General features: G+C 70.3%; 56 protein-coding genes and 1 riboswitch. Of the genes, 24 read left to right on the forward strand and 32 right to left on the reverse strand.

Translation table 11 applies throughout. From position 1 onward, the window contains the following. The coding region (locus tag J5X75_RS07195; RefSeq protein ID WP_208466518.1) for a ClpB D2-like domain containing protein at positions 1–219 on the forward strand (219 nt) is incomplete at its 5' end. Here J5X75_RS07195 and J5X75_RS07200 read toward each other — a convergent pair. After that, positions 190–1,080 carry a hypothetical protein gene (locus tag J5X75_RS07200; RefSeq protein ID WP_208466519.1) on the reverse strand — a complete coding sequence of 297 codons (891 nt, stop codon included), beginning with the start codon at positions 1,078–1,080 and terminating at the stop codon, positions 190–192. The two genes, J5X75_RS07195 and J5X75_RS07200, sit on opposite strands and share 30 nt — an antisense overlap. A gap of 376 nt (positions 1,081–1,456) precedes the next feature. Between J5X75_RS07200 and J5X75_RS07205 the strand changes: the two genes are divergently transcribed. Further along, positions 1,457–1,639: a hypothetical protein gene (locus tag J5X75_RS07205; protein WP_208466520.1), complete on the forward strand. Its 183-nt coding sequence runs from the start codon at positions 1,457–1,459 to the stop codon at positions 1,637–1,639. Positions 1,640–1,888: 249 nt separating this feature from the next. Next, the gene (locus tag J5X75_RS07210; RefSeq protein WP_208466521.1) at positions 1,889–2,962 is read left to right on the forward strand and encodes a rhamnogalacturonan acetylesterase; all 1,074 of its coding nucleotides are present in this window, start codon (positions 1,889–1,891) and stop codon (positions 2,960–2,962) included. Between the two features lie 718 nt (positions 2,963–3,680). Here J5X75_RS07210 and bfr read toward each other — a convergent pair. From bfr to J5X75_RS07265, 11 genes are all read right to left on the reverse strand, one after another. Further along, the gene (bfr, locus tag J5X75_RS07215) at positions 3,681–4,163 is read right to left on the reverse strand and encodes a bacterioferritin (protein WP_208466522.1); all 483 of its coding nucleotides are present in this window, start codon (positions 4,161–4,163) and stop codon (positions 3,681–3,683) included. Positions 4,164–4,217: 54 nt separating this feature from the next. After that, complete coding sequence (locus tag J5X75_RS07220; RefSeq protein ID WP_208466523.1) at positions 4,218–4,406, reverse strand: (2Fe-2S)-binding protein; 189 nt, start codon at positions 4,404–4,406, stop codon at positions 4,218–4,220. Between the two features lie 118 nt (positions 4,407–4,524). Further along, complete coding sequence (locus J5X75_RS07225; RefSeq protein ID WP_208466524.1) at positions 4,525–5,586, reverse strand: hypothetical protein; 1,062 nt, start codon at positions 5,584–5,586, stop codon at positions 4,525–4,527. A 36-nt stretch (positions 5,587–5,622) separates the two neighbouring features. Then, the gene (locus tag J5X75_RS07230; protein ID WP_208466525.1) at positions 5,623–7,800 is read right to left on the reverse strand and encodes a tetratricopeptide repeat protein; all 2,178 of its coding nucleotides are present in this window, start codon (positions 7,798–7,800) and stop codon (positions 5,623–5,625) included. 35 nt (positions 7,801–7,835) lie between these two features. Then, on the reverse strand, positions 7,836–8,117 hold the full coding sequence (locus J5X75_RS07235) for a maleylpyruvate isomerase mycothiol-dependent enzyme family protein (protein ID WP_208466526.1): 282 nt from the start codon (positions 8,115–8,117) through the stop codon (positions 7,836–7,838). Beyond that, positions 8,021–8,584 (reverse strand): maleylpyruvate isomerase N-terminal domain-containing protein, encoded by a 564-nt coding sequence (locus J5X75_RS07240; RefSeq protein WP_208466527.1) that lies wholly within the window; start codon positions 8,582–8,584, stop codon positions 8,021–8,023. Before J5X75_RS07240 ends, J5X75_RS07235 begins: the two co-directional genes overlap by 97 nt. A 5-nt stretch (positions 8,585–8,589) precedes the next feature. Next, complete coding sequence (locus tag J5X75_RS07245) at positions 8,590–9,249, reverse strand: ribonuclease FAU-1 family protein (RefSeq protein WP_208466528.1); 660 nt, start codon at positions 9,247–9,249, stop codon at positions 8,590–8,592. A gap of 10 nt (positions 9,250–9,259) precedes the next feature. Beyond that, the gene (locus J5X75_RS45335) at positions 9,260–11,518 is read right to left on the reverse strand and encodes a rhamnogalacturonan lyase (protein WP_208466529.1); all 2,259 of its coding nucleotides are present in this window, start codon (positions 11,516–11,518) and stop codon (positions 9,260–9,262) included. Positions 11,519–11,553: 35 nt separating this feature from the next. Beyond that, a complete protein-coding gene (locus J5X75_RS07255) occupies positions 11,554–12,867 on the reverse strand; it encodes an ABC transporter substrate-binding protein (RefSeq protein ID WP_208466530.1) in 1,314 nt (437 codons plus the stop codon). A 15-nt stretch (positions 12,868–12,882) separates the two neighbouring features. Beyond that, a complete protein-coding gene (locus J5X75_RS07260) occupies positions 12,883–13,770 on the reverse strand; it encodes a carbohydrate ABC transporter permease (protein WP_208466531.1) in 888 nt (295 codons plus the stop codon). After that, positions 13,763–14,656 carry a carbohydrate ABC transporter permease gene (locus J5X75_RS07265; RefSeq protein WP_208466532.1) on the reverse strand — a complete coding sequence of 298 codons (894 nt, stop codon included), beginning with the start codon at positions 14,654–14,656 and terminating at the stop codon, positions 13,763–13,765. The genes J5X75_RS07260 and J5X75_RS07265 overlap by 8 nt, the downstream gene beginning before the upstream one ends. Positions 14,657–15,008: 352 nt before the next feature. On the opposite strand from J5X75_RS07265, the gene J5X75_RS07270 reads away from it, so the two are divergent. After that, complete coding sequence (locus J5X75_RS07270) at positions 15,009–15,335, forward strand: STAS domain-containing protein (protein WP_208466533.1); 327 nt, start codon at positions 15,009–15,011, stop codon at positions 15,333–15,335. Positions 15,336–15,465: 130 nt separating this feature from the next. Here J5X75_RS07270 and J5X75_RS07275 read toward each other — a convergent pair whose 3' ends face one another. Then, positions 15,466–17,262, reverse strand: a complete 1,797-nt coding sequence (locus J5X75_RS07275) for a sensor domain-containing diguanylate cyclase (protein WP_307797966.1) — start codon at positions 17,260–17,262, stop codon at positions 15,466–15,468. Between the two features lie 855 nt (positions 17,263–18,117). Here J5X75_RS07275 and J5X75_RS07280 point away from each other — a divergent pair. Next, entirely contained in the window at positions 18,118–18,534 is a 417-nt protein-coding gene (locus tag J5X75_RS07280; RefSeq protein WP_208466535.1) for a PRC-barrel domain-containing protein, read from the forward strand. A gap of 672 nt (positions 18,535–19,206) precedes the next feature. On the opposite strand, the gene J5X75_RS07285 is transcribed toward J5X75_RS07280, so the two are convergent. From J5X75_RS07285 to J5X75_RS07300, 4 genes are all read right to left on the reverse strand, one after another. Then, entirely contained in the window at positions 19,207–19,770 is a 564-nt protein-coding gene (locus J5X75_RS07285) for a hypothetical protein (RefSeq protein ID WP_208466536.1), read from the reverse strand. A gap of 96 nt (positions 19,771–19,866) precedes the next feature. Then, positions 19,867–20,103 (reverse strand): helix-turn-helix domain-containing protein, encoded by a 237-nt coding sequence (locus J5X75_RS07290; RefSeq protein WP_208466537.1) that lies wholly within the window; start codon positions 20,101–20,103, stop codon positions 19,867–19,869. Then, on the reverse strand, positions 20,103–20,702 hold the full coding sequence (locus tag J5X75_RS07295; protein WP_208466538.1) for a hypothetical protein: 600 nt from the start codon (positions 20,700–20,702) through the stop codon (positions 20,103–20,105). Before J5X75_RS07295 ends, J5X75_RS07290 begins: the two co-directional genes overlap by 1 nt. Positions 20,703–20,827: 125 nt before the next feature. Then, entirely contained in the window at positions 20,828–21,121 is a 294-nt protein-coding gene (locus J5X75_RS07300; RefSeq protein WP_208466539.1) for a DUF1330 domain-containing protein, read from the reverse strand. Positions 21,122–21,171: 50 nt separating this feature from the next. Between J5X75_RS07300 and J5X75_RS07305 the strand changes: the two genes are divergently transcribed. The 6 genes from J5X75_RS07305 to J5X75_RS07330 all read left to right on the forward strand — a co-directional run bounded on the left by J5X75_RS07305 (position 21,172) and on the right by J5X75_RS07330 (position 29,523). Continuing rightward, entirely contained in the window at positions 21,172–22,185 is a 1,014-nt protein-coding gene (locus J5X75_RS07305; protein WP_307797967.1) for a LacI family DNA-binding transcriptional regulator, read from the forward strand. Positions 22,186–22,297: 112 nt separating this feature from the next. Then, on the forward strand, positions 22,298–24,454 hold the full coding sequence (locus J5X75_RS07310; RefSeq protein WP_208466540.1) for a CBM35 domain-containing protein: 2,157 nt from the start codon (positions 22,298–22,300) through the stop codon (positions 24,452–24,454). A 13-nt stretch (positions 24,455–24,467) separates the two neighbouring features. Next, on the forward strand, positions 24,468–26,525 hold the full coding sequence (locus J5X75_RS07315; RefSeq protein WP_307797968.1) for an alpha-galactosidase: 2,058 nt from the start codon (positions 24,468–24,470) through the stop codon (positions 26,523–26,525). 12 nt (positions 26,526–26,537) lie between these two features. After that, positions 26,538–27,839 carry an ABC transporter substrate-binding protein gene (locus J5X75_RS07320; protein ID WP_208466541.1) on the forward strand — a complete coding sequence of 434 codons (1,302 nt, stop codon included), beginning with the start codon at positions 26,538–26,540 and terminating at the stop codon, positions 27,837–27,839. Further along, positions 27,836–28,714: a carbohydrate ABC transporter permease gene (locus tag J5X75_RS07325; protein WP_208466542.1), complete on the forward strand. Its 879-nt coding sequence runs from the start codon at positions 27,836–27,838 to the stop codon at positions 28,712–28,714. Before J5X75_RS07320 ends, J5X75_RS07325 begins: the two co-directional genes overlap by 4 nt. Then, entirely contained in the window at positions 28,711–29,523 is an 813-nt protein-coding gene (locus tag J5X75_RS07330; RefSeq protein WP_208466543.1) for a carbohydrate ABC transporter permease, read from the forward strand. Before J5X75_RS07325 ends, J5X75_RS07330 begins: the two co-directional genes overlap by 4 nt. Here J5X75_RS07330 and J5X75_RS07335 read toward each other — a convergent pair. Further along, complete coding sequence (locus J5X75_RS07335) at positions 29,516–30,517, reverse strand: DUF4037 domain-containing protein (RefSeq protein ID WP_208466544.1); 1,002 nt, start codon at positions 30,515–30,517, stop codon at positions 29,516–29,518. The two genes, J5X75_RS07330 and J5X75_RS07335, sit on opposite strands and share 8 nt — an antisense overlap. Before the next feature lie 32 nt (positions 30,518–30,549). Then, a riboswitch (ZMP/ZTP riboswitch) is annotated at positions 30,550–30,635 on the forward strand. A 21-nt stretch (positions 30,636–30,656) separates the two neighbouring features. On the opposite strand from J5X75_RS07335, the gene J5X75_RS07340 reads away from it, so the two are divergent. Next, positions 30,657–31,853 carry a benzoate/H(+) symporter BenE family transporter gene (locus J5X75_RS07340; RefSeq protein ID WP_208466545.1) on the forward strand — a complete coding sequence of 399 codons (1,197 nt, stop codon included), beginning with the start codon at positions 30,657–30,659 and terminating at the stop codon, positions 31,851–31,853. 1 nt (position 31,854) lies between these two features. On the opposite strand, the gene J5X75_RS07345 is transcribed toward J5X75_RS07340, so the two are convergent. The 5 genes from J5X75_RS07345 to J5X75_RS07365 all read right to left on the reverse strand — a co-directional run bounded on the left by J5X75_RS07345 (position 31,855) and on the right by J5X75_RS07365 (position 35,091). Next, on the reverse strand, positions 31,855–32,322 hold the full coding sequence (locus J5X75_RS07345; protein WP_208466546.1) for a hypothetical protein: 468 nt from the start codon (positions 32,320–32,322) through the stop codon (positions 31,855–31,857). 23 nt (positions 32,323–32,345) lie between these two features. Continuing rightward, complete coding sequence (locus J5X75_RS07350) at positions 32,346–33,497, reverse strand: tetratricopeptide repeat protein (RefSeq protein ID WP_208466547.1); 1,152 nt, start codon at positions 33,495–33,497, stop codon at positions 32,346–32,348. Between the two features lie 264 nt (positions 33,498–33,761). Continuing rightward, entirely contained in the window at positions 33,762–34,019 is a 258-nt protein-coding gene (locus J5X75_RS07355; protein ID WP_307797969.1) for a DUF3817 domain-containing protein, read from the reverse strand. Between the two features lie 5 nt (positions 34,020–34,024). Next, entirely contained in the window at positions 34,025–34,468 is a 444-nt protein-coding gene (locus J5X75_RS07360) for a hypothetical protein (protein ID WP_208466549.1), read from the reverse strand. After that, positions 34,465–35,091 (reverse strand): DJ-1/PfpI family protein, encoded by a 627-nt coding sequence (locus tag J5X75_RS07365; RefSeq protein ID WP_208466550.1) that lies wholly within the window; start codon positions 35,089–35,091, stop codon positions 34,465–34,467. Before J5X75_RS07365 ends, J5X75_RS07360 begins: the two co-directional genes overlap by 4 nt. 165 nt (positions 35,092–35,256) lie before the next feature. On the opposite strand from J5X75_RS07365, the gene J5X75_RS07370 reads away from it, so the two are divergent. Then, a complete protein-coding gene (locus J5X75_RS07370) occupies positions 35,257–36,210 on the forward strand; it encodes a GlxA family transcriptional regulator (RefSeq protein WP_208466551.1) in 954 nt (317 codons plus the stop codon). On the opposite strand, the gene J5X75_RS07375 is transcribed toward J5X75_RS07370, so the two are convergent. Both J5X75_RS07375 and J5X75_RS07380 read right to left on the reverse strand, forming a co-directional pair. Continuing rightward, the gene (locus J5X75_RS07375) at positions 36,143–37,036 is read right to left on the reverse strand and encodes an NAD-dependent epimerase/dehydratase family protein (RefSeq protein WP_208466552.1); all 894 of its coding nucleotides are present in this window, start codon (positions 37,034–37,036) and stop codon (positions 36,143–36,145) included. The two genes, J5X75_RS07370 and J5X75_RS07375, sit on opposite strands and share 68 nt — an antisense overlap. Positions 37,037–37,259: 223 nt before the next feature. Further along, entirely contained in the window at positions 37,260–37,706 is a 447-nt protein-coding gene (locus J5X75_RS07380) for an Lrp/AsnC family transcriptional regulator (protein ID WP_208466553.1), read from the reverse strand. A gap of 74 nt (positions 37,707–37,780) precedes the next feature. Here J5X75_RS07380 and J5X75_RS07385 point away from each other — a divergent pair, with 74 nt between their 5' ends. The 3 genes from J5X75_RS07385 (at position 37,781) to J5X75_RS07395 (ending at position 40,597) form a co-directional block, all read left to right on the forward strand. After that, positions 37,781–38,377 carry an RBBP9/YdeN family alpha/beta hydrolase gene (locus J5X75_RS07385; protein WP_208466554.1) on the forward strand — a complete coding sequence of 199 codons (597 nt, stop codon included), beginning with the start codon at positions 37,781–37,783 and terminating at the stop codon, positions 38,375–38,377. 362 nt (positions 38,378–38,739) lie between these two features. Then, the gene (locus J5X75_RS07390; protein WP_208466555.1) at positions 38,740–39,594 is read left to right on the forward strand and encodes a helix-turn-helix transcriptional regulator; all 855 of its coding nucleotides are present in this window, start codon (positions 38,740–38,742) and stop codon (positions 39,592–39,594) included. 19 nt (positions 39,595–39,613) lie between these two features. Next, complete coding sequence (locus tag J5X75_RS07395) at positions 39,614–40,597, forward strand: aldo/keto reductase (protein WP_208466556.1); 984 nt, start codon at positions 39,614–39,616, stop codon at positions 40,595–40,597. Between the two features lie 378 nt (positions 40,598–40,975). Here the strand turns inward: J5X75_RS07395 and J5X75_RS07400 are convergent, their stop codons facing one another. Further along, entirely contained in the window at positions 40,976–41,323 is a 348-nt protein-coding gene (locus tag J5X75_RS07400; protein WP_307797991.1) for a hypothetical protein, read from the reverse strand. A gap of 123 nt (positions 41,324–41,446) precedes the next feature. Between J5X75_RS07400 and J5X75_RS07405 the strand changes: the two genes are divergently transcribed. Then, complete coding sequence (locus tag J5X75_RS07405; RefSeq protein WP_208466558.1) at positions 41,447–41,890, forward strand: hypothetical protein; 444 nt, start codon at positions 41,447–41,449, stop codon at positions 41,888–41,890. On the opposite strand, the gene J5X75_RS07410 is transcribed toward J5X75_RS07405, so the two are convergent. The 3 genes from J5X75_RS07410 to J5X75_RS07420 are packed head-to-tail and all read right to left on the reverse strand — an operon-like array spanning position 41,850 to position 46,612. Then, a complete protein-coding gene (locus tag J5X75_RS07410; protein WP_208466559.1) occupies positions 41,850–43,238 on the reverse strand; it encodes a glycosyl hydrolase family 18 protein in 1,389 nt (462 codons plus the stop codon). The genes J5X75_RS07405 and J5X75_RS07410 overlap by 41 nt on opposite strands. A gap of 38 nt (positions 43,239–43,276) precedes the next feature. After that, the gene (locus tag J5X75_RS07415; RefSeq protein ID WP_208466560.1) at positions 43,277–45,211 is read right to left on the reverse strand and encodes a hypothetical protein; all 1,935 of its coding nucleotides are present in this window, start codon (positions 45,209–45,211) and stop codon (positions 43,277–43,279) included. Positions 45,212–45,244: 33 nt separating this feature from the next. Continuing rightward, the gene (locus tag J5X75_RS07420) at positions 45,245–46,612 is read right to left on the reverse strand and encodes a cellulase family glycosylhydrolase (protein ID WP_208466561.1); all 1,368 of its coding nucleotides are present in this window, start codon (positions 46,610–46,612) and stop codon (positions 45,245–45,247) included. 227 nt (positions 46,613–46,839) lie between these two features. Between J5X75_RS07420 and J5X75_RS07425 the strand changes: the two genes are divergently transcribed. The 5 genes from J5X75_RS07425 to J5X75_RS07445 are packed head-to-tail and all read left to right on the forward strand — an operon-like array spanning position 46,840 to position 52,107. Continuing rightward, entirely contained in the window at positions 46,840–48,519 is a 1,680-nt protein-coding gene (locus J5X75_RS07425; protein WP_208466562.1) for an ABC transporter substrate-binding protein, read from the forward strand. 7 nt (positions 48,520–48,526) lie between these two features. After that, positions 48,527–49,516 carry an ABC transporter permease gene (locus J5X75_RS07430; RefSeq protein WP_208466563.1) on the forward strand — a complete coding sequence of 330 codons (990 nt, stop codon included), beginning with the start codon at positions 48,527–48,529 and terminating at the stop codon, positions 49,514–49,516. 13 nt (positions 49,517–49,529) lie between these two features. Further along, entirely contained in the window at positions 49,530–50,474 is a 945-nt protein-coding gene (locus J5X75_RS07435) for an ABC transporter permease (protein WP_208466564.1), read from the forward strand. Continuing rightward, positions 50,471–51,304: an ABC transporter ATP-binding protein gene (locus tag J5X75_RS07440; protein ID WP_208466565.1), complete on the forward strand. Its 834-nt coding sequence runs from the start codon at positions 50,471–50,473 to the stop codon at positions 51,302–51,304. Before J5X75_RS07435 ends, J5X75_RS07440 begins: the two co-directional genes overlap by 4 nt. Then, on the forward strand, positions 51,301–52,107 hold the full coding sequence (locus J5X75_RS07445) for an ABC transporter ATP-binding protein (protein ID WP_208466566.1): 807 nt from the start codon (positions 51,301–51,303) through the stop codon (positions 52,105–52,107). Before J5X75_RS07440 ends, J5X75_RS07445 begins: the two co-directional genes overlap by 4 nt. A 56-nt stretch (positions 52,108–52,163) precedes the next feature. Here the strand turns inward: J5X75_RS07445 and J5X75_RS07450 are convergent, their stop codons facing one another. Continuing rightward, a complete protein-coding gene (locus tag J5X75_RS07450; RefSeq protein WP_208466567.1) occupies positions 52,164–52,673 on the reverse strand; it encodes a flavodoxin domain-containing protein in 510 nt (169 codons plus the stop codon). Between the two features lie 106 nt (positions 52,674–52,779). Here J5X75_RS07450 and J5X75_RS07455 point away from each other — a divergent pair, with 106 nt between their 5' ends. Continuing rightward, complete coding sequence (locus tag J5X75_RS07455) at positions 52,780–53,067, forward strand: chorismate mutase (protein WP_208466568.1); 288 nt, start codon at positions 52,780–52,782, stop codon at positions 53,065–53,067. Between the two features lie 180 nt (positions 53,068–53,247). Then, on the forward strand, positions 53,248–53,871 hold the full coding sequence (locus J5X75_RS07460; RefSeq protein WP_208466569.1) for a hypothetical protein: 624 nt from the start codon (positions 53,248–53,250) through the stop codon (positions 53,869–53,871). On the opposite strand, the gene J5X75_RS07465 is transcribed toward J5X75_RS07460, so the two are convergent. Together J5X75_RS07465 and J5X75_RS45880 are read right to left on the reverse strand one after the other, a co-directional pair. Continuing rightward, complete coding sequence (locus J5X75_RS07465) at positions 53,858–54,631, reverse strand: aminoglycoside phosphotransferase family protein (protein WP_208466570.1); 774 nt, start codon at positions 54,629–54,631, stop codon at positions 53,858–53,860. The two genes, J5X75_RS07460 and J5X75_RS07465, sit on opposite strands and share 14 nt — an antisense overlap. Positions 54,632–54,931: 300 nt before the next feature. Beyond that, positions 54,932–56,464 (reverse strand): ROK family protein, encoded by a 1,533-nt coding sequence (locus J5X75_RS45880; RefSeq protein ID WP_208466571.1) that lies wholly within the window; start codon positions 56,462–56,464, stop codon positions 54,932–54,934. Positions 56,465–56,518 lie beyond the last annotated feature (54 nt).

Consider the following 56,518-nt stretch of genomic DNA (forward strand, 5'->3'; position numbering starts at 1 on the left):
TATCTGGCGGCCAAGGGCTTCGACCCGGTGCTCGGCGCCCGTCCGCTGCGCCGGACCATCCAGCGCGAGCTGGAGGACACGCTGTCCGAGCAGATCCTCTTCAACGAGCTGCGCCCCGGCCAGATCGCCATGGTGGACTGCCACGACGATCGGGCCGGGCTCGTCTTCCACAGCGCGGCCCCCATCGAATCAGTGGGGGAGGAGCTCCTGCCCGGCTAACACCGCCAGGTCGTGGGGCGCCATCGTCAGCGTGTGGCCGGACCGCTCCCGGCGGACCCGGTAGGCCACCGGCGGACCGGCGGCGCCCCACACCGCACCGACGATCATGGCGCGTAGTCCCTGGTAGGGCCCGGTCAGCAGCCGGACCAGGGTGCCGGGGGCGTGGCCGTCGTCGGCGACCATCAGCACCGCGTCGAGCGTCTGCGCCACGCCGGTGACCGGCGCGTCCGGACGGGCCGCCCACAGGACCTGGCTCAGCGCGGCCAGCCGGATGCCGACCTGCCGCATGTGCCAGTCGGCGCCGTCCCGGCTGGCGGCCACGGCGTGCTCCAGGACCGGCCACAGCTCGCCCGGCTCCCGGTCGAGCAGCGCCCGGGCCGCCCGATCCAGCGCGGCACACTCCATGTCGACGGTGGTCTCCTCGCCCATCTCGGCCACCCAGGCCAGGAAACCGGGCTCCGGCAGCAGCGCCGGCGACTCGAAGACGACCGCCATGTACAACATCGACAGCAACTCGGCGCGGTCCTCGCCGTGGTAGAGCGACCCGGCCGACGGGAACCGCTCGACCAGATGCTGCGCCCGGCCGTCCGGCAGCAACGCGGCCCGCCGGCTGTCGGCGAGCCGTTCCTCGAAAGACCACCGGGCACGAGCCTCGATGAGACGCTGCCGCTGCTCGTCACCAGTGAACGGATAGATGGTGCGGCCACTGCCGGCCACGGTTTCGCCTGGCCGCAGGCCGGTCGCCTCCAGCTGGCGGGCGGCCACCGAATACCGCACACCGGTCAGGGCGGCCTGGGCACGGATGGCCCGTTTGCGGGCCCGGCCCTGCCGGGGAGTCCGCCGGGGATGCTTCTCAACCATGGTCGTCTCCGGAGCAGTCCCACGCCCTGCACGGACGGGCGACGTAACGGCGCCGGGGCAGGATCGAGCGGCGCTGAGTCGCGGACTCTTGGCCCCTGATGGACGACCGGGCGTGGGCCGGTCACCCGTGGGCTCGGGCGGGCGCACCGCCTGCGCTAAATCATATCTACGCCCGTCCGGCACCGCCGCCCCGCGCCACCGTTCCGCGTGCGCCTCGCTGACCTCCATCCGGGTCCGGCGGCAGAACATGGGCGGCCCCCGGCGATCGCCATTGCGATCAACTGAGCGGCCTCATGCGGTGTGCCGGGAGCCGGTGCCCCCGCGTGCGACAGGGCGATTGGGCCACCAGATCAAGATCAAGACATGGGGGTACGCGATGAGGGCACTCAAACTCACGACGGCCGCCAGCCTGGCGCCTGCCGTCTCCGGTGAGGCGACCGCGCCGCTGCCCGGCCATCGACCCGGTCCGGGGCACCGGCGGATCGCCGACCTCTTCGTGACCGGTCCCGGTGACGAAGGCGGTCGCCTGGAGATCTTGGACGGGGGCCGGACCGCGTGATCGTCCGGGTTCTCTGCCGGCCAGATGCCAGTGATGGCCCGAGTCCGTCGATCGCGTCGACCGGGAGGCCGACGGCATGCTCGATCAGTCGCTCCGTGACCGGTGGGCTGTCGATCAGGGGGGGCGTGGCGATGCGTCTGAGGTGGCCCGCGCCCTGATGCATCTGTTGACGAGTGTCGATGTACCTGTTTGCATGGCGGCGCGGTAAAACGATTCACTGCCCTGCGTCATCCGTCAAGAGGAGAACCGGTGCGGAGATCACGATCGCTCGTCCTGGCACTGACCGCCGTCACCGCTGTCGGCGGCACTCCCGGCCCGGCTCACGGCGGCGTCCTGCGCGCCGTCCCGGGGGAGTGTTCCGGCGCCGCGCCGATCGTCTGCCACTTCGACGTCGCCCCTGGTGTCTACGACGTCTCGGTGGTCCTCGGCAACGCCGGCGAGGCCGCCGTCACCGGAGTCCGGGCCGAGGCCCGCCGGATGATGCTCGGCGAGATCGCCACCGAACCCGGCCGGTACGCCCACCGCTCGTTCGCCGTCGACGTCCGCGAACCCGAGGGTGAACCCACCAAGATCACCTCTGGCACTCCCGGTCTGACGCTGACCTTCACCGGCTCCGCGCCGCGGGTCGAGCGGATCACGGTACGCCCGGCCCGCCGTCCCGGGTTGAGGCTGTTCCTGGCCGGCGACTCGACGGTGTGTGACCAGGACACCTTCCCCTACACCGGTTGGGGGCAGGCAATCCCGCAGCACTTGCGGCGGGGCGTGACCGTGGCGAACTACGCCGACTCCGGCGAGAGCACCGGGTCCTTCCTCGCCGAGCCGCTGCTCTGGGCCGCGATGCTGCCGCGGGTCGGGCGGGGTGACGTGGTTCTGCTGCAATTCGGCCACAACGACAAGACCACGACCGCCGAGGACTATCGCGCGAACCTCACCCGCATGATCACCGAGCTGCGGGCCCTGCACGCGAAGCCGGTGCTGGTGAGCCCGCCGGTGCGCCGCCGCTTCGACGCGACCGGGCACCTGGACGCGGTGGCCCGGCACACGAACGGTCTCGGCGTGGACCTGCCGGCGGAGATGGCCGCGGTCGCCGGCGAACAGGACGTGCCGTACATCGACCTGACCGCGGACAGTGCGACGCTAGTCGAGGGCCTCGGCGTCGAGCGGTCCAAGCCGATTTACCTCTACAACGAGCTTCGCGACAACACCCACTTCTCCGAGTACGGGGCCGACCAGATCGGTCTGCTCGTGCTCGCCCGGCTCACGGAACTGCGCGTGTTGCCGCCTGCCTCCTTGCGCCGGTCCGAAGCCTCCCACGGAGGTTAAAACGATTCACTAAATGCGACATCCATCAGTAGCCCTGTGATCATCCGGTGCCGTCCTCGGCGAGCTGTTGACCTCTACTCCAGCGATCGCGGCGACTTCCGCGCGCCGCCGAGGGCCGCGCACGCAATCCGCAGGCGCAAGCCGGAGCCGACCGCGCGAGCGACGTCGGCCCACTCCCCTGAAGTGGCGGCCCGGCGGGTTAGGGTTGATTGCGCCGCAAGGATTGATTGCGCCCCAAGGGTTGACCGGTTCGCAAGGTTGATCGGGCCCGCAGAGGTTCGCTGGGTCGGAGGGCTGGCCGGGTTCCAAGGGTTGATTGGGACCGCAGAGGTTGACTAGGTCGCGAGGCTTGATCGGGGCCGCAGAGGTTGACCAGGGGCCGCACAGGTTGACCGGGCGGCAGAGGTTGACTGAACGCGCAGAGGTTGACTGGGCCCGCACAGGTTGACCCGCCGCAGAGATTCGCTGGGTCGCGAGGGTTGACTCGGTCGCAAGGATTGATTGGGCTGCAAGGATTGATCGAGCCACAGGGATTGATCGGGCGCGAGGGTTGATCGGGCCGCAACAAGGTGCGGCGGGCCCGGAGGCGGCGATTGTGCAGGTGCCGGGCGATCTGTTCGGCGAGGGCGGAGTCCTGCGGGACGCCGGTGGGGCGGCGAGGTGAGGTGGTGGGCCGCCGCCCGACGGCGTCATGCTGACCCGGGCGGCGGCCTGACGATCACGCCGGCTCGGGGTGCTCCGTCACGTTCTGGAGGTAGAGCTGTTCGCCCAGCTTCTCGATCAGACTGAGCTGGGTCTCCAGGTAGTCGACGTGGTGCTCCTCGTCGGCGAGGATGTCTTCGAAGATTCGCGCCGAGGTGACGTCACCGATCGAGCGCATGTACTCCAGGCCGCGGCGCAACCGGTCCACGGCCTCGACTTCGATCTTCATGTCGCATTCGAACTGCTCCTTGACCGACTCGCCGATCCGGAGCACGCCCAGCTTCTGGTAGTTGGGCAGGCCTTCGAGGAAGAGGATCCGGTCGGTCAGGATCTCGGCGTGGCGCATCTCGTCGATGGACTCGTGCCGCGTGTGCTTCGCCAGCACGGTGTGTCCCCAGTTCTCCTGCATCTTGTAGTGCAGGAAGTACTGGTTGATCGCGGTGAGCTCCGCGGTGAGCTGCTCGTTCAGGAATTCGATGACGCGGGCGTCGCCTTGCATGCCAAATACCCCCAGTTATGGCTAACTGGGGCTTATCGTACGCGTCCCGTGACGCTAAGCGACCGCTGGCAGGCGAGTGTCCGCGTTTTCCTCCTTGATCAGCTCACAAATTCGGTCAAGGCAGCTGCCGCAGCCCGTACCGGCGCCGCAGGCGTCCCCCACCTCTTCCTCCGTACTCGCACCGTCTTGGACGACAGCCCGAACCTCACGCTCGCGAACGTGGTAACAAATGCAGACGTACATCGAGCGCCGATCCTTCGAGAGCCTATCCTTACCTAGGTTAGGCTGCCCTAAAAATCGAAGACCTGCAAGATGAGGCCGCCGAGGTTGGCCCTCCAGGGACTGTGATCAAAACCGGCCATTAGAGCTGGTCACCCTGCGTGCGGCGCCACGGTCGCGGGTTGTTCCGCAACGTGGCCGTACACCAGGCACGTACCGACACCACCGGAACCGCGACCATCCCGCCGACCATGAACAGGTGTGCGAACAGCCCGACCCGGCGTGAGGTGGAAGTGAACCCGTCACCGCTCAGCGCACGGGCGAGGTTGACGTCGAGATCGATGGAGGCCAGCAACCACGCCACCGTGATCCAGATCGGTGCGCACGCGGCCAGCAAGGTCGCGCAGCCCCGGGCCACCGGTGGCAGAAACGGGATCGCGCACAGCAATGCGGCCAGACCGAGCAGCGTCAGCGACCACCACGGCGCCGACCCACCCACCTCGACGGCCCAGTATCGGACCCCCTCCACGGCGCCGTCGCGCAGCCCCCAGAAACTCGTGCCCGGTGGCGCCGGAACGGCCAGCAGCGTCACCGCGATGGCCAGAATCCCGGCGACCAGCAACTCCTGCCGGCCCGCGACCAGGAGTACGGCCACCAGCATCAGCAGAACCGTACCGGTGAAGGCGAGCACCCAGCCGAGTTCGGCGTGCACGCCGAAGGCGCCGGCAGAAACGTCCGCGGTCGGCTTGAGCGTTGGCAGGCCTGCCGCCGCACGTCGGGCATCGGCCTGCTGGATCCGGGTGTAGAGCGTCAGCACCAGACCCAGCAGGAGAGTCCCGGCCACCAGCGCGGACGGCCCGGCGACCAGGCGCAGGACGTGCCGCCGCACCAGCAGCGTCCAGGTCAGCACGGTGAGCAGTCCCGACCCGATCAGATAGGCCACCCAGTAGATCCGCAGCTCGGGCAGGGTGACGCGGACACCGGAGACGACATCCGCGAAGTCGGCGCGGGTGGCGAGCACCAGGGACACCGTGCCGGCGGCGGCCAGCACGTAGAGGCCGGGGGCTGGCCGTTTCGCGGCGGGTGCCCGGTTCCGGTGCAGCAGGGCCAGACCTCCGAGCAGCCCCAGCGTCGCCACGACCTGGGCGATCACCCAGACGGTGACGGCCACGGTCTCCGCCGTGGTCGGCGCCAGTTCCGCCATGGGTGTCCCTCCCCGATCGGTTCACGATCGTAGATGTCACCCTCGATCGGAGCGCGTCCGGCGTACCGTTGCGAGTTTTTGATCCAGGTCTTGAAGGCTTTCCAGGCGGGCGCGGCAGGCGGCGAGCCGCGCCGCCAGCTCCGGGGCGCGCTCATCGAGAGCCCGCAGATCGGTACGTGTGTTCAACAGTTGACTCCAGACCACACCTCGGCCCGTCTCCAGCAGTTCGGCGGCCAGCCCCGGGTTTTCCGCCAGCGCCGTGGCGGCGCCGTTGGGCACCAGGTCACCGGCATAGGCGTGCAGCAGGCTCCACTGGTCGTGGCCGTCGATTCCCCGCCACGCCAGCAACGGCAGCAGCCGGACCGCCTCGGTGTACGCGGTGACGGCCGTGTGCGGACCGGTGGAGCCGGTGACCGTCCGCACCCAGCCGGTTGCGGCGTCGACCCGGTTGACGATCGGCGCGAGCGTGCACCGGGTGGCCTTCCGGAGCACCCGGACGGCGGTGGCCAGATCGCCGCGCACCCCGGTGCGCTGGAAACGGGCGAAGAGCGCGCCACCGAGGTTGGTGAGGCGTCCCGCGAGATCGGGATGGTCCGGGGCGGTGGCGCGGACCGCCCGGTCGTGCACCGCGACAGCCTCGTCCAGGTCGGCGTGGGCGCCGGAGAGCGCGGAGCGGCTGTGCAGCGCGCAACCGAGGTTGGAGAGGATCGTGGCGAGATCCGGATGGTTCGCGGGGGTGTCCGCCACCGCCCGCCGCCCGGTGACGATCGCCTCCTCCAGATCGGACGGGTCGCCGTGCCCCTCGAACCGCAGGTAGAGCGCTCTGCCGAGATTGGCGGCGTAGCTGACGCGAGCCGGGTGACCGACAGGTGTGGCGTCCACCGCGGCCCGTCCGATCGTGACCGCCTCTTCCAGGGAGTCGTCGTCGCCGAACCGTTTGAACCGGGTGACCAGGGCGCCACAGAGGTTGGCCGCGCACCTGGCGCGATCCGGGTGATCGGCCGGGGACCCGCCGAGCGCAGCCCGGCCCGCCTCGATCGCCGTGTTGAGGTCCTCCCGGGCCCCGGCCAGTTCGAAGCGGGTCTGCAGCGCGACGGCGAGGTTGGACAGAGCGCCGGCCCGGTCCGGATGCTCGGCGGGCAGACGGCGTTCGACCTGCCGGAAGCCGGCGATCGCCCCGTCGAGATCGGACCCGGCTCCGGTCCGGTCGAAGCGCCGGTGCAATGCGACGGCCAGGTTGAGCAGGACGGCCGTGTGCTGGAGCCGGTCCGGCGAGGCGGTGGCGAGAGCCCGGCGGTGAACGGTGACCGCCTCGTCGAGGTCGGCGACGGCCCCGGTGCGCTCGAACCGGGTCAGTAGCGCCACCCCGAGGTTGGTGAAGGCCGCGGCGTCCCGGACACCGCCTTCGGCGAGAACACGGGTGACCCTCCGGAAACTGTCGACCGCCTCGTCCAAATCGGCGATCTCCCCGGTCCGCTGGAAACGGCTCAGCAGGGCGTTCCCGATGTTGCTCGCATGCACCGCGAGCGCCGGGTCGCGGGCCGGGGTGGCGGCGATGGCCGACCGGTGGGCGTCGACGGCCCGGTCCAGGTCGTCCTGGTCGCCGGCGTGCTGAAAACGGGCCAGCAGGGCGTTCCCCAGCCCGGACAGCAGGACTCCCCGGCGGAGGTCGTGCACGGGGCAGGCCCGGACCGCCGCCGTGGCGAGATGGACCGCCTCCTCCAGGTCGGCGCCGTCTCCGGTGTGTTCGAATCGGATTCGCAGGGGAATGCCGAGATTCGACAGGCGCTGGGGATGGTCCGGGTCGTCCGTGGAGCCCGCGGCCACCGATCGTCGCGTGACGGCGATCGCCTCGTCCAGATCGGCGAGCCGGCCGAACGTGTCGAAGCGGGCCCGGAGCGCCACGCCGAGATTGGACAGCGTGACGGCCAGATCCGGGTCGTCGGTGGGCGTTCCGGCCACGGCCTCCCGCTGGCAGCCGATCGCCGCGTCCAGATCGCCGGGGGCGCCGGCGGCTTCCCACCGATGCCGCAGAGCGATGCCGAGGTTGATCAGGGCGCGGGTCCGGTCGGGATGATCCCCGGGGACGGCGGCCAGGACGGCCTGGGCGAAGTCGATGGCATCGTCCAGCGGCCCCGGGGCGCCGAGCAGCGTCGCCGCCTCCAGCAGGTCGCCCGCCCTCCGCAACCTCGCGGTGGCCCGGCCGCCCAACATGGCACCAATCTACGCCGGGCGCCCGGCCGGATCGCTCAGGTGGCGGCGTAGTTGCGCAGGGCGTGCAGGGCCGTCTCGGCGTGCGGCCCGCGCGTCGTGAGCCCGGAGTCGGCCGGCGTCAGCCGCTGAGCCCCGACCCGGCAGAACGCCCCGGCCGGACCGGTGATCACCGACTCGGCCCCCGGATCGCCGAACCGCCAGGTGGTGCCGTCGGGCGCGGTCAGCTCGCAGAACAGATCGGGAGCGGGCCGCCCGGCCAGCCGGTACGCGTACGGCAGCGTGTGGAAGCCCAGCCAGGCGACGTGCCGCAGGCGCATGCTGTCCGGGTAGCCGATGCCGAGCGGCCCGGTGATGTCTCCAGGGCGTGCGCCCAGTGCTCGGCCAGCCGGGTGGTGGCCAGCGTCGGCGGCTTCAGCAACGACGCCACCCACTGCACCGGCTGCGTCGGATCGGCTGTCCGCAGCGCCGCGACCGATGCCCGCCGGGCGGCCCGCCACCGTGCGAACACCTCGGCGGGCGCGGCCGGCTCCGCTCGGACCAGCGCGTCCATGGCGTCGTCGACGTTGTCGCCGAGATCCCGCCAGCCGATGGCGTCCGGCGCGCCGCTCAGCGCGACCGGCACCGCCTCTTCGGTCTGGGCCAGGTGCAGCACGACGTCGGCGACGGTCCAGCCGGCGGCCGCGGACGGGGACAGCCATTCGGTGGCCGTGAGCCGGGCCAGTACCGACTCCAGTCGGTCCTGCTCGGCCGCGAGATCGTCGATGACTCCGGGACGGCTGTTCATGGCGGTCACTGTACGGGGCGGTTCCAGCCCGCCGGCAGTTCCGGCGGCAGCGGCGGCCAGGCGGGATCCGGGCGGAAGCCGCACCACGTGCCGTCGAACGGGAACGCGCCCGCCTCGACCAGCGCGATGATCTCCTTGCCGGCCCGGCGGACCCGGTCCTCGTCGTCCACCCAGTACGCCTCCGGCATCGCCAGCCGCTCCCGGAACAGCTCCTCGTCCTTCCAGGCCCAGCTGCGGTCCGGTTCGATCACCACGTCCAGATCCCAGTCGGCGGTGTCCAATCCGGCCAGATCGTCGTCGCGCCAGAGGACTGACGGGGCCTCCAGGTTCGCGTACCACCGGTAGAAGGTGCCGTCCGGCCGGAAGAACCACCGGATCGAGTAGTCCCGCCCGCGCGGATGCCAGCTCAGCACCCCGTGGTCGATGGTGTGCGGCGCCGGGACCCGCGGGGTCGCGGACCACTCCGGCAGCGGCGTCTGCAGCAGGGTTCGGCCGTCCGGCATGTTGGTGTGCCAGCCCTGTGTGCCGGCCGGCGCCCACAGCACGACCGCGTCGCCGCGCTCCTCGACCACCCGCAGCGGGAACACCAGCCCCACCTGTACCCGCTGCACGTGCCGCAGGTAGACGGTCTCACCGGGCACGAACTCGACGTTTCGCTTCGACATGGGGTCGAGGCTATCGAGCCGCCGCCGCGGGGCGGGCCCCCCGGGGGCCCCCCCCCCCCGGCCGGGGTCCGCCCCGGGCCGGGCGCGGCACCGTCGACCAGTCGGTGTCCGAGGCCAGATAGAAGCTCGGGTACGACGGCTGGTTGTAGGTGGTCTGCTGGCGCGCCACCTCGACCCGGTACTGCGGGTCGTGCATGAGCGTGTACAGCTTGTGGTTCGTCACCTCGGTGCTCAGGTAGATCCGGATCGCCGAGGAGTCGGCGGTACGGACCAGCAGCTCCTCCCGCCAGTCGCCGAGGATGTCGGCGACCAGGCTCGGGTTGCCCTTCGTCCCGTTGTTGGCGAGAGTCCCCTCGGCGGTCAGAAGACGGCCACGGTTCCAGTCGTCGATGGTCGGCGTCACGGTCTGCGCCCCGTTGACGATCTGCGTGGTGAGGTCAGCCGACCAACGGATGCTCTGATTCGTACCGGGAATGGTGTTGGTCATGATCTGGCCTTTGGCGCTGTGCAGGCCGAGTGCCTCGGATCCGCCGGGCATGCTGGCCCACGACTCGATGCCGCGGGTGCCGGGCAGCACGTCGCCGATCATGCCGCGGCCGGTGTCGCGCCCGGAGTAGGTGCCGAAGAGCACTTCACCGGTGGCCGCGTCCCGCATCGCCATGCCGTAGGGCGCCGACGTCGCGCCCTCGTGCACCGTGAAGATCTCCGGGCCGGGCCGGTCCGGATCGATGTCGGTCACGTGCATGGCGTCGCCGTGGCCGAGCCGTGCCTGCCCGCCGGCCGGCAGTGTGCCGAACGACGAGTACAGGACGCCGCCGTCGTGGTCGATCGTGGCGGAACCGTAGACGATCTCCTGCTTTCCGTCGAGGTCGACGTCGGCGGCGCTGAGCGAATGGAAGCCCTGCGTGGTGAGCTTGCCGTACTCGGGATCGGTGCCGTCCCGGCCGTGCGGCGAGTCGTTGAACGGGTTCGTCATCGGTGTCCAGCCGGAGTCGACGTACCAGTTCTCGGCCAGCCGCCGCCCGTTCCAGTGGTAGGCGACCAGGGTGGTGCGGGTGTAGTAGCCGCGGGCGAACACCGCCGACGGCCGTTTCCCGTCGAGGTAGGCCACTCCGGACAGGAACCGGTCGACCCGGTTGCCCGGTTCGATCCGGGCCATGGCGTAGTCGCCCCACATCAGGCCGTCGTCGTGGCGGCCCGGTTTGTAGTCGATGGTCTGCAGCTCACGGCCGGTGGCCCCGTCGAAGACGGTCAGGTACTCGGGTCCGTCGACGATGAATCCCTCGAAGGCGCGCAAATTGTTGCGGGTGCTGCGGGACGGCGCGTAGACGTCCATGAAGTAGTCGGTCAGCGCCTCGGCGTCGGCCCGGCTGAGCGGGTACTGGTACCGCGGCGCGATGCCGAACGCCTGCTCCAGGGTGGCCGGCCAGTTCCCGGCGACCACCTCCGGATGGTCATGCCAGCCCAGGAACATGCCCACCACGTGCTCGTAGTAGCCGGCGGCGCTCAACCGGTGGTCCTCGGTGGGGGAGTGACCCGGCGTGGTGATGTAGCGTTCCCGGCCGTTGCGGATGGTCCTGGTGCCCGGCGCGGTCTTCATCATCATCTCAGCGCGGCCGTCGCCGTCGAAGTCGTAGACCAGGAACTGCGTGTAGTGCGCCCCGGCCCGGATGTTCACGCCCAGGTCGATGCGGTGCAGCAGGGTGCCGTCGGCCCGGTACGTGTCGACGTAGACCGGCCCGGTCCAGCCGACCTGGGACACGTCCTTCGAGTTCGACGGGTCCCATTTGACGATGTACTCGTACGTCCCGTCACCGTCCACGTCGCCGACGCTCATGTCGTTGGCCGAATACGTGTAGGTCTCCCCGGCGGGCGTCACACCGTCCGCCGGCCTCTGCAACGGCAGGTCGCGGTAGTTGGCGGCCCACGGCTTGGCGGTGGCACCCGCGACCCGGTACTTCGACGTCGCGGTGCCGTCGGCGTCGAGGTAGTTGGTGCTGTCGGTGACGGTGGCGATTTTCCGGCCGTCGCGGTAGATGTCGAAGTTCCGGCCGGTCAGCCCGGTCGCCGAGGAACCGGTGGCCTCGGTGCCGAGCAGCCGCCAGCTCAGGAAGACGCCCTCGCTGGTCGTGGCGGCCACCAGGCCGCGGTCCAGGCGCTCCAGTCGCGGTCCGCGCGGCGCGTGCGCCGCGGCGGACGAGGGGATGGCGGCGGCCAGGAGCATGGCCGCCGTGCAGGCTTTCAACAGCTTTCCGGTACGAGCGTCCATGCTCTCTCCTGGAAGTGGGGGATGGCGGTGGGGCGTCAGGCCGCGTCGATCTCCGTCTGGAGTTCCTTGATGAAGGACTCGGCCGCGGCCTGCGGGGTCCGCCGCTCGAAGAGCACCTCTTCGGTGTGCCGCTTGAGAATCGCCTCGATGCCGCTCGCGCCGTTGGGGGTGACGCGCGGGGCGGCGCCGACCTTGAGGGTGGCCAGGTACTCGGCGGCGGCCTTGTCGGTGTCGGCCAGCTTTCCGGTGATCGCCGACCGGACCGTGCTGTTCGAGGGCACTCCACGGTCGGTGAGCAGCACCTCGCCGGCCTCGGTGGTGTTCAGCAGGAAGTCGACGAACAGGGCGGCCTCGGCCGGGTGCTTCGACCGCGACGAGATCGACCAGAACATCGACGGCTTGTAGTACGGGCTCTCCGCGGCGGCGGCCTGCCCGTTGGTGGGCAGCTTGAGCAGCTTGAGCTGCTGGCCGCTGGCCGCCGACAACGAGGTGAGCTGGGTGTTCCACCAGGTGCCGAACGCGGAGGTGTTGGTGGCGGTGCCGGACTGGTCCAGCGACGCGCCGGCCCGCTCGACCGTCACCGACGGCGCCGGAGCAATGCCCTGCTTGGCGAGATCCAGCAGGTACTGCCAGTATCCGGCCAGCACGGCGGGCGGGATGGACACCTTGCCGGACGCGTCGTAGAGGGTGGCGCCGGCCTGGCGGGCCCAGATGTTCACGCCACCGGCGTCGAAGCCCCACGACTGTACGCCGGTGACCTTGCCGCCGCTGGCCTTCGACACCTCGAGGCCGATGCGCTTGAGGTCGTCCCAGGTCCAGGTGGAGTCGTCCGGGACCGGGATCTTGTACTGCTCCAGCAGGGTGGTGTTGACGACCATCGAGTACGCGGCCACACCGGTCGGTACGGCGTACTGCTTGCCGTCGACCTTGCCGGTGTCCAGGGCGGCCGGGTCGATGCCGTCGGTCTTCAGGTGTTTCGCGGCGGTGCCGAGGTCGAGCAGGGCGCCGCGTTCGGCGTACGAGGCGAGGTAGAGCTCGTCCATCTGGATGATGTCGGGGGCGTCGTTGGCGGCGACCGTGGTGGCGAGGCTGTCCCAGTAGCCGTTCCACTCCTTGAACTCGCCGGAGATGGTGATGTTCGGGTACTTCTTCGTGAACAGGTCGATCGCCTGCTGCGTCCGCTTGTGCCGGGCGTCCGATCCCCACCAGGTGAAACGCAGCTTCACCGCGTCCTTGGAAATCTCCCCGCCGGCATCGCCGCCACCACCGCCGCAGGCGGCCAGAGTGGAGGCGGCGACGGCGCCGGCGCCGAGGGAAAGCAGGGAACGCCGGGAAAGACCGTTATTCATGTCGATTTCCTCCTGTTATTTGATGCCGGTGGTGGCGATGCCTTTGACCAGGTAGCGCTGGCCGATCAGGAAGGCCAGGAAGATCGGGAGCAGGGAGACGACGCTCATCGCGAACATGGAGCCCCAGGAGGTCGACACGGTGGCGTCGACGAAGGAGCGCAGGGCGACCGGGACGGTGTACATGTCCGGGTCGGTCAGGTAGATGAGCTGGCTGAAGAAGTCGTTCCAGGTCCAGATGAACGTGAAGATGGTGGTGGTGGCCAGAGCGGGCAGCATCAACGGCAGGATGACCTGGGCGAAGATGCGGGGGTGGCCGGCGCCGTCGATGCGGGCGGCCTCGTCGAGTTCCTTCGGGAGGCCGCGGATGAACTGGACCATCAGGAACACGAAGAACGCGTCGGTGGCGAGTAGTTTGGGGACGATCAACGGCAGGAACGTGTTGATCCAGCCGAGGTTCGAGAACGCGATGTATTGCGGCACGATCAATACATGGATCGGCAGCATGATGGTGCCGAGCATGACGGCGAACCACAGTTTTCTGCCGGTGAAGTCGAGCCGGGCGAAGGCGTAGGCGGCCATCGAGCAGGACACCAGGTTGCCGATGATGCAGCCGAGCACCACGATCGCCGAGTTGACCAGGTAGTGGCCGAACGGGGAGGCCAGCGCGTTCCAGCCCTCGCCGTAGTTGCGGGTCTCCAGGCCGTCCAGGATCAGCCCCGGAGACCGGAAGATGACGTTGTTCGGCCGTAGTGAGCTGACCACCATCCACAGCACCGGATACAGCATGACCAGGGTTAGCAGGCCGAGGCCGGCGTGTTTCGCCAGACTTCTCCCACGGCGGCGCACCGGTGCGGCTTCCACGGTGATCGGCACGGGTGTGACGCGTTCTTTGAGGTCAGTCATCGTAGAAGACCCACTTCTTCGCGGCCCAGAAGTTGAGGGCGGTGAACGCGGCGATGATGATCAGCAGGAGCCAGGCCAGGGCGGAGGCGTAGCCCATGTCGAAGTTGTGGAAGCCGCGCTGGTAGAGGTAGAGCGTGTAGAACATGGTCGAGTCCGATGGGCCGCCGGTGCCGCCGGAGACGACGAAGGCCTGGGTGAACGACTGGAACGCGTGGATGATCTGCAGCACCAGGTTGAAGAAGATGATCGGTGACAGCAGCGGCAGCGTGATCCGGCGGAACTGTGTGAACTTTCCGGCGCCGTCGACCTGGGCGGCTTCGTAGTACATGACCGGGATCTGGCGTAGTCCGGCCAGGAAGATCACCATGGGCGCGCCGAACGTCCACACGTTCAACACGATCAACGTGGACAGTGCAGTATCGGGATCGGAGATCCAGCCGCGTCCCGTCAACCCGAACAGGTTGAGGAACTGGTTGAACAGACCCTCCGCACCGAAGATCTGCCGCCACAACACCGCGATCGCGACACTCGACCCCAGCAGCGACGGCAGATAAAATGCCGACCGGTAGAACGCCAGCCCGCGCATCCCCCGGTCCAGCAGCATCGCCAACCCCAACGCCGCTGCGAGCTGCAGTGGCACCGAGATCAGCACATAGGTGAACGTGACACCGAGCGCATGATGCAGCCGGTCATCACCAAGCATCCGGGTGACGTTCTCCAAGCCGTTGAACCGCGGCGGCTGGATCAGGTTGTAGTCGGTGAACCCGAGCACGAACGACGCCGCCACCGGCCCCGCGGTGATCAGCACCAGCCCGGCGAACCAGGGCAACAGGAAGAGGTACGCGGCCTTGTCGTCACGCTTACGAACGAAGCCGAGGGCGCTCACATGACCCTCCTTCTCGTCGAACACCAGTGAGCAGCTAGAACGAAGCGCTCACCTCCCGGCCGGGGTCCAGCAGGAGGAAAGCGCTTTCCACGGAGTCTGCATGGGTGTGACGAACACGTCAACGGTTTCAAGGCGGTAAATTCTGGATCGTTTCAGATGCCGCAAGCGCGGACGTCCGCCTCATTTGCAAGATCATCTTTGAATGATTCAACCGAGGCGCCGGCCGCCCGGTCCACACGCTCCGGACGATGTTCCCGTCACCAGGTGAAATTCCCGGTCACACCTCGACCAGGCCCGTCGAAGGTTCTAACCTTGAGCCCCGGCGAACGCCGGGTAACGGAAGGCAAACGCGATGACCGCTACCACGGTCGCCGTCAACACCGGCCCCGACGGAACCCTTGTCATCCAGCTCCGTGGCGTGCTCAACGCCGAACATGCGGCTGATCTACGCCACACCCTCATCCGCGCCATCCGGCACACCCGGCCGTCGTGCCTGATCCTCGACCTGGCCGGAGTTCGGGAAATCGACGCGATCAGCCTCGGTGCCCTGGCTGCCGCCTGCCACCTCGGCGACGTCCAGCACGTCGCCGTCTACCTCGACCACTCACCGGAACCGCTGGCCAGACAACTGACCGCGGCCGGTGTCGCGCACCACCGGCTTCGCGGCATCATGCGGTGAGCGCCATTGCGGTCGCCCACCACCGGCTTCGCGGCATCATGCGGTGAGCGCCATTGCGGTCGCCCATCACCGGCTTCGCGGCATCATGCGGTGAGCGTCGCCGTGTTCGCGTACCACCGGCTTCGCGGCGTCACGCGGTGAGCGCCACCTCGGATGTCCGGATCCGGTTGCGGCCGTCGTTCTTCGCCACGTAGAGGGCGTCGTCGGCGCGCTGCAACAGTTGCTCGACCGACTCGGTGGTGTTCCAGGTGGCGCAGCCGATGCTGCACGTCTGCCCATCCGGCATCGCCATCCGCAGCCGTTCCAGCAGGGTCACCGCCTCGGCGGGGCCGGCGCCCGGCAGCGCGATCACGAATTCTTCGCCACCCCAGCGCGCCAGGAAGTCGTCCTCACGCAACTGACCGCCGAACGCGGCCGCGGCCCGCTGCAGCAGGTCGTCACCGGCGGCATGCCCGTACGTGTCGTTGTATCGCTTGAAATGATCGAGATCGGCGATCGCCACCGTCAGCGGCGCGCCCGTGGTCCGCGCTTCCCCGCAGAGCCGGATCATGTTCTCCTGCCAGGCCCGCCGGTTCGGCACCCCGGTCAGCGTGTCCGTGAACGCCATCCGCTCCAGCCGGCGCAACAGCCGATCATGGTCCAGGGCCAGCGCTGTCTCGTCGGCCAGCAGCCCGACCGCCAGGAACCGGTTGTCGCTCACCGACTCGACCCGCCGCGTCCAGCCGACTACGAGCACCGCCATGATCGTGCCGTTCACCACCACCGGCTGCCACAGCATCGATTTGCCGTCGACCATGCTGAGCAGCGCCGTCGAGACCCGCGGATCCCGCGCCGGATCGGCGAGGAAGATCGGCTCCCCGCTGTGGTAGACCCGGGCGATCATCGACGTACCGTCCAGCGGCACCCGCGTACCGATCACGTCGGCGCCGTCCGCCCCGGTCGCCACCAGCACGGATCCGCAGTCGGCCGGCTCCAGCAGCGTCACGTTGTCGGCGGCCGCCAGATCCCGGATCGCCGCGATGATCGTGGTCCGCGCGTCCTCCCCGGTGCGAATGCGCCGGGCCGCCGCTCCCACCGCCGCCACCAGCCGGTGAGAATCACGCACCGCTTCCTCAGCGAGATGACGCTCAGTTACGTCCTGGAGCTGAACCAGCGTCCACGACTGCCGCCGCCGGGAGTCCTTGGCCTCCTTGCCGACGTTGCTGCGCCCGGTCGTCAGATAGGCCCACCGCACGCTGCCGTCCGGTCGTGTGATCTCGCGCTGTCCCTCGTCGGCGCCGTCTTCGAGCAGGTAGCGCTGCATGCTTCCGCCCACGACCTCGCTCTCGGGCTGACCCACCAGCTCGCAGAAGGCCGGATTCGCGGCGACCACCCGACCCTCGCCATCCGCGATCGCGACACCGGACGGCGACGCGTGGAACAGCCGCTCGAACCCGTCGGCGACCGTCACCGCGTGCTCGTGCACCGACCGCAGCTGTCGCTGACGCCGGCGCAGCGCCTCGTGCAGCAGCGCGCCGAGAATCACCGAGAACGTCAGCTGCAAGCTGTAATGCCCCAGGTCGGCGCCACGCAACTCGGGCAGCGCGACCACCGTGGCGACCCAGCCGGTCAGCCCCGCCAGGCTCGCCACCGCGGCGAGCCGCCGAGACGTCACCGCCGCGCCGAGCCCGAGCAACGTCAACATCAGGGAGGTCGTGTAGTGCAGCCGCCCGGTCACCGCCACCTGCACGACACTGTCGGCCACCGGCAGGAACGCCAGCAACTCGCCATGCCCGCGAGCCAGCCGCCACACGCGAGCCGCCACCGGCGTGGCGGCCAGGCACAGCAGCACGGCCGTCGCCCCGTAGAGCACGGTCATCACGGTGCGTGCCGAGCCGTCCAGAGTGAGGAAGTTCGTCACCGAGAGCAACAGATAGACCGTCGCCACGGCGCCACGAATCCACCGCGACGCGGAATCCGGCGCGCGGCCACCGGCCGTGCGACGCCAACCTCTGTCGTGCAGCATGCCCAATGTCCACCTCCCCGGCCTTCACGCCTTGTCGGCTGGGCCGAAGCCGACTGAAGAGAAAACCTGTCTTCGGTACGGCGTAGCGGCCCCCGGTGACAGCGGCCGAACCCATGAGTCCCCGCGAGCCGCTGCCACTCCAGGCCGTGCCGCGCCCGCCGGGCGTGAGTGGGTGGCGCGCGAACTTGCCGCTGCTCTGGGGCTGTGCCGCGCCCGCCGGGGGTGGGTGGCGGGAACTTGCTGTCGCTCTGGGCTGTGCGGCGGCGGTTGGGCGTGGGTGGCGTGGGAGCTTGCTGTCGCTCTGGGCTGTGCGGCGGCGGTTGGGCGTGGGTGGCGTGGGAGCTTGCCGTCGCTCTGAGCTGTGCCGCGCTCGCCGGGTGGCGGTGTGGGCTGTGGGGTGTGGGGTGTGCGAGCTAGCCGTCGCTCTGGGCTGTGCCGCGCCTGTTGGAGGTGGGTGATGTGCGAGCTTGCCGTCGCTCTGGGCCGTGTCGCGCCGTACGGGGGCGCGAGCTTGCTGTCGGTCTGGGCTGTGCCGCGTTCTCCGGGGGTGGGTGGCGCGCGAGCCTGCCGTTGCTCTCGGCCGTGCCGCGCTTCGCCGGGCCCGGGTAGATGGTGATCTTGTTCAGCTGGGCGTCAACGGCGTTGAGACACCACTGGGAGCCAGCCGGGACCGATTTCCATCGGCGATTGTCATGATGACCTGCGGGGTGGCGGGATCGAATGGTCACATGAACAGCGGCGCGGTTGGGTATCCACCGCCGGAAGGAGGTGGCGGTGATGGAAGAACCGATCGGCACCCTGACACCGCTGAGCGACACCGACCAGATGATCGCCGACCCGGAGCAGGACGTACGGGGCCGCACCGTGATCGACAGCAACGGTGAGAAGGTCGGTACCGTCGCGGACCTGCTGGTGGACACCGTCGAGAACCATGTGCGATTTCTGCGCGTGGCACACGGGGGCATCCTGGGGATCGGGGCCGTCTCGTCGTTCATCCCGGTCGACGCCGTCCGCCGGGTCACCGACGACGAGGTGCTCATCGACTCGGCGAAGGACCGGGTCGCGGGCGCGCCACAGTACGACCCGGACCTCGTCGACCAGCGCGACTACTACGAGAAGATCTACGGCCACTACGGTTACCCGCCGTACTGGGCGCCCGGATACCTGTACCCGCCGTTCCCCGGCATCCGCTGACCACCCGGCGAACGGCCGCCGACGAGGGCATCTCTCCCGCCGCACGACCCGGAGATCGCTTGACCCAGGTCGTGCGGTCGGTCGTTCTGGCCGTCCAGAACGCTCGGACCGATCCGCCGTGACCCAGGTTGTGGGGTTGTTCTGGCCGTCCAGAACGCTCGGACCGATCCGCCGTGTCACAGGCCGTGCGGCCCGTTCTGGCCATCCGGAACCTTCGGACCGATCTGCCATGTCACAGTTCGTGCGCTCGTTCTGGCCATCCGGACTGTGCGGGACGGATCCGTCCCGCCGGATGAGCGGTCGGATTCGTCTACGGAACCGGCCCGGCCGGGCTGCTCAGACCGCTGCGAGGCTGGAGGCGGTGGCCGGAACGCGAGGGTCCTGGCCGAAAGCGTCGCTGCTTCCACCGGGCGCGCGGGAGGATCGGGGCGCTTCGGTCGTACCCCTCTCGGGGGTGTTCATGGCGCGAGATGGGCGACCAGGCCGTGGCGCGGCGCCGGCGGGATTCCTCCTTGAGCCGCCCGGTTCGGCTCGAACAGGTCGGTGGCGGTGGCCTGGCTGCCGAAGTACCGGAACGCGACAGCCGGACCTGGGAAGACCGGATGCGCGACGGCGGCACTTCTACTTCCCCGCGAGCGTCACCGTGAGTAACGGGGTACCTGTCTGATGTGCTCAGGTGGCGGCGATCTCGTGGATCTTCGCCCGAACCGTCAGCTTCTTCGAACTGGTGCCGTTGTCGCCGGTCGCGACCAGGGTGTACGTGTGCGTCTGGTAATCGCCCGGCTCGCCGTCGCACGGGAAGTTCAGCTTCTCCGAGCCCACGGCCTGGTAGGAGCCGTAGATTCCCGGGCCGTCGACGGCCAGCGTGGTCTTCGCCGCGCCGGTGGCCTTCCACTCCAGGACCACCGGCCGGCCCTCCTGCCGGACCTGATCGGTTCCGGACGGGCAGGTCGGCTCGGACGCCACCCGGAAATGGTCGATGACCGGCCCGGACGGGATCCGGACGGTCGGCTCGGCCAACTTACGTGTCTCGATCGGGGCGGCCGAGGTGGTTTCGGCCTCCGGCAGGGCTCCGGTGGACGGCGCGCTCGACGCCGGAGTCCACTCGAGGCCTTCGCCGGCGCCGATCCGCGCCATCCGGGAGAGGATCTGGCCGGCCACCACCGCCAGCGTGACCATGACCAGCAGGACCGCTATGAACCACCGGCGCCCGGCCGCCGAACTCTGGGCCGCCACATGTCCTCCCTGCTGGAACTGCCGTTTCGCGGCAGCCTATGCAGGGCTTGATCGGGCGGGCGGTTGCCGGCGGCGCTTGGCACGAAGCCGGTAGCGTCATTCCGGGGCTCGTGTGCTCCGTACCGTGAAGAGGTCTCCGGGCTGGCATTGCAGCACGTCGCAAAGGGCCGTCAGGGTGCTGAACCGCACCGCCCGCGCCCGGCCGTTCTTCAGGATCGACAGGTTGGCCAGGGTGAGGCCGACGCGCTGGGCGAGTTCGGTCAGGGACAGACCGCGCTCGGCGAGAAGCTTGTCGATGTGCACCTCGATGCGGTGCTCCTCCTCCGGCGGCATCAGACCACCCCGTCGAGATCGGCGCGCATGACCTCACCCCGGCGGACGATCTCACCCACGGTGAACATCGCGAAACCACACAGACCCCAGATCACCGGTACGGAGAAGTCCAGCACCGCATAGGTCTCGCCGCCGGGAACGCTGTTGCTCAGCAGTGTTCGAGCCCCGAAGTCGAGCAGCCACACCAATGGGCCACCGAGGACGAGAAGCAGGCCCAGCACCCGGAAACGGCCAGGCACCTCACCGGCGAACGGGCCGTGCCGACGTGCCCGGCCGACCAGCCGCCAGAGCAGGAAGAGCGCGGTCGTCACCAGCAGGAGCCGGGGAAGCACCGCGGCGGCCGCCCAGGCGCTCTGGGCCGTGGTCGGGTCGGTGACCTCCAGATGGACGGGGGAGTCCAGGCTGGTTCCCGGTGGTAGCCCGGTCAGCGCCGTCGAGCCCAGCGCCCCGCCGGTGGCGACCTCGATGTCGACCGGCTGGCCGGTGAGCATGTAGCCGGCGGCGGCCAGGACACCGAGGCCGCTGATCACCAGGGCGATGAGCAGGAATCCGTGCATCTCCTCCAGCCAGTCGGGCCGGCGCAGCTTGAGCATCGTCATCGACCTCCTTATCGATGTATCGATGTATCGATAATCGATAAGGTATCGACCGAAGTCAAGCCCGTGCGGTCCTTGCCCGCCGCGAGGTGCTGTCATCGGCGGTGTGACCGGCGCGGACGGGCCGGTCAGGTGAGGGCGACCGGGAACAGGTCGGTGCGGGCGATCGCCGCGTCCCGTTCGGCGCTCAGGGCGGTCCGGCGGGGATCGGCGAGGAATCCGTCGTAGCCGGATCGCGAGCGGAATTCGATGAGCTGCACCTCCGCCGGCGCGTCCGGGGCGGCGCCGTCGACGGTGCGGGCGCGCTGGACCAGGCGGCCGTCATGCTCGGCGAGCAGGGCCAGAACCTTGTCCTCGTACGCGTTCAGGGCGTCGACGGCGCCGGGACGCGCCCACAGCAACACACACAGTTGGATCGTCACCGGCCGACCCTACCGGTGGCGGCCGGGCCCGGCGCGATACAAGTATCTGCGTGGACAACAGTGAGGGCGGGACCGGCGACCGGCCGCAGATCCGGGACGTGGCGGCCGCGGCGGGGGTCTCCTACCAGACGGTGTCGCGGGTGCTGAACAACTCGCCGCGGGTGCGGCCGGAGACCCGCCGCCTGGTTCTGGACGCCATGGACCGGTTGCGCTACCGCCCCAACCGGGCAGCGCAGACGCTGGGCTCGGGCCGCGCGAACGCGGTCACCGTGATCACCGCGAACACGACCCTCTACGGGTACGCCGCCGTGCTCCAGGGTGTGGAGGAGGCGGGGCGGCAGCTCGGCCTGGCGGTCGGGGTGCGGGTGGTCGAGTCGGAGGCGGCCGCGGACGTCCGTCAGGCCGTCGACCACCTCAGCGATCCGAGCTCCGGCAGTGTCGTGGTCGTGGCGTTCGATCCGGCCGGGGCCGCCGTGGTGCGTGCGTTGCCCGCCGGGGTGCCGGTGGTGGCGGCGACCGAGGCCGGCGGGCTGCCGGACGTGTCACGGCCGATGCTGTTCCTGGACGAGCGGCAGGCCGCGGCCGAGGCCACCCGGCATCTGCTGGGTCTGGGCCACCGGACCGTCCACCATGTGGCGATCCCGTCCGAGGCGCGGGCCAGCGCGCGGCAGAGCGGGTGGCGGGAGGCGCTTTCGGGCGCGGGCGCCGAGATTCCGCCAGTGGTGGCGGCCGGCTGGGATGTGGCGTCGGCCTACCGGGCGGTGCGGGATCTTGTCGCGAATCCGGCGGTCACGGCGATTCTGTGCGGCAACGACGACACGGCGCTGGCGGTGCGCCGGGCACTGTACGAGGCGGGGCGCGACGTTCCCGGCGAGGTGAGCATCGTGGGGTTCGACGACGTGCCGGGGGCCGCGTTCTGGACGCCGGCGCTCACCACCGTACGGATGGATTTCCTCGGTCTGGGCCGGGCCTGCGTGAACCGGCTGGTGGATGCGCCGGTCATCGACCCGGAGGTGCCGCATCTGGTGATCCGCGAGTCGACAGCCGCCCCGTCAGCCCGGTAACGAAACCGTAACGGCGTCTTCCGGTTCTGTTGTGTGACCGGTCACACTAGCCGCAGTCCTCCATCGTGTGACCGGTCACATGGATTGCTGTCGAATTCGGAGTGGAACCCCCATGAGACGAAGAATCGGCAAGACCCTGACCACCGCGGTCGTCGCCACCACGACCGCGGCCCTGCTCACCGCACCGGCGGCACACGCCGCCCCGTCCACGTTCGTGGTCGATCTGGCCACCGGCACCGGCGCGCTGCGCTACGGCGCGACCGGCTTCCTCTACGGCCTCGGCGACGAGGGCATCCCCGACGAGACCATGCTCGCCGCCCTCAAACCACAGGTCGCCGCCCAGAAGGCCCCGGACGGGCTCCAGCACCCGAACGGCGACGCCCTCAAGATCGCGCCGATGTTCAAACGCGCCGGCGGCCGCGACATCCAGATCTACATGCAGGACATCTACCAGCAGTGGCCGTACGAGAACCGGGGCATCGCCGACTATCTCGCCAAGGTCGACACGATGACCCGCAAGGTGGTCGCCGACCCGTACCGCAGCTCCTATGTGTACGTGCCGTTCAACGAACCCGATGCCATCTGGTATGGCGGGAACCTCAACGGCCTGCTCACCGACTGGAAGACCGTCTTCCAGCGGATCCGTTCGATCGACCCGGGCGCCCGTATCGCCGGGCCCAACTTCGCCTCCTACCGCTCCGCCGACCTGCGGGCCTTCCTCACCTTCGCCCGCGACAACGGCGTGCTGCCCGACGTGATGGCCTGGCACGAACTCGGCGACGACTTCTTCACCAGCTGGCATCTGCACTACGCCGACTATCGGGCGATCGAGACGAGCCTCGGCATCAGCGCACGGCCGATCACCATCAACGAGTACGGCCGGATCTCCGGCGACCTCGGCGTGCCGGGCAACCTGGTGCAGTTCGTCGCCAAGTTCGAGAACAGCAAGGTGGACGGCTGCCTCGCCTACTGGACCACGGCCGGTGGGCTGAACGACCTGGTCACCCGTAACAACCAGGCGACCGGCGGCTGGTGGCTGCACAAGTGGTACGGCGAGCTGACCGGCAACACCGTGGCGGTGACACCGCCCTCCCCGGGTGGATCGCTCCAGGGGCTCGCGGCCGTGGACTCCGGCAAGCGGCAGGCCCGGATCATCCTCGGCGGCAACAACCCGTCCTCCGGCACCTACGACACGAACGTGCAGGTCAAGGGGGTGCCCAGCTACCTCGGGACGACCGTGCACGCGACGGTCTGGGGCGTCGACAACTCCGGCCTGAACCCGTCGGCCGGGCCCTATGTGGTCAGCGAGGGCGACTTCACCACCAGCGGCGGCCAGGTGACGGTGCCGCTCACCGGGCTGAAGGGCGCTTCCGCGTACCAGATCATCCTGACCCCCAACAAGGACCTGACCGCCGCCCTGACCAGCCGCTACGAGGCGGAATACGCCGCCCTCGGCGGTAGCGCGCGGATCACCTACGGGAGCAACACCGGCTACTCCGGGACCTACTTCACCGAGGGGTACGGGGCGAGCAGCACCGCGAGCACGAGGTTCGTCGTGACGGCACCCGCCGACGGCTACTACAACCTCAGCCTGCGCTACAGCGCCGGGCCCTACACCGGCGCCCCGGCCGACCGGTCGATCCGGCTGCGGGTGAACGGCTCGAACCTGACCGACGTGGCACTTCCCGCCACCGCCGACTGGAACACGTGGCGCACCGTCACCACCAAGGTGTACCTGCCGGCCGGAATCAACCGGATCGAGTACAACGCCTACGCCACCGACGACCGGGACGCCGTCAACGTCGACTACCTGGACGTCGCGGCCGCGAGTGGAACCGTCACCGCGTACGAGAGCGAAAGCGCGGCCAACACGCTCGGCGGGACCGCCGTCGTGGTGTCCGACAGCGCCGCCTCGGGCGGCCGGTACGTCGGCTGGCTGGGCGCCGGCGCCGCCAACACGCTGCGCTTCAACGGCGTGACCGTGCCGGCGGCGGGCCGCTACCGGCTGGTGGTGAGTTACGCCAACGCCGAGGTGGTCGGCGAGCACGCCTACAACAACAACATCGTCGACCGGTACGCCGAGATCAGCGTCAACGGCGGCGCCGCGAAGAAGGTCTTCTTCCGCAACACGCTCGCCTGGAACACCTACCGAACCCGGGTGGTCGACGTGGATCTGGCCGCCGGGGCCAACACCATCACGTTCGGCAACGCCTCCTCCGGTTACGCGCCGAACATCGACCGCATTCAGATCGCCGCCGTTCTCGGCTGAGTGGGGAGTCTTCGTGAGCTTGGCCTGGGGACGGTTCGTCATCGACACCCCCGCGGACGGACCGGTGACCATGCGTCTCGACGGTGGGGCGGCACAACCGCTGGTCGAGGTGCTGACCGCCGGGAGCGGGCGCGGGCACGTCTCCGCGCGGTTCTCCGAGACGACGATCGGCCGCCGGTTCCGGTTCGCCGGCAGTTCCTCGACCGGCAGTCCTTCGACCGGCGGTTCCTCGACCGGCAGCGGCGATCGTGGCGGCCAGCTGCGGATCCGGCTGCGCGACGGCGAGAGCGGGCTGGCCGCCGAGGTGGTGCTGACGGGCGGAACCCAGGTCCGGACCACGATCACCAATGAGGGGCCGGAGCCGGTCCTGCTGCTCGGCGTCACCACCTGTGCGGTCGGCCTCGGACCCGTCGACGACCTGGATCTGGTCAGCGGGGATGGTGAATGGCTCGGTGAGGGCCGCTGGACCCGGCGGCCGCTGCGCGAGCACGCGCCCGACCTCAACCTGCGGATCCACGGTCAGGACGGCCGCGGTCGGTACGCCGTGACCAGCACCGGAACCTGGTCGACCGGAGCACGTCAGCCCACCGGCGTCCTGGTCGACCGGGTCACCGGGACGGCGGTCGCCTGGCAGGTCGAGCACAACGGGCCGTGGCGGTGGGAGACCGGCGAACGGCTCGACGGCGGTTATCTGGCGCTGGCCGGCCCGACCGACATCGATCATCAGTGGCAGCGGCTGCTCGGGCCGGGCGAGTCGTTCACCACCGTGCCGGCGTCGGTCGCGGTCGGTGACGGCCTGCACGGTGCGGTCGCGGCGCTCACCGCCCACCGGCGCGGGCTGCTGCGGCCGCACCCGGACCGGGCCGCGCTGCCGGTGGTGTTCAACGACTACATGAACACGCTGATGGGTGACCCGACCACGGCGAAGCTGCTGCCACTGATCGACGCGGCGGCCGGCGCCGGCGCCGAGGTGTTCTGCGTCGACGCCGGCTGGTACGACAACGACACCACTTGGTGGGACAGCGTGGGGGAGTGGCAGCCGTCGGCCGGCCGCTTCCCCAGGGGCCTGATCGAGGTGGTCGACCGGATCCGGTCACACGGCATGATCCCCGGGCTGTGGCTGGAACCGGAGGTCATCGGCGTGCGCAGCCCGATGGCCGACAAACTGCCCGCCGAGGCGTTCCTCCAGCGCGGCGGGATCCGGCTGGTCGAGCACGGCCGGTACCACCTCGATCTGCGGCATCCGGCCGCGGTCGCGCACCTGGACGAGGTGGTGGACCGGTTGGTCGAGCAGTTCGGCGTGGGCTACTTCAAACTCGACTACAACATCGACCCGGGCGCCGGCACCGACCGGGACGCGCCCGCCGCCGGGGCCGGGCTGCTCGACCACAACCGCGCCCACCTGGAGTGGCTCGACCGGATCCTGGACCGGCACCCCGGCCTGACCCTGGAGAACTGCGCGTCCGGCGGCATGCGGGCCGACTACGCGATGCTCAGCCGGATGCAGGTGCAGTCCACCAGCGACCAGCAGGACTTCCGCCGGTATCCGCCGATCGCCGTCGCCGCGCCCCTGGCGATCCTGCCGGAACAGGCCGCCAGCTGGGCCTATCCGCAGCCGGAGATGAGCGACGAACAGATCGCCTACACGATGTGCACCGGCATGCTCGGGCGGCTCTACCTGTCCGGGCGGCTCGACGCCATGAGCGACCGGCAGCGGGAACTGGTGCGTGAAGGCGTGGCCGCCTTTCGGAGCATCCGGGCCGATCTCGCCGCGACCGTGCCGGTGTGGCCGCTCGGGCTGCCCGGCTGGGACGACCCGTGGCTCAGCCTCGGGCTGCACCACCACGACACCACCTATCTGGGGATCTGGCGGCGAGCCGGCGCCGGAACCGCACTGACGCTCGACCTCCGGCACCTGCGCGGACATCCGGTGACGGTCGAGGTGCTCTATCCGCGGCGGCTGCGCGCGTGGGCGTACCGCTGGGAAAGCGCCACCGGCTCGCTCACCGTGACCACCGCCGACACCGACCCGCATGCCGCGCGGATCCTGCGGATCCGCCCCTCCCGATGACAAAGGATCAGGATGAAACGCTGGATGACCATCGGCGCCGCCCTCACCCTCGGGCTCGCCGCCTGCACCGACCCGTCCGCCTCCACGACCAGCGGTGACACCGTCGCCACCTGGGCCGATCCGACCGCCGAGCTGGACGGTGTGAAGCTCACCATCTGGGCCGCGCAGAACAGCAACACCGTCCCGAAGAAGGTGGTCGAAGGATTCCAGCAGGCCACCGGCGCCACCGTGGAGATCGTCACGGTTCCGGACCCGTACGAGCAGAGCGTGCAGACCAAGGTGGCCACCGGCGACCAACCGGATCTGGCGTTCTGGCAGCCCACCGCCTCGATGCTGACCGCCATCAACGCGCGCACCAACCTCCAGCCGCTCACCGAGGCACCGTGGCTGCCCTCGATGGACCCGGCGCTGCGCGACATCACCGGCCTGCTCGACGGAACCCGCTACGCCGCACTGGTGACCAGCCCGGCCGTCGAGGGCGTCTACTACAACAAGGAGGTCTTCGCGGCGAACGGGATCACCGCGACGCCGAAGAGCTTCGACGAGATGATCGAGCTGGCCCGCGATCTCAAGGCCAAGGGCGTCACACCGTTCCACGAGATGGGCGCGGACCGGTGGGCCACCCAGTGGTGGGTGCAGGTGCAGCTCGCCGACGCCGCGAAGGCCGGGCTGTGGGACCGGATCAACACCGGTCAGGACACGTTCACCTCGCCGGCGGTGGTCGACACCATCAAGCGCTACCACGCGCTGATCAAAGAAGGGCTGTTCAACAGCGACATCACGACCGCCACATTCGAGGACCAGGGTACGGCGCTGCTGGACGGCAAGGCGGCCATGGTCGTACAGGTGAACTCGTTCTTCGGGCAGTTGCAGGCCAAAGCGGACACCGCCACGCTGGACCGGAAGATCGGCTTCTTCCCGATCTCGCCGTCCGGGAACGTCGGCACGTTCATCCCGGACCAGTCGAACGCTCTCGTCGCCTTCAAGACCGGGGACGCCAAGCGGGAATCGGCGGCCCGCCAGCTTCTCGCCTACTGGATGGGCCCCGGCTACAGCGACTTCGTCACCGACCGCAACACCGTGTCGTTGCAGACCGCGGTCGCGAGCCCGGCCGGCGTGCCGAAGGCGCTCCAGGACGTGCACGCCTCGCTGCCCACGTCGGTCGGCTCCATGCAGGCCCTGGCCGTCGCGAACCCGGACCTCTACATCAATCTGGCCGACATGATCGCCGGCACCATGACGCCCGACCAGGTGGCCACCGCCACCCAGGACCAGTTCGTCCAGCTCGCCAAGGCCGCCGGTTACCTCAAGTGACCACGGCTGTCGAAACGCTCGCTCCGGCCCGGGCGCTGCCGTCGGCACGCCCGGGCGCCATCCGTCGCCGCACCCATCCGCTGTGGTTCCTTCTCCCGACGTACGGGCTGCTGCTGGTCTTCTTCTTCCTGCCGACCGTGTTCAACTTCGTCTACGCGTTCACCGACTGGTCGGGGTTCAAGGCGGAGATCAACCCGGTCGGGGTGGAGAACTTCACCCAGCTCACGTCGGACGGCACGCTGTTCCGGTCACTGCGGATCACGGTCGTGTACGCCGTACTGGTCGCCATCTTCCAGAACGTCTTCGGGTTCGGTCTGGCCGTTTTGCTGGAACGGGACACGACGGTCAACCGGATCGCGCGCACGTTCTTCCTCGTCCCGGTGCTGATGTCCGCGCTCGCCGTCGGCTACATCTTTCAGGCGCTGCTCCAGTCGTCCGGACTGCTCGCCGACACCACGTGGACGATCGTGGTGGTCGCATTGATCCACGCATGGAAGTGGATGGGACTGTCAATGTTGATCTACCTTGCCGGCCTCAAGTCGATTCCACTCGACGTGACCGAGGCAGCCCACATCGACGGCGCGTCAAGGTGGCGGACGTTCTGGCGGATCCGGGTGCCGCTGCTCGCGCCGGCGGTCACGTTCAACGTCGCCACCGCATTGCTCGGCTCGATGAACGGCTTCGACATCGTGCAGGCCACCACCGGCGGCGGGCCCGCCCGTACCACCGAGATCCTCAACATCTTCATCTACCGGACCTTCGGCCAGGGGCTGTTCGCCCAGGCCACCACCATGAGCCTGGTGCTGTTCCTGCTGGTCGCGCTCATGGCGTTCCCGGTCATCTACGTGCTGCGCAAACGCGAGGAGGTGCTGTGAGCCGCCGTCTGCAACCCGTGTTCGCGCTGCTGCTGGTCGCCGTGGTGATCGGGGTGCCACTCTGGCTGGTGATCGCCACCGCGGGCAAGAGCCAGGGCGAGGCGGTCGATCCCGACCTCACCCCGCCGAGCGAATGGCACCTGCTCGACAACCTGCGGCAGGTGTGGACCGACGCCGACATCCCGGCCGCGCTGCTCGGCAGCATGCTGATCGTGGCGCCGACCGTAGCCGTCGTTCTGCTGCTCGGCTCGATGGCGGCCTGGGTGCTGGCCCGGCGCGGATCCCGGCTCACCGCCGTGCTCTACGCCCTCGGCATCAGCGGCATCATCCTGCCTCCGGCGGTCGTCACGGTGGTCCTGCTGCTGCGCCAGCTCGGCCTCGCCGGCACCGCGGTCGGGATGATCGGCGTGTACGTCGGGATCTACCTGTCCACGGTCATCTTCTTCGTGACGGGCTTCGTGCGTACCATCCCGGAGTCCCTCGAGGAGGCCGCGCGCATCGACGGCGCCGGACCGTTCGCGGTGTTCCGCCGTGTCGTGTTGCCGCTGCTGCGCCCGGTTCTCGCCACCGCCACCATCCTGATCTGCCTGTACGTCTGGAACGACGTCTTCTACGCCTTCTTCGTCATCGGCGGCCGCATCGACACCCTGCCCCTGAACCTGTTCCAGGTGGCCAGCGCCGGGCTCTACCTCAACAACTGGCACCTGATCTTCGCGTACGTGATCCTGATGAGCCTTCCGCTGATCGTCGTCTTCGCCGTCGCCCAGCGCCGGATCATCTCGGGCATCACCTCGGGCGCCGTCAAATGACCGTGCCCACGACCCGCGCCCGATCCGCGTGACTGAGCAGATCGGTGTTGTCCGCGAACTGGTCGACCGTCCCGATCAGCGGCCGGTCCGCGTCCCCGGCCAGCGCCCGGGCGAACCGGCCACCCCCGATGACCCGGAACGGGCGGTCGAAGAAGAACCGCACCCGGGCGTCGAGCGGGTCGGTCAGCCCGAGATCGTTGTGCATGCGGGCGACCGTCTCGTAGGCGACGACCAGGTGATGCTCGCGGGCGTGCCAGTTGGCGGCGGTCAGCGCGGCGGTGAGCGCGGTCCGCAGCCCGTCCACCCCGGGCAGCCGGGCGAACGCGGTGCCCAGCCACTTGCTGTACGGCGGGTAACGGCGATTCATCAGCAGGACCAGGCGCATCAGGTCACGGGCCAGCCGGGCCGCCACCACCGCCGAACCCAGCTCGTCGCCGACCTCGCCACAGCGGCCGACGAAATGCTCCTCCTGGCCGATCCGCTGCCACTGGCAGGCCAGCACGTAGCGCCACACCTCGTCGGGATACCAGGCCAGCGACTCGCGGACCCGGTGCAACCGGTCCAGGCCGTCGTGGTGCACCACACCCGCGGTGACCTCGGCCAGCGCCTGCGCCGGGGTGGCCAGCCAGTCCCGGGTGGTGACACCGTCACGCGGGTCGAACCCGAGCCGCCCGGTCAGCCAGGCGCCCAGTTCGGCGACCACCACGCCACGCTCCGGCAGCACGGTGGTGGCGTGCCCGGCGACCGTGTCCGGCAGGCCCGCGTCCAGCCGGGCACGGATGGCGTCACCGTGGGCGGCCAGGTCCTCCGCGCTCAGGAACAGTTGCAGGCGGGGACCCCAGTCGTGATCGGTGGATCGTTCGGTGTCGAAGCCGAGGATCTCCGAGCCGGGCCCGATCAGGGCGGCCGTGTGGGGGACATGCGGTAGCAGCGGGCGTACCGACTGGTAGAAGCGGCGGGACAGTTCCACACCGGACACAAACGCAGGGGACATGCCAGGCATGGTGCCATCCGTCGCGTAGGCTGCCGGTGGGCCGTGACTGGCGCTGAGGTGGGGCACCACCGGGAAGCGGCCCGCCGACACGGCAGTGCCGCGCGCCTGGGCGATCCGTCCCACCTTCGCGGAGTGAACCATGGCCGGCCAGCGCAGGATTCTCGACTACGCCCCACTGTCCGCCGTCAACGCCGGACTGCTCGCCGTGCTGATCGGTTTCACCAGCTCGGCGGCGATCGTGTTCAGCGCCGCCCGTGCGGCCGGCGCCGACGACGCGGAACTCGCCTCCTGGATGCTGGCGCTCGCCGTCGGCATGGGCGTCACCTGCATCGGCCTGTCACTGCGCCACCGGGCGCCGATCGTCACGGCCTGGTCCACACCGGGTGCCGCGCTGCTGGTCACCGGCCTCGAAGGCGCCACCATGCGGGAGGCGGTCGGCGCGTTCGTGGTGTCCGCCGCGCTGATCACGCTGACCGGCGTGACCGGCTGGTTCGGCCGGATGATGGACCGGGTGCCGACGTCGCTGACGTCCGCACTGCTCGCCGGTGTCCTGATCCAGTTCGGCATCGGCCTTTTCGCCTCCGCCGACCAGGACTTCCCGCTGATCGCCGCTATGTTCGGCACCTACCTGGTGGCCCGGCGTTTCCTTCCCCGGTACGCGGTGCTCACCGCGCTGGCGGCCGGGATCGCGGTGGCCGCGGCGACCGGCTCGTTCCGGCCGGGCGAGGTGCGTTTCGGCTGGGCGTCGCCGGTGTTCACGATGCCGTCGTTCACCTGGCAGGCCGTCATCGGGGTGGCGCTGCCGCTGTTCGTGGTCACCATGGCGTCGCAGAACCTGCCCGGCGTCGCGGTGCTGCGCAACGACGGCTATCAGGTGCCGGTGTCGCCGCTGATCACCTGGACCGGGGCGGTGAACCTGGTGCTCGCCCCGTTCGGCGCGTTCGGCCTCAACCTGGCCGCGATCACGGCGGCGATCTGCACCGGCCCGCACGCGCATCCCGACCCCAGGCGCCGGTATCTCGCCTCGGTGTGGGCGGGCGTGTTCTACCTCTGCGTGGCCGCGCTCGGGGCGACCATCACCTCGCTGCTGGCCGCGCTGCCCGTGGTCCTGGTGCTGGGAATCGCCGGAATCGGGCTGCTCGGCACGATCGGCAGCTCCCTGACCATCGGCCTGCGCGACGACCGGTGGCGAGAAGCCGCCGTGGTAACGCTTCTGGCCACTGCCTCCGGCATCGAACTGCTCGGCGTCGGGTCGGCGTTCTGGGGACTGATCGCCGGCCTGCTCACGGCGGCGGCCACCGGAGCGTTCCGCCGCGCGGCGAAGGTGACGGTCTGAGCTACTCGCTGCTGGGGCTCACGATGCCGCGGTCGGCGAACGAGCGGGCGACCTGGTCGAAAATCGTCACGGCGAGTTCGGGCCGGGCGGCCGCCTCCGTCACGCCCAGCCCGACCTGCCCGTCGTAACCCGCCAGCCCGGTGTGGCGTTCGACGATCAGGCCCAACCGGTAGATCAGGGCGGCGATGCGCTCGGCGTCCTGGCCGGAATACCAGTAGGGGACGGTGATCCCGGCCTCCCGCGCGTAGAGGCTCAACTGGATGCCGGTCGCCTCGTGATCCAGTTCCAGATAGGAGCCGCTCTCGTGCAGCTCGACGTCGCCCAGGAACGCGCGGGCGTCGGCCACGATCCGGTCCCAGGCGGCCCGGTCCGGCGAACCGTCGTCGCCGTCCTGCTCCTCCAGCGCCTCCAGCGCGTCGTCCCAGCTCTGGTCGTCGCTCTTGGCGAGGAACGTCAGGTCGTAACTCATGAGCCCGCACCATACCGGCATGGTCACGGGTCGTCGTGCCAGGCGTCGCGCAGGTCGCGGCGGGTGTCGGCCCACCATCGGCGCAGCTCGGCACGCAGCTCGCGGAGCCGGCGGGCGATGTCGCGAAGCGCGTGCAGGTGGCCGGGATCGTCGAGATGGGCGCCGATCGCGGCGGTCAGACCCAAGATCAATTGCACGGGTACGAGGACGACCGCGATCACTGTCAGTAAGGTTGTCGCGGTTACGGCGTACCCGATGAGGAGCCCGCTCTGCACGACCGCGACAACCATGCGGGCGTGGAGCGAACGGCGCAGCAGCGACGGTGCCAGCCGAAGGCTACGCCAGGGCAGAGCACCCGCCGGCAGCAGCAGGCGAACACTGAAACCGGCAGCGAACAGCACGAATACGGCCGCCATCAGGCGGCTGGGCGGCAGCATCGGCGGGAACCGGACGGCGATCAGGGCGGCCGCGCACGTCAGCACGACGGCCACGGTGAGCCAGCGGCGCAGGCCGGACAGCAGCCGGCGGATCGGCCACGTCATCGACAGGACGTTCGGGCGGCCGGGATTGTCCCGGGCGACATCACGCAGGGTGCGCAGGGAGCGGCGGACGCGGAGGCGTTCGGCGTCGAGCATCGCCAGCAGCCAGCGTCCGTAGTCGTTGTCCGGATCGATACGCAGGGCGGCGCGGGCCGCCTCCTCGGCCTCGTCACGGCGGCCGGCGTCGCGGGCCACGTCAGCCACGGTGAGCAGGGCCTCGACCGAGCGGGGAGCCAGCGCCAGCCCGCGTGCGGCGGCGGCCCGGGCCTCGGCGAACCGGCGGTCGGCGGCCAGGGCGCGGGCCAGGACCAGATGCCCGGACGGGCGGTCCGGGGCCAGGCGGACGGCCTGCTCGGCGGCGGCGCGGGCGGCGTCGTCGCGCAACAGGGCGAGCAGGGTCTCGGCGTGCTCGACGTGCGTTTCTGGACGGCCGGGTTCGGCGGCGAGGGCCGCCTCGACAGTCGCCAGCGCTCCCGGCAGGTCACCCCGGCGGCGCAGCGCGAAGCAGAGCAGAGTGAGAAGGGCGGCGTCGTCCGGCGTTCCGGCCAGCGCGGCCCGCAGCGTCTCGACGGCCTGGGCGTCGCGGCCGACGTCGAGCAGGGCGCTCGCCCGCTGATACGCCGTCACCGCAGTCACGGCTGGCGATTATGCCCGGTCCCACCCACGATCGGTCATCACCTTGACATCTTCCCTGCCCCGAGGGCGGGGATTCCGGTGAAGGAATCTGATGAACGCGGAGTGGGCCACCCACGGCGATGCCCGACGGCCGGATCGCCGGCCCGGTTTGGCCTCGGCGCCAGGGAAAACCGGACCGGGGTCTCGGTGAGCGTGCGGGCGATCCGGCCGGTGCTCGGCTCGTTGGGTGTGCGCCACGGTCCTCGCCGATGGCGCGGCGCGCGGTCAGGAGGCCCGGCCGCGCCGTCGTTCGGTGGCCAGGCGGCGCAGCACCAGAAGGCCGCCGACGCCCGGGATCAGGGCCGCCGCGCGCGTGCCGGCGGATCTCGCCTCCCGGATGGCCAGGACGATCACGAACAGGTAGGAGCAGCCGTGCACGGGGCCGATCGCCGAGGCCACCACCGGCGAGTGGACGGTGGCCAGATTCGTGAACAGGACCAGCAATGTCGCCAGTTCGGCCGTGGCCGCGATACGCAGGGGCACCGGTGTCACGCTCCGGTGGTCGAGCCGGGCCGCACGATCATCAGCACCGTGACCACCGCCCAGAGCACGTTGAAGATTCCGGTGAACATGGCGAGCCGGGCCGGGCCCCTCGTGTCGTCCATCGCGTCCAGCAACAGCCTCTGGCGGGGAAGAACCGCCAGCACCAGCACGGCGGCGGCCGTCGTGGTCAGCGCGATCGACGTGAGCAGCCAGGCGTCGCCGAGGACGCCGAGGCTGTTCGCGGTGGCGAGGCCGAACACCGGGACCACGATGCCGAGCGCGGCGTAGACCCGGCAGATCCGGTGCAGCGATCGCGGCACGGCGAGATCCCGGTCGGCGCCGGTTCCGGCCCGCCGGATCGCGGCCGGGAACATGCTGGCGGCGACGGTGACCGGCCCGATCGCGATGATCGCGGCGAGAACGTGCACGGACAATAGGAACTTCGTCATCGGATGACCGGCTGGGACGCGGCGGGGGCCGGGCGCCAGACGGTGCCCCGGCGTTCGTGGTGGAAGAGGTGTTCGACGGCGTGGGCGGACGGGGCGCCCAGGGTTCGTTCGAGCAGGTAGAGACCCAGGTCCAGGCCGGAGGTGACGCTCGAGGCGGTGACCAGGTCGCCGTCCTCGACGATGCGGGCGTCGATCGCCACGGCGCCGGCCGCGGTGAGCGCGTCCAGACCGAACCGGTGGGTGGTGGCGGGACGGCCGGTGATCAGGCCGGCCATGGCCAGCAGCAACGAACCGCCGCAGACCGTGGCCGTGATGGCGCCCGGCCGGTTCAGGGCGACGGCGAGCATCCCGGGCAGCGGGGTCGCCAGCGCGCGGGCCAGCACCGCCGGGATCTCGTCCAGGTCCGCGGCGGCCGCCCCCGGGACGACGACCAGGTCCGCCTGTTCCGGGTCGAGCCGGGCGGTGGCGTGCAGTGTCAGCGGGCCGACCCCGCTGGGGACGGTGCGCGGGCCCTCGGCGGAGGCCAGCTCGACCCGCGGGATCCCGCCGGCCATCAGGGTCTCGTACGGCGCGATGACGTCCAACGGGTCGAAACCGTCGAACAACACGATCTGTGCAAGCAACGCGAATCAGTCCTTCTCGTGGGGAACGAGATGACCCTAGGAAGCTGCCGCGCCGTCGAGAAGTGGCTGGATTGCCATGCCTCAACGGATTCTCGCCAGCGGGGTTATCCACAGGCGCGCAGGCCGCGGCTTGGTGGGCACCCACGAGGGCAGTACCTTCGCGCCATGCTCACCGTGGCCGTGCTCGCCCTGGACGGCGTCATCCCCTTCGACCTGTCCACCCCCATCGAGGTGTTCAGCCGGACCCGCCTGCCGGACGGCCGGCCCGCCTACCGGGTCCGTGTCTGCGGGCTCGGCGGACCCGTCGACTCCGGCGCCTTCCCTCTGACGCCACCCTGGGGGCTGGACGCCCTGGCCGACGCGGACACGATCATCATCCCGGGCTGCGCCGATCCGGCCGCCCCGGTCCCGCCGCGGGTGCTCGGCGCCCTGCGCTCGGCCGCGGCCGACGGCACGAGGATCGCGTCGATCTGCGCGGGCGCGTTCGTTCTCGCCGCCACCGGGCTGCTCGACGGGCAGCGTGCGACCACACACTGGCTGGTCACGAAGCGGCTCGCGGAGGCGTACCCGGAAGTGGACGTCGACCCTGATGTTCTCTATGTCGACAACGGGCAGTTCCTCACCTCGGCCGGAGCGGCCGCCGGGCTCGATCTCTGCCTGCATCTGATCCGGCGCGATCACGGGTCGGCGGTCGCGGCCGACGCGGCCCGGCTCTCGGTCATGCCGTTGGAGCGGGAGGGTGGCCAGGCGCAGTTCATCGTTCATGATCAGCCACCGACGCCGCGCGGGTCGGAGCTGGAGCCGGTGCTGAAGTGGATGCAGGACAACGCGGACCGGACCCTGTCGCTCGACGACATCGCCGAACAGGCGGGGATGAGCTGCCGCACCCTGAACCGCCGGTTCCGGGAGCAGACCGGGACCACGCCGCTGCAATGGCTGCTGCGTGCCCGGATCCGTCAGGCGCAGCACCTGCTGGAGACCACCGACCACTCCGTCGAGCGGATCGCCGGCCAGGCCGGATTCGGGTCGTCGACGGCTTTCCGGGAGAGGTTCAAGAAGATCGTCGGCACCAGCCCGTACGCGTATCGGGCGGCCTTCCAGACCACGGAGGCCCGGTGATCCGCTGGACGCCGTATCGGGGGCGGTAGCCGAAGGCGGCGGTGGCGGCGCTGGAGTCGTAGACCCGGTCGATGGTCTCCGGCAGCCGCCACCCGCGCCGCCGGAAAGCGGCCGCGACCTCCGGTAGCCGCTCGGCGATCACCGCGGCGGCGTCGGTGAACAGCGCCGGGCAGTCCGCGCGGGTGAAGGGGTACGGTCCGGCGATCGTGAAGACGCCCGTCACCGGATCGCCGGCGACTCGGGTGACCGCTGCCGCCACGTCGGACAGCCCGACCGCCCGGTGCAGCAGGTGGGTGGCCAGAACGGGTGGCGGCTCCGGGAAACAGCGCGCGATCCGTAGCGTGACCGAGGCGATGGGGCACGCCGCGACCAGCTGTTCGGCGGCCAGTTTCGTCTCGTCGTAGATGTCACGTGGGCGGGGTCGCAGCGCCTCGTCCACCCACACCGTCCGGTCGGTGGGGACCATGGCGTGGCCGTACACGCTGGTGCTGCTGATGTAGACGATCCGCCGGACCCCGGCGCGGTCGGCGTCGTGCAACAGCGTCTCGGTGGCGCCGACGTTGACGGCGCGGAACTCCTCGTCGCCGACCCGTCCGACGTGCGGCGCGTGCAGCGCCGCGGCGTAGATCAGCACCGTGGAGCCGTCGAGCAGGGCGGTGCGCACCCGCCGATCCCGTAGATCGCCGACCACGCCTGTCCAGCGGCCGGCGACCCGGTCGGCGCCGCGAACTCGCCAGCCGGCGGCGCCGAGGGCCGCCGCCACCGCGGCGCCGACGAGGCCCGAGCTTCCGGTCACCGCCGCGACCGGCGAAGTCCCGTGGTTCATGGCTTCCATCGCCAGTGGCGTGGTCGTATCGGCGGGCCCGAATTCTCGGCCACCGCCGCCGGCCGGGCGGGCGACCTGGTTGTGGGCGGGCCGGTCGTGGGCGACCTGGTTGTGGGCGGGCCGGTCGTGGGCGACCTGGTTGCGGGCGGGCCGGTTGTGGGTGACCTGGTTGTGGGCGGGCCGGTTGTGGGCGGCCCGGTGGCGGGATGTCGCGGCGTGGTGGTCACGGGGCCGGGGTGGTCAGCGGTTTGGGCGGGTAGGCACGGAGAACCAGCGACGTGGTGACCGGGCCGAAGCGGGCCAGGGCGTCGACGACCTGTTCGAGGCGGCTGGACCGCGGGCAGTGGACCTCGAAGATCAGGCAGTCCTCGCCGGTCACCCGCAGGGTGGAGACGATCTCCGGGGTCCGGGACGTGAACTCCAGCGCCCGGGCGAGCTGGGCGTGGGTGGTGCGCAGGCGGACGACCGCGTGGATGTTCAGGCCGAGGGCCAGCGGGTCCACGACGGCGCGGTAACCGGTGATCACGCCGGCCCTCTCCAGCCGCTGGATGCGGGCGCCGGCCGCCGGCTGGGAGAGCCCGACGCGGCGGCCCACCTCGGCGCCGCTCAGACGGCCGTCGGATTGCAGAAGCGCGAGGATCGACAGGTCGGTCTCGTCAAGTGATTCCATCGTCCTCCGTACCAGGTCGTTCTGCATCATTCGATCCTGTGGCGGGACGCCGCGGCCGGCCGCAGAATCCGGCGGTGATCTCCTACATCATCATCCCCGGCATCGACGGCTCCGACGAGGACCACTGGCAGACGCGATGGGAACGGCGATGGGGTGCCGCGGCGGTGCGGATCGCCCCGTCGTCGTGGACCGCGCCCGATCTCGAGGACTGGGTGGCGGCGGTCGGTACCGCGTACGCCGGGATCTCGCCGAAAGGCCACCGCGTCGCGCTGGTGGCGCACAGCCTCGGCTGCTGGGCCGCCGCGATCTGGCTGAACCGGAACCCGAAGCGCGCGGTGGCCGGCACGTTGCTGGTCGCGCCGCCGGATCCGGGCGGCCCGGCGTTCCCCGGCCAGGCGGCACCGACCTTCCGGCACCTGCCGGCGGAGCCGCTGTCGTGCCCGGCGACGGTGGTGGGCAGCGGCAACGACCCCTACGCCAGTGCCGGGGCGGCGGCCGGGCTCGCCGACCGCTGGCGCGCCGGCTGGCACTTGGCCGGCGACCACGGCCACCTCAACTCGGCGAGCGGCCTGGGCGACTGGCCGGCCGGTCATCGCCTGCTGGACGCGCTGACACGCCCCGAGGACGCCGGCTGTCCGGAACCGGGTGATGACGGGCCGGGGCCTGGATGACGGCCGGCCGGGGAGGGGCTCTCACAGCTTGGCGAGAATGCCCTCCGACAGGATTCGGGAACAGGCGAGCGTGTCCCGCGCCGGACCGATCGGCCGGGGCACGGGGCGGACGGGGATGCTCGACGATCGCGTCGCCGCTGTCGAGGTGACGTGTCAACCGGTCCGCTTCGAGCCCACCTACGACGGCTCCGAGTCCGAACCCAAGGTGCTGCCCGCCGCTGACCGGTAGGGCCCGGCCCGGATCTTCCGTGAGCGCGGCGTCCACCGCGGCGCGTGATCGACATGGTGATCACGGCGAGTACCGGTGATGCGTGTATCACCAGTACATCCCAGGTGGCCGGAACGCGTCGTACGGTCGAGTCGTGGACAACCGAGCCGAGGTACGCGACTTCCTCACCTCCCGACGCGCCAAGATCACCCCGGAGCGGGCCGGGCTCCCCGCGGCCGGGCAGCGCCGGGTTCCCGGGCTGCGCCGCAGCGAGGTCGCCGCACTGGCCGGGATGAGTGTCGAGTACTACGCGAAGCTCGAACGCGGCACGCTGGCCGGAGTGTCCGCCGGGGTGCTGGACGCGATCTCCCGGGCCCTGCAGTTGGACGAGGCCGAGCGGGCCCACCTGCTGCGGCTCGCCCACGAGGCGGACGGCAGCAGCGCGGTGCTGCGTCCCCGGCGCCGGCCGCGGCAGTGGACGGTCCGGCCCAGTCTGCAATGGTCGCTCGACTCGATCAGCGCGCCGGCGATCCTGTCCAACATGCGTGGTGATCTGCTCGCGGCGAACCTGCTGGGCCGTGCCATGTACAGCGACGCATTCGCGGGCGCCCATCCGAATTTCGCCAGGTTCACCTTCCTGGACTCGGCGGCCCACCGGTTCTTCCCGGACTGGGACGGCGCGGCCGACATCACGGTGGCGAACCTGCGGACCGCGGCCGGCAAGGATCCGCACGACAAGGGCCTGCACGACCTGGTCGGCGAGCTGTCCACCCGCAGCGACGACTTCCGCCGCCGGTGGGCGGCGCACAACGTGCGCATCCACGGCACCGGCGTCAAGCACTTCCGGCACCACATCGTCGGCGACCTCGTCCTGAACTACGAGACGCTCGACCTTCAGGCCGAACCCGACCTGACGCTGACGATCTACACTGCCGAGCCGCAGTCGCCGACCGATCACGCGCTCGCCCTGCTCGCCTCCTGGGCCGTCACCGCCCAGGAGATCGGCTGACCCCGTCAAGGAGAGAACCGTGCAGAAACGCACCCTCGGCCAGGGCCTCGAAGTGTCCGCCCTGGGCTTCGGCGCCATGGGGATGAGCCACGGCTACGGCCCCGGCCCGGACCGGGACGCCAACATCGCCCTGCTGCGGGCCGCCGTCGACCGTGGCGTGACCCTGTTCGACACCGCCGAGGTGTACGGCCCTTACGTCAACGAGGAACTGGTCGGCGAAGCCCTCGCGCCGGTCCGCGACCAGGTCGTCATCGCCACCAAGTTCGGCTTCGCCATCGACGGCCAGGGCGGCCGAGACGTGGACAGCCGGCCCGAGCACATCCGGCAGGTGGCCGACGCCTCGCTCAAGCGGCTGCGCACCGACCGGATCGACCTGTTCTACCAGCACCGCGTCGACCCGGACGTGCCGATCGAGGACGTCGCCGGGACGGTCAAGGAGCTGATCGAGGCCGGCAAGGTCGGCCATTTCGGCATGTCCGAGGCGGCTGTCGCCACGGTCCGGCGGGCGCACGCCGTCCAGCCGGTCACCGCGGTGCAGAACGAGTACTCGCTGTGGTGGCGTGGCCCCGAGGCCGAGCTCATCCCCGCCTGTGCCGAGCTCGGCATCGGCCTGGTCCCGTTCAGCCCGCTCGGCCGGGGCTTTCTCACTGGCAAGATGGACGCGGACACCACGTTCGCGCCAGGCGACATGCGTGCCGGTCTGCCCCGTTTCGACGCCGAGGCGCGGCGTGCCAACCAGGCGCTGGTCGACCTGCTGACGTCGGTCGCCGCCGGCAAGGGGGCCACGGTCGCTCAGATCGCGCTGGCCTGGCTGCTCGCCCGGCAGCCGTGGATCGTGCCGATTCCCGGCACCCGCCGCCTGGAGCGCCTCGACGAGAACCTGGGCGCCGCGGCGGTCGACCTGACCGCGGCCGACATCGAGCGGATCGAGACAGCGGCCGCGGCCATCGAGGTGCACGGCGCCCGCTACCCCGAGCACATGGAACGCATGACCAACCGGTAGAGACGGTCGAGGTCCGCGTTTCGCTTTCCCACACCTTTTCCGGTACGCGCGACCTCGTCCCGTCCGATCAGGGCCGTCCCGTCCGGTCGGCGCGATCTCGCTGCCCGCACCGGCCTGTGCCGCGCCCGCCGGGCGGAGATCGGTGGCCGGGCGGGCCGGCCCACGCGATCGGCGGCCGGATGGGGCCGGCCTGCGCGATCGATGGCTGGGTGGTGCCGGTCCGCGCGATCGGCGGCCGAGTGGTGCCGGTCCGCGCGATCGGTGGCCGGGTGGTGCCGGACCGGGCGATCGGCGGCCGGGTGAGGCGGGCTTGCGCGATCAGTGGCCGGGTGGGCTCGACGCGCGCAAACGATGGCCGGATGGGGCCGGCCCGGGCGATCAGTGGCACAGCACCAGCAGGCGCATGAACAGCGTGCAATACAGGAGCACCGCGAGCAGGACGGCGCCGAACCCCCGGGCGGTGACCTCCCATCCGGAGCGGCCCCGCCAGGTCCACGGCAGCGCCTGTTCCACGATGATCAGCAGGATCCAGAACAGGGGAGCGACCAGGAAGAACAGGTCCCATCGCTCGTCGTCGAAGAGGGTGCCGTTGCCGTTGCCGCCGTAGTTGGAGCAGTCCTCCTGCCGATACCCCGGGTTCAGGATCAGCAGCAGCACGATGAAGCCGGCCACCCCGCCGATCAGCATCCGGAAACCGCTGAGCGGTGACGGCTTTCGTTCCTCCATGATCACCCGACCACGGTAGAGCCGCGGCGCAAGAGCTTTACCTGTGCGGTAATCGTGTGCCCGGCGCGGCGTCGTTAGCGTCCTCTCCAGTGACATTCGCCAACGGTGAAAAGGGGAGGATCGATGCGGGTCTCCGACCGGGTTCCGGCCACGGCCACGGTGAACGACGATGTGCTGCTGCGGTGGGTGCTGAAAGCGGATGCCGTGGTCACCGGGGTCAACGGCATCGCCTACGTGGCGCTGGCCGGTGCGCTGACCGGCGTTCTCGGCTATCCGGTTTCCGTGCAGCGCTGGGCCGGCGCGTTCCTGGTGGTGTACGCCATGGTGGTCGGGGTGATCGCGACCCGCCCGGTGGTCAGCCGTGCCGCCGTCCGGGCGGTGATCGGGGCCAACGTCGCCTGGGTTCTGCTCAGCATCGGCGTGCTGAGCGCCGGCGCGATCGAGGCGACCACCCTGGGTCGAGTCTGGATGGCGGCGCAGGCAGCGGTCGTCGCCGCCTTCGCCGCCCTCCAGACCTACGCCCTCGTCAGCCCAGGGCGTTCAGGAACGGCTCGTGGCTGTTCTTGAACTCCCAGCCGTAGAACCGGTCCCAGTTGATCGACCAGGTCATCAGGCCGCGGAAGTTCGGGTTGAGCCCGCTGCGCGGCGTGTAGCCACCGCAGTTGCTGCCCTTGACCAGGCAGTTGACGGCCTGCTGCACGCCGGCCGGGGCCACGTAGCCGTTGCCCGCGCTGACCGAACTGGGCGCGCCGAACGCGATCTGGTCCTCGCGCAGCGCAGGGAACATGTTCGCGGTGTTGCCCGCCACCGGGAATCCGGCCAGCATCATGTCGGTCATGGCGATGTGGAAGTCGGCGCCGCCCATCGAGTGGTACTGGTTGTCCAGGCCCATGATCGAGCCGGAGTTGTAGTCCTGGACGTGCAGGACGGTGAGGTCGTTGCGGAGCGCGTAGATGACCGGCAGGTAGGAGCCGGCCCGCGGGTCCTGGCCGCCCCACGGTCCGGAACCGTAGTACTGGTAGCCGAGCTGGACGAAGAACGTCTCGGGCGCCATCGTGAGGACGAAGCCCGCTCCGTACCGTGTCTTGAGGGTTTTGATCGCGCTGATCAGATTGACGATGACCGGCGTGGTGGGGTTCTTGAAGTCGGTGTCGCCGGTGTTGAGCGACAGCGAGTGGCCTTCGAAGTCGATGTCGACGCCGTCCAGCCCGTATTTGTCGATGATCGCGCTGACCGAGCTGACGAACCTGTCGCGGGCCGCCGTGGTGGTCAGCTGGACCTGGCCGTTGGCACCGCCGATGGAGAGCAGCACCTTCTTGCCGGCCGTCCGCTTCGCCTTGATCGCGGCGATGAACTCGGCCTCGGTCTCGACGCCCGGGCACTCGGTGGCGGGGCAGAGGGTGAACCGGATGTCGCCGGAGGTGGCGCTGGTCGGCTCGCCGAAGGACAGGTTGATGATGTCCCACTCGGCCGGTACGTCGGCCATCCGCAGGTAGCCGGCGCCGTTGGCGAAGCTGGCGTGCAGGTAGCCGATGAGGGCGTGCTTGGGCAGCCCGCCGACGGGGATGGGGGTGCTGGGTGACGTCGAGGGGGAGGGCGACGTCGAGGGGGAGGGCGACGGGGACGCCGAGGACGACGACGGCGACGGCGACGGGTTCACCACGCCGCCGCAGGCGCCGTTGTTGATCCAGACGTCCCATTGGCCGCTCTTGACGGCCGGATCCTCGCCCTGGGTCCACCACTTGGCGGTGTAGTTGTTGCCGCCTTTGGACGCGACGTTGTCCTTGACGTAGACGGCGGAGGCGCTCCAGGCGGGCGCGCACGCGGCGGCGGCGCTGGCGGTGGAGGCCACATATACGGCAGAACACGCGGCGGCCAGCACAGCCGCCACGGAGAGAACCACGGATCGACGCATGCGCAATTATTAAGACTGTTTACTGAATAAGTAAAGGGTCAGTCCGGTTCCGGGACGTCTGCCAGGAATTCGTCGAGCCGGTGGCGGCGGCGGGCGTGCTCGGCGGACAGGTGAGCGCGGGTGAACGACTCCGGCCGGTGGCGCAGCCGCGAGCGGCCGACCGGGGTGCGGAACTCGTCGTCCGGCACGGCGGCGGCGCCCGGCGGCAGCAGGGCCAGCAACTCGTCGTAGACGGCGACCGACGTGGCCAGGGCGGCCAGCATCGCCTCCCAGCTGTCGTCGTCCCAGTCGCCGGCGGCCGCGTGCTCGAGCTGGTTCGCCCGTTCCGCGTTCATCTCGCCGATCATCCACAGCTGACCGGCGTCGAGCAGGGCGGACGGCCCGTCGCCGGGCATGCTCAGCCCGTACCCCAGGGGGTCCGGGTCGGGGTCGTCGCGCGGCACCGTGAAGACGAACCCGCGCTCGCGCCGGCAGGCCAGGCAGACCCCGTGGTAGCGCAGCGTGAGCCGGGCCGGGTCGCCGCCGCGCTCCTGGACCTGCCGGTGGAACTCGGCCTCCCCGCACACGCACCGGTGCAGGTCCATGAACATCAGCGCCTCGGTGACGCCCCGGGCCGGCAGCGGGTGCAGCTCCGGCCCGGGATCCTCCGGCCCGGACGCCGCCAGGTAGTCGTCGCGGGCGGCGAGCATCCGCGGCCACCGGAACCGATCGGGTTCGGCGGCGTGCATCTGGAGCCCGTGCCGGCCCCGGATCTCCTCCTCCGGTACGACGTCGGCGCCGGGCGGCACGAACAGCATCGCCTCCTCGACCGAGGACGCGGCCAACTTCATGTTCATCGCGTGCGTCTGCTCGTCGCCGGCCGCGTACACCGTCGCCATCACCAGCCACTGACCGGGATCGACCACGTGCGACGGCTCGGCACGCGGCGACATCTGCCAGTGGGCGGTGCTCAGCGTGCCGGGGCGGACGGTGAACCGGAACCGGAAGCGGTGCCACACCCGGCGGGTGCAGCGGGCCTTGACGGTCAGCACCTCGTGGTCGCCCGCCGGCAGGCTGCGCTCGCCGAAGGACAGCAGCTTGCCGCCGCAGCGGCACTCCTGGAAGTCCAGGAACATGCTGGCGTCGTAGCCGGACCGGGCCAGCGGCGGCTTCATCGGGGCGGTGCGTTCCGCCGGCGGCGGTCCGAAGACCGCCACGAACTCGGCGAGATCCAGGCGGCGCCGCGCCAGCTCACGATCGATGCGGGGTACGCCGAAGTCCGCCGCCCGCTGTCGGAGTGCCTCGAGCCCGGCGGCCGTCCAGAGGTGGCGCACCGGCACCCGCCCGGTCCCGGCGGGCACGAGCCGGGACACCTCGGCGGCGCCGTCGACGGCCCACTCCAGCAGGTGGCGGGCCCGCTCGTGTTCGGCGGCGGTGGGCCGGCGCTGCCCGAACACCCGCAGCAGTTCGGCGGCCCGCCGGGCGCACCGGCGGGAGTGCTCCTGCCATTGGGCGGCGTCGAGCAGCCCGTCCGAGGCGGGGTCGACCAGGACCGTGCGCTCGCCGTGCCGGACCGCTGTCCGGTCGGCCGTGATCCGAGCCTCGCCGTCCGGCTCGCCGGTGAGGTAGAGGACCGCCTCGGTGACCGACCGGGCGACCGGCTCGAACTCGGCTCCGGGCAGCCCGCCGCTCATCCAGCTCAGGTCCTGGTGGGTGAGGCCGGACTCGGCGAGCAGTTCGGCGACCACCTCGCGCGGGGGCCGGGCCGTGTAGTGCACGACCTCGACCCCCGGCTCGGCGTCGTACTGCAGGCGACCGAAACCGATCAGGTCGCCGCCGGCCAGCCGGATGAGGGCGAGTGCCGCCGGGCCGAGATCGTCGTCGACGGGTTCGAACCGGAGCCCGAACCTGCTCTCCACCGTGGCCCGGTCGAGGCGCAGGCGGGCCAGGTAGGAACTCGGGCCTCTCCGGACCCCGACAGCGACGGCTTCCACCCGGGCGGCACCTCCACATCGGCGCCCGTCAGTCTACGAGGCCGCGCAGCTCACCGGGGACGGTACGGCGTTCGTCGCCCCGCTGGAGGCGGTGAACCCGAAGCTGGTCGTGGCGCCCGCGGCGAGCGTGCCGTTGTACGGCGCGTTGCGGGCGGTGACCGTCTCCCCGGAAGTGGTGACCGTGGTGTTCCAGGTGTTGGTGAAGCGCTGCCCGTTGGGCCAGGTCCACGTGACGGTCCAGCCGGTGATGGCGCTGCTGCCGGCCTTGACGGTGACCGTGCCCTGGAAGCCGCCGCCCCACTGGTTGCTGATCGCGTAGGTGGCGGTGCAGCCGCCGGGCGGGGGCGGGTTGCTGGTGCTCGGCGACGGCGAGGCGGAGGAGGAGCTGACCGACGGCGACGGCGAGACCCCGCCGAACACCGTGGCCTCCTTCGCGGTGGCCTTGATCCCGTTGGCGCCGTTGAAGATCCGCTGGCCCCAGGTGGTCAGCTGCGCCGGGTTGAAGTTGGTGACCATGTCCAGGTACTCGACGCCGCCGCCGTTGCCGGACCAGGACCAGCCGAGGTAGCCGATGCCGCGCTGCTGGGTGGTGGCGAAGATGGTGTCCTCGTCGGGGTTGCCGTCGGAGTGGTCGTGCCCGAACTCGCCGACCACGATCGGCAGGTTCGCCGTCTGGAACCGGCCCAGGTAGTCGTTGATCTCGGCGGCGGTGTCGAAGACGCCGTACATGTGGATCGAGAAGACGGTGTTGCGCTGCGGGTCGGCGGCGAACACCGAGGCGGCGTTGTCGCGCATGATGAACTGCCAGTCCTGGCCCCAGTTCGGCGCGTCCACCATGATCTGGTGCTGGAAGCCGGCGGCGCGCAGCCGGGTGATGGCCGTCTTGGTGTCGGCGGTCCAGTTGGCGGCCGCGGTGCCGTTGCCGTACGGCTCGTTGCCGATGTTGAGGATGACGAAGTTCTCCTGGCCGGTCAGGGCGCTCTTGATGGAGATCCAGTAGTCGACGGCCTGGGCCAGGGTGGCGGCGCCGGACTGCTCGCCGTAACCGGTGGTGTCGTGCACCTCCAGCACGCAGATCAGCCGGTTGGCCTTGCACTGGCTGATCACGGTGGTGACGTCGGAGGCGGAGTTGGCCGTCCAGCGCTGGCCGCTGCCCAGCACGACGCGGACCGTGTTGGCGCCGAGGGCCTTGATGTTGGCCAGCGAGGTGCTGGTCTGGCCCGCATACCAGGTGTGGGCGTGATTGACGCCACGCATCAGGAACGTGTTGCCGTTGGCATCCAGGATGCGGGTGCCGGAGACGGTGAATCCGGCCGCGGCCTGGGCGGGCTGGGCCAGCGTCAGGACGGCCGCGGCGGTGGTCAGGACGGCCGCGAGGCCACCCCACCATTTCGCTCTCATGGGGATCCTCCGGGGGACGGGGATGGGGACGGGGGCTTGCCGGGAGAATCTAAAAGGACTTAACTAAGTGGGTCAACCCAGAATCTCAGTCGATCATGGTCGATGCAAGTCGGCCTTGACACCGCAAACTTAAGCCGCTTAATAATGATCAGCATCGAAGACGATCCCTGCTTCCCGCCCCGGGCAGCGGATGGTCCGCGCACCCCCACTCGCGGAGGAACTCGACGATGTCCATCCCCAGCGCACGCCGGATCCTCGCCGCGGCCGCCGCGGCGCTCCTGCTGGCCGGCTGCACCGGCGCCGACGGCGACGACAAGTCCGGCGCCGCCGACAGCTCGATCACCGTGTTCAACGGCGCGAACGGCGCCATCGTGGAGAACTGGAACCCGTTCTCACCGACTCAGCTGCAACCCACCAACGGCACCATGTACGAGGCGCTGTTCTGGTACAACCTGGCCACCGACGCGCCGCCGCAGCCGATGCTCGCCACCGGCTACTCGTGGAACGCCGACGGCACCGAGCTGACCATCACCGCCCGCGAGGGCGTCAAGTGGTCCGACGGGCAGCCCTTCACCGCCAAGGACGTGGCCTTCACCTTCGACCTGATCAAGCGCACCAAGGCGATCAACGCCACCAACCTGGACATCACGAGCGCGGTGGCCAAGGACGACAAGACCGCGGTGATCACCTTCGGGACCAAGTCGTTCACCGACGAGGCGGCCATCATCGGCCACACCCCGATGATCCCCGAACACATCTGGAGCAAGATCCCCGACCCCGAGAAGACGATCAACCAGAACCCGGTCGGCACCGGCCCGTTCAAGCTGAAGTCCTTCTCGGCGCAGAGCTTCGTCATCGAGAAGAACCCGAACTACTGGCAGCCGGGCAAGCCGCGGATCCAGAACGTGCGCTACATCTCGCTGGCCACCGCCGACGCCGCGAGCGCCGCGCTGACCGCCGGCCAGGTCGACTGGATGAGTTCCTACCTGCCCGGCCTCGACCAGCTGCTGAAGAACCACAAGGATCTGTCGTATGTGAACACGCCCACCATGACGACGTCGATCTTCACCTGCTCGGGCACCGAGTACGGCTGCAAGGGCCCGCAGACCGACCCCGCCGTGCGCCAGGCGATCTACCACGCCATCAACCGCGATCAGCTCAACAAGCTGGCCGGCGGCGGGTTCGCGGCCACCGCCTCGCCCACCATGCTGCTGCCCGAGCGCGACCAGAAGTGGATCGCGGACCCGTCCCAGCAGGCCATCCCAGGCACCGGCGACGCCGCGAAGGCCAACCAGATCCTCGACGCGGCCGGCTGGGCCAAGGGCGCCGACGGCATCCGCGCCAAGGGTGGCGAGCGGCTGTCGATGACCATCCAGACGGTCAGCGGCTGGAGCGACTACATCTCGCTCAACGACACGATGGCCCAGCAGCTCAAGGAGGTCGGCATCGAGCTCAAGCCGACCCAGCTGTCCTGGAACGAGTGGAACAACAACCAGGTGCAGGGCCGTTTCCAGCTCTCGCTGGACTCGATCGGGCTCGGCGCCAACTCCAACCCGTACCACATCTACCAGCCGAAGTACGCCAGCGGCACCACCGCCAAGGTCGGCGAGAGCGCCCGGACCAGCGGCAACTTCGCCCGCTACCACAACGATGCGGTCGACAAGGCGATCACGGCGGCGGCCGGCACCAACGACGAGGCCACCCAGAAAGAGCAATACAAGATCATTCAAACCGAGATCGTACGGGACCTGCCGTACATCCCGATCTATGTGAACTCGCTGCTCACCGAGTTCAACACGAGCCGTGCCACCGGCTGGCCCAGCAACGACAACAAGTACGCGCTGCCCGCCTCCTGGAAGATCTGGGACAACGGCATCGTCCTGGCCACCATCACGCCGGCGAAGTAGCCCGGCCGTGCGCTACCTGTCCCGCAAACTCGGGTTCTACCTGGTCGCCCTCTGGGCGGCACTGACCCTCAACTTCCTCATCCCCCGGATGATGCCCGGCGACCCCGTCGAGATCATGCTGGCCAAGCTGGGGCAGAAGGGGCCGGTCACGCCGGAGTCCCGGGAGGCGATCGAGGCGATGCTGGGCACCGACTCGAGCCGGCCGCTGTGGGCCCAGTACGGCGACTACCTTGCGGGACTGGCCAACGGGGACCTGGGCGTCTCTCTGGTCTTCTTCCCGGCCCCGGTCAGCTCGATCATCGGGCAGACCCTGCCCTGGACGATCGGCCTGATCGGACTGGCCACGATCATCTCCTTCCTGACCGGCGTGGGCCTGGGCACCCTCGCCGGCTGGAAGCGGGGCTCGTGGATGGACAACCTGATCCCGGTCACCACGATGTTCCAGTCCGTGCCGTACTTCTGGCTGGCCCTGATCCTGCTCTTCCTGCTCGGCAGCGTCTGGCCGGTCTTCCCGCTCAACGGCGGCTACGACGTCTACAACGTCACCCCGGGCTGGAACGGTCCGTTCCTCGCCTCGGTCGTCTACTACGGCACCCTGCCGGCGCTCACCATCATCCTGTCGTCCATCGGCGGGTGGATGCTCGGCATGCGCAACATGATGGTCTCCACCCTGTCCGACGACTACATGGTCACGGCCGAGGCCAAGGGCCTGCGCTCCCGGCGGATCATGCTGCGGTACGCGGCCCGCAACGCCGTCCTGCCGTCCATCTCCGGGTTCGCCATCTCGCTCGGCTTCGTGGTCGCCGGTTCGATCATCACCGAGGCGGTGTTCTCCTACCCGGGCATCGGGTCGGCGCTGCTCCAGGCGGTCGGCGGCAACGACTACGCCCTCATGCAGGGCATTCTCCTGATCATCACGCTGTCGGTACTGGGCGCCAACCTGCTGGTCGACCTCCTGTACTCGGTCATCGACCCGCGCATCCGGGCGCGGGGCTGAGGAAGGGAACGCCATGGCCGCCGCCGACACCGTCACCGTGAACCTCGCCGTTCCACGCCGCCGCCTCACCTGGCCGCCGATGACCGGCAAACTGGCCACCGGCCTGATCATCGCCGGGCTCATCACCCTGTTCGGGCTGGTCGGGCCGCTGTTCGTCCAGGACCCGGCCAAGGTCGACGACATCGGTCTCACCCCACCCAGCGCCGAGCATCTGCTCGGCACCACCCAGACCGGGCAGGACGTGCTCGCCCAGCTCGCCCACGCCACCCGCGGCTCGCTGATCGTCGGCGCCGTCGTCGGGCTGCTCACCCTGATCCTGTCCGGCTTCTTCGGCATCGTCGGGGCGTACGCGGGCGGCTGGCTCGACGAGGCGTTCTCCCTGTTCACCAACGTCGTCCTGGTCATCCCCGGGCTGCCCGTGGTGATCGTCATCTCGGCCTACGTCGCCGATCGCAGCCTCCTGCTCGTCGCGATCGTCCTGGCGATCACCAGCTGGGCCGGGTCCGCGCGCGTGCTGCGCGGCTCCACCCTCAGCCTGCGCAGCCGTGACTACGTGCTGGCCAGCCGGGTCGCCGGGGAACGACGATGGCGGATCCTGCTGGTCGAGATCCTGCCCAACCTCATCCCCCTGCTCGCCTCCCAGGTGGTCTTCGCGGTCATCTTCGCCATCCTGGGCGAGGCCGGCCTCTCCTACCTCGGGCTGGGCGCCACCGAGTCGTTCACCTGGGGCACCATGCTCTACTACGCGCAGAACGGGCTCGCCCTGCGCCTCGGCGCGTGGTGGTGGTTCGTACCCCCGGGGTTGATGCTGGCCCTCTTCGGCGCCGCCCTGTCCCTGATCAACTTCTCGATCGACGAGATCATCAACCCGAAGCTGCGCAACCAGACCCGGGGTGCCCGCCGCGGCTGGCGGATGTCCCGCGAGCAGCTCCGTAGGGCCAAGGAGTCGACGCTGTGAGCGAACCGGTCCTGACCATCGAGAACCTCAGCGTCGACTACCTGGTCGACCCGGTCGTGCACGCCGTCCGGGACGTGTCGCTGACCCTGCGGCGCGGCGAGGTGCTCGGCCTCGCGGGGGAGAGCGGCTGCGGCAAGAGCACCCTCGCCTACGCGATCGTGCGCCTGCTCAAACCACCCGCCATGATCACGTCGGGGCGGGCGGTCTTCCACTCACGCGACGGCGCCGACATCGACTGGGGTGATCTCAGCCCGGAGGACCTGCGGGCCGCCCGCTGGGACAAGATCTCCATGGTGTTCCAGGGCGCCATGAACTCCCTCAACCCGGTCATCTCGATCCGCGACCAGTTCGAGGACATCTTCACCACCCACCGGCCCGCCATGTCCCGCCGCGACCGCCGCCTGCGCTGCGGCGACCTGCTCGAATCCGTCGGCGTCGACCGGGCACGGCTCACCTCGTACCCCCATGAGCTGTCCGGCGGCATGCGGCAGCGCGTCATGATCGCCATGGCCATGGCCCTGGAGCCACAGATCATGATCATGGATGAGCCGACCACCGCGCTCGACGTCGTCGTGCAACGCGAGATCCTCCGCGAGCTCACCCGGCTGCGTGACGAACACGGCTTCGCCGTCGTCTTCATCACCCACGACCTGCCGCTGCTGCTGGAGATCAGCGACCGGATCGCGGTCATGCGCGACGGCGCGATCGCCGAACTCGGCGACGCCTACCAGCTCTACACGTCACCCCGCCACGACTACACCAAACAGCTGCTGGCGTCCTTCCCCAGCCTCACCGGCGACCGCGGCTCCTTTCTCAGGGAATCAGCATGACCACACTCGACGTGCGCGGGCTCTGCAAGGACTATCGACTTCGAAACGGCATGCGTACGCGGACGCTGCGCGCCGTCGACGACGTCAGCTTCACCCTCGACCACGGGCGCACCGTGGCACTGGTCGGGCAGAGCGGCAGCGGCAAGTCCGCCATCGCCCGCCTGCTGTTGCAGCTCGAACAGCCCACCTCCGGGCACATCCTGCTCGACGGTGAACCGGTGGCCCGCCGTGGCTCCGCACTCGCGCGCTATCGGCGTACCGTGCAGATGGTTTTTCAAGATCCGTTCGCGTCGCTGAATCCGTTCCACGACGTCGAGCACCACCTCACCCGGCCGGTGCGGCTGCACCAGCGCGGGCTCAGCGACGCCGAGGTCCACCAACGGGTGCTGCACCTGCTCGAACGGGTCCGGCTCACACCGGCGGCCGACTTCGCCCGCCGCCGGCCGCACGAACTCTCCGGCGGGCAGCGGCAGCGCGTCGCCATCGCCCGCGCCCTCGCGCCGTCACCCGGCGTCCTGATCGCCGACGAACCCGTCTCCATGCTCGACGTGTCGATCCGGCTCGGCGTGCTCAACCTGCTCGCCACCCTGCAACGGGAGGAGGACCTGGGCGTCCTCTACATCACCCACGACCTGGCCACCGCCCGGCACTTCTCCGACGAGATCCTCGTCCTCTACCAGGGCCGGGTCGTCGAACGCGGGCCCGCCGACGAGGTCATCCTCCATCCACGGCACGAGTACACGCGTACCCTCGCCGAGGCCGCACCCAACCCGGAACGCCGTCTCGGCGAGCTGCGCCGCTGAGGCGGTGTGGCCTCTCGGGAGGCTGTGCCGCTGAGGCGGTGGGGTGTCTCGGGAGGCTATGCCGCTGAGCTGGTGTGCCGGTCCGCGACCTTCCGCGCCCAGCGACGGGCGCGCTCGATCTCGCCGGCGACCAGCGGGCCGGTCATGCCGCCGACCCGGAAGTCCTCCGCCGGCACCACCGGCTGCCCGCCCAGACCGTGCAGCCGGCGCAGCGCCTTGCGGGCCGCCGAACCGGTCGGGAACCGGGTGTCCATCCGGGTGTCGAAGGCAGCCACCGGCAGGCCGGCCAGCGGGGAAGCGGCGTCCAGATACTCCCGGATACCGGTCTCCCGCGCTCCGGCCCGGACCTCGCCCTGCTTCCCGGCGTCCGCCCTGGTCGACGGCCGGCTCAACCCGAACGCGTGGGTCGGCGCACCGACCACCAGCAGATCCACGCCCGCGACCGGCGGCCGCTCGCGCACGTCGGCGAGCGTCACCTCGAAGGCACCGGCGAGCCCCTCGGCCACCGCGTTCGCCACCGCGGCGGTGTTGCCGAACATGGATTCGTAGACGACGAGCGCTCTCATCGCAGATCCCTTCCACTGGCCCTTTCCGCCAGTAGACGCCGCACGCGGCCGCTCCCGTCAGGGCCGGACGGCCCGCGCTGGGACACCTGCTGGCAGGATGACCGGCATGAATGCCGATCTCACCGAAGTCCGCCGGGCCATCGACGCGATCGACGCCGAGGTGGTGCAGCGGCTCGCCGCCCGGGAACGGCTGGTCCGGCGGGCCGCCGCGCTGAAGACCGACGAGCAGGCGGTGCGGGCGCCCGCCCGGGTCGAGGAGGTCATCGCCAAGGTGCGCGGCCTGGCCGTCACGGCGGGCGGGTCACCGGAGGTCGTCGAGCGGGTCTACCGGGCGATGATCAGCGCCTTCATCGACCTGGAACTCGCCGAGCACCGCGGGCACGACAGAGCCTAGGACCGGCAGTCCACGATCGCTCGGGCCAAGGCCCGGATCAGGGCGGTCTCGCCGGTGCGCGGCGGAGGAACGGCTGGTTCACCCGCGTTGCGCGATTCCCGTACGCATGCTGTGGTTTTGCCGGAATCTTGACCTTGTGCAGTACCAAGGTGGGCGAGTCCGAAACGTTGTGGGGGCAGCATGGACTGGGCAGTGATCGGTGCCATGGTGGGGCTCGCCGCCGTGGTCATCCGAGGTGTGCTGGCGTTCGGCATGGCCGGCAAGGAGATCGGGAAACTGCGTGTCTCCGGCCAAAGTGTGCGAACCCTGCGCGCCCAGGCGGAGGCCCGGCGATGGACGTGGGACGCGGCCGCCTACGAGCCCACCGTGCCGGTCGGGCGGCTCGCCGGGCTGGCCGGGCTGCGGCAGCGCGGCGCCGCCCACGGGAAGTTCCGCCGGCGTCAGGCGAGCGCCGCGGTGGTGGCCGCGATCGTGGACTCCGGCTTCACATCGCACCTCGGCATCGACTCCGGCACCACGGTGCTGGCCGTGGTGATCACCATGGAGGCGCCGGAACTCGACGGTGACCTGCACCTGGACCCTCAGCGAGGCGGCGGCTACGACGTCTCCGGCAGCCTCGCGGGGCTGCTCGCCGGCACCGACCTGCTGAACCGGCTCGGCTGGGTGGGCTACCCGGCGGTCGATGTGGCCGACGGGCAGGCGAGTTTCCTCTACCCGAGTCTCAGCAGTGCCGCCGAACTCGACCGGCTGCTGTCCGTCGGCGACGACCTGCTCAGCGGGCTCGCTCCGGTCACACCGCCGTGAGCGCCTCGTCGATCATCCGGTGACCCTGGGCCTCGAAATCCTCGATGCCCTTGTCGTAGGCCCAGCAGGCGGTGCCGATCGCCTCCCGGACACGGCTGCGGCGCCAGCCGTCGTCCGCACGGGGGTCGGCGCCGTACCCCTCGAGAAAGGCCCGCTCCAGGCGGGGATCGTCACGGAAGTCCTGGGCGACAAGACGACCGAAATCGGTGTACGCGGGGCGCAGCGCCGCCCGGCCGAAGTCGATGACGCTGACGACACCGTCGTGGACCAGCCAGTTGCGGGGCTGCCAATCGCCGTGCGTCGGCACGACCGTCGCCGGGTGGGCCGGCCAGCTCCTGATCAGAGTTCGAAGCCGCTCCACCATTGACGGGGCGATCCGGTGCCGTCCGTCCAGCAGCGTCAGCGATTTGCCGTTCTCGCGCTGTTCGTAGCCCTCGTCGACGGTCGCGGTCTGGCCGTGCAGCACGGCGAGCAGCTCGCCCGCCTGACGGAAGGCGGCCGGGTCGGTGGCGTGCTCGCTGTCCAGCAGCAGCACGCCGGGCAGGTAGGTGGTGACCAGCAGCTTCGCCGTTGTGCTGGCGTGCAGCATGGTGGCGGCCCGGCCCCGGCTGGTCCACGAGGACAGCCACTCGCGGTGGGCGCGGATCTCCCGGGCCATGTGGTGGTCCCGCGCGCCGCCGGCCTTGACGATGTAGCGGTCGGCGCCACGTGTCATCTCCAGGACCGTGGTCTCGACGATGCCCCAGCTGTGGTCCCTCACGACCGTCGCACCCGGAATCCATCGATCCAGCAGATCCCGTTGCTTTGCTGAGAGCTTCCCGAGCGCACCGTTCACCATCCGAATCCTAGGCCGGGTCTGCTCGTTGCCGCTCGAGCCGGTCGAGCACCCTCTTCAGCTGGTCCTCAGTGTTGTCTCGAGGGGGTTGATCAAGCACGGACAGCCAGCCCGCTGCCTCAGCTGGTCGTGGGTGTTGGTTCGGGTGTTTGAGACAGCTCTGACGGCGAGCCGGGTTCTCAGTTGGCCCTGTTGCGGGTGCGACAGCGAGCCGGGTTCGAGCTGTCAGCGGCGCAGGTGGGACTGTAGGACCAGGGCGGCGGCGCCGGTCGCCGAGGCGGTCGCCGCGGCCAGGGAGACGGTGACCGTCGCCGAGCGGTGCCATGTCCGGCGGTCCGCGGGCTGAACCCGGCGCATGATCGCCGGGCCGTAGACGAATGACGCCGCCGCGAAACCCGGGCCGGTCAGCACCACCAGGTCGATGTCGAGCAGATTCACCACCGATTCGGCGGCGGCCGCCACGTACCGTGCGGAATCCTCCAGCAGCGCGAGGCATCGCGGAGCGCCCGACCGGGCGGCCCGGGCCACCGCGGCGAAGTCGGCGGTCACGCTCCGTGGCGCGGACTGGCCGAGGCCGGCCTCCGCGGCCGCCGCGGCGTCGGCGCGGGCCGCGGCCACCACGGTGCGGGGCCCGGCCAGGACCTCCAGGCACCCGCGACTGCCGCACCAGCATTCCGGACCATCGACCTGTACGCACACGTGGCCGAACTCGCCCGCCGCACCGTGCCCACCCCGCATCGCGCGACCTTCGACGACGATCCCCGCGCCGATGCCGCTGCCCATGTACAGGGCCGCGAACGCCTGCTCCGGCCCGACCCGCGCCACCCAGTACTCACCGACGGCGGCGGCGGTCGCGTCGTTCTCCACGAGCACCGGCCAGCCGTTCTCCTCGACGAGCCGCCGCCCGAGCTCGTCGGCGTCCCATCCCCGCAGGTGCGGCGGCGCGTCCCAACCACGCAGGTGGGCGTCGTCGCTCGCGTGCGGCAACGCCTGCACGCTGACCACGTGGGCCGGTGTGCCCGCCGCCTCCGCGGCACCGGGCGAGGTGGCCCAGTCCGCCCGGCTCGCCGGTGGTCGGGCCTCCGCGCCGGGGGCCGCCGCCCGCCGATGAGGGAGTGCTGCCTCCGGGCCGGTTGCGGTGGGCCGACGGGTGTGGGGTGTGGCCTCCGGGCTCAGTGAGACCGACGGACTGCCCGGGCCTCCGAAATGGGATATCTCCGTCGATCCCGCTACGCCGCCCGCTGCCGGTGGAGTGTCGGCCTCGGGCGTGCGGCGGACGCTGCCGTTACGGGGGCCGGGCCAGACGACGCCGAGGCCGAGGCAGCGGGCCCGGTCCACGCCGGAGGCCGCCAGCAGGGTGCCGATGCCGTCGGCGAGGTGCGGGAGCAGGTCGCCGGGCGGTGCGGGGCGGGCGAGACGGGAGATGACGCCGCCGGTCTGGCCGGTCAGGACGAACGTGGTGACGTCCCGGTCCAGGTGGACGCCGACGGCGAGGCGGGCGGCCGGGTCCAGGCGCAGCAGGGTGCGTGGCTTGCCGCCGGTCGGGGCGCGGCCGGTCTCCACGACGAGGCCCTCATCGAGGAGGCGGCGCACGGTCATCGACACCGCGGCCTCGGTGAGCCCGGTGATCGCGGCCAGCTCGACGCGGCTCAGCGGCTCGGAGGCGCGGATCGCGTCGAGGATGCTCTCCCGCGCCGCGGGACGGCGCCCCCGGCCCGGCCGGCCCACCGGCGTAGCGTCTCCGATCGCTTCCCTCACCCAGCCACCACCATGTCGCCGAACCCCTCCGTCATCGCGCCACCATCCTGCCCG

Source organism: Actinoplanes flavus, assembly GCF_017592555.1.
Taxonomy (GTDB): Bacteria; Actinomycetota; Actinomycetes; order Mycobacteriales; family Micromonosporaceae; genus Actinoplanes; species Actinoplanes flavus.

Bases quoted from the DNA above. Each gene is read 5' to 3' on its own strand.
- J5X75_RS07400 (WP_307797991.1), bottom strand. From the start codon at position 41,323: ATGGAGGAACGAAAGCCGTCACCGCTCAGCGGTTTCCGGATGCTGATC.
- J5X75_RS07335 (WP_208466544.1), bottom strand. From the start codon at position 30,517: ATGTCCCCTGCGTTTGTGTCCGGTGTGGAACTGTCCCGCCGCTTCTAC.
- J5X75_RS07410 (WP_208466559.1), bottom strand. From the start codon at position 43,238: ATGCGTCGATCCGTGGTTCTCTCCGTGGCGGCTGTGCTGGCCGCCGCG.
- J5X75_RS07200 (WP_208466519.1), bottom strand. From the start codon at position 1,080: ATGGTTGAGAAGCATCCCCGGCGGACTCCCCGGCAGGGCCGGGCCCGC.
- J5X75_RS07260 (WP_208466531.1), bottom strand. From the start codon at position 13,770: ATGACTGACCTCAAAGAACGCGTCACACCCGTGCCGATCACCGTGGAA.
- J5X75_RS07225 (WP_208466524.1), bottom strand. From the start codon at position 5,586: ATGGCGGAACTGGCGCCGACCACGGCGGAGACCGTGGCCGTCACCGTC.
- J5X75_RS07460 (WP_208466569.1), top strand. From the start codon at position 53,248: ATGGACTGGGCAGTGATCGGTGCCATGGTGGGGCTCGCCGCCGTGGTC.
- J5X75_RS07360 (WP_208466549.1), bottom strand. From the start codon at position 34,468: ATGACGAAGTTCCTATTGTCCGTGCACGTTCTCGCCGCGATCATCGCG.
- J5X75_RS07240 (WP_208466527.1), bottom strand. From the start codon at position 8,584: ATGAACAGCCGTCCCGGAGTCATCGACGATCTCGCGGCCGAGCAGGAC.
- bfr (WP_208466522.1), bottom strand. From the start codon at position 4,163: ATGCAAGGCGACGCCCGCGTCATCGAATTCCTGAACGAGCAGCTCACC.
- J5X75_RS07235 (WP_208466526.1), bottom strand. From the start codon at position 8,117: ATGCGCCTGCGGCACGTCGCCTGGCTGGGCTTCCACACGCTGCCGTAC.
- J5X75_RS07380 (WP_208466553.1), bottom strand. From the start codon at position 37,706: ATGGAATCACTTGACGAGACCGACCTGTCGATCCTCGCGCTTCTGCAA.
- J5X75_RS07345 (WP_208466546.1), bottom strand. From the start codon at position 32,322: ATGAGTTACGACCTGACGTTCCTCGCCAAGAGCGACGACCAGAGCTGG.
- J5X75_RS07435 (WP_208466564.1), top strand. From the start codon at position 49,530: ATGGCCGCCGCCGACACCGTCACCGTGAACCTCGCCGTTCCACGCCGC.
- J5X75_RS07270 (WP_208466533.1), top strand. From the start codon at position 15,009: ATGACCGCTACCACGGTCGCCGTCAACACCGGCCCCGACGGAACCCTT.
- J5X75_RS07405 (WP_208466558.1), top strand. From the start codon at position 41,447: ATGCGGGTCTCCGACCGGGTTCCGGCCACGGCCACGGTGAACGACGAT.
- J5X75_RS07370 (WP_208466551.1), top strand. From the start codon at position 35,257: ATGCTCACCGTGGCCGTGCTCGCCCTGGACGGCGTCATCCCCTTCGAC.
- J5X75_RS07450 (WP_208466567.1), bottom strand. From the start codon at position 52,673: ATGAGAGCGCTCGTCGTCTACGAATCCATGTTCGGCAACACCGCCGCG.
- J5X75_RS07220 (WP_208466523.1), bottom strand. From the start codon at position 4,406: ATGTACGTCTGCATTTGTTACCACGTTCGCGAGCGTGAGGTTCGGGCT.
- J5X75_RS07320 (WP_208466541.1), top strand. From the start codon at position 26,538: ATGAAACGCTGGATGACCATCGGCGCCGCCCTCACCCTCGGGCTCGCC.
- J5X75_RS07205 (WP_208466520.1), top strand. From the start codon at position 1,457: ATGAGGGCACTCAAACTCACGACGGCCGCCAGCCTGGCGCCTGCCGTC.
- J5X75_RS07280 (WP_208466535.1), top strand. From the start codon at position 18,118: ATGGAAGAACCGATCGGCACCCTGACACCGCTGAGCGACACCGACCAG.
- J5X75_RS07310 (WP_208466540.1), top strand. From the start codon at position 22,298: ATGAGACGAAGAATCGGCAAGACCCTGACCACCGCGGTCGTCGCCACC.
- J5X75_RS45335 (WP_208466529.1), bottom strand. From the start codon at position 11,518: ATGGACGCTCGTACCGGAAAGCTGTTGAAAGCCTGCACGGCGGCCATG.
- J5X75_RS07445 (WP_208466566.1), top strand. From the start codon at position 51,301: ATGACCACACTCGACGTGCGCGGGCTCTGCAAGGACTATCGACTTCGA.
- J5X75_RS07425 (WP_208466562.1), top strand. From the start codon at position 46,840: ATGTCCATCCCCAGCGCACGCCGGATCCTCGCCGCGGCCGCCGCGGCG.
- J5X75_RS07230 (WP_208466525.1), bottom strand. From the start codon at position 7,800: ATGTTGGGCGGCCGGGCCACCGCGAGGTTGCGGAGGGCGGGCGACCTG.
- J5X75_RS07340 (WP_208466545.1), top strand. From the start codon at position 30,657: ATGGCCGGCCAGCGCAGGATTCTCGACTACGCCCCACTGTCCGCCGTC.
- J5X75_RS07255 (WP_208466530.1), bottom strand. From the start codon at position 12,867: ATGAATAACGGTCTTTCCCGGCGTTCCCTGCTTTCCCTCGGCGCCGGC.
- J5X75_RS07245 (WP_208466528.1), bottom strand. From the start codon at position 9,249: ATGTCGAAGCGAAACGTCGAGTTCGTGCCCGGTGAGACCGTCTACCTG.
- J5X75_RS07455 (WP_208466568.1), top strand. From the start codon at position 52,780: ATGAATGCCGATCTCACCGAAGTCCGCCGGGCCATCGACGCGATCGAC.
- J5X75_RS07375 (WP_208466552.1), bottom strand. From the start codon at position 37,036: ATGAACCACGGGACTTCGCCGGTCGCGGCGGTGACCGGAAGCTCGGGC.
- J5X75_RS07295 (WP_208466538.1), bottom strand. From the start codon at position 20,702: ATGACGATGCTCAAGCTGCGCCGGCCCGACTGGCTGGAGGAGATGCAC.
- J5X75_RS07420 (WP_208466561.1), bottom strand. From the start codon at position 46,612: ATGAGAGCGAAATGGTGGGGTGGCCTCGCGGCCGTCCTGACCACCGCC.
- J5X75_RS07290 (WP_208466537.1), bottom strand. From the start codon at position 20,103: ATGCCGCCGGAGGAGGAGCACCGCATCGAGGTGCACATCGACAAGCTT.